A 56,801-nucleotide genomic window follows, 5' to 3' on the forward strand; every position below is an offset into this window, starting at 1 on the left:
GAGCGCCACCGGCTAAGTAGAGCAACCTGTATCTCTCCACGCTAACCACCACTAAGACCTAAATCGACGGAGAAGCTGAGGGGGAGCTCTGCCGAGCCTATGATCAGCGTAGCCTCCCCCGAGAATCTCGCAGAAGATTTCGAGAAAAAGTCTGGAAGGCTCTCGCAAGCCCCTTTCTCCAGGAGGAGCTCAACGTTCACGAGCTTCTCCTCTCCCGGCTCCAGGGTGAAAGGCTGGAGGGCAACCTTCCCGGAGAACTCCCCGGAGGGTGCAGCTACTCTCGCATCGGCGTCCTTCAAGCCGACCCTAATGCTCCCAGAGTTGGAAACCCTCACCTTCAGCAGGCACACGTTCCCACCCGAAACGCTGTAACCCTCAAGAGTTGCGCGAAACGACCTCGGGTCAAACTCCAACCTCGGAGGAGCTAGATCTGGGATGAAGAAGTCGCTCAACGACTCAGAAGCAGAGTAGTAGTAAGCCTGAGGTGCTAAAACCAGTGCAAGAGAGATAAGCCTCAGCAGCCACACTATAACAGCCTCGCTTTCCATAGGAGAAGCGGAAAAACCCGGTATATAAACATGTGCCGTGAAAGCTGAAGCGGCAGGCTAGACCTCCACTGAAGCATAGCGTTCGCTGCGAGAGCTACGTGCTCATCTCAGGATTCCCGCTTCGGCTTCGCGATACTGGGAGATCAGCTTTCCTTCAGGCGTCGCTCGCTCAGCTGTTTTCTCTTCGCGTGGTCACTGCGGTGGCGGGGAGCGATCCCCGCCTTTTAACATTCGAAGTGCTGCCCCCTTCTTCCTTGCCAGCAAGGTAGAGCTCGAAGAGGCGGTGGGACGTTCACGCCACTGCTGGCATCTTCGAGTAAAGTAGAAGCTGGAAAAAGCAGCGGTGAGCAGTCCTCACCCCCTGGCCTCCACTGCGCACCCCCATGCCTGGAGAAGCTCGCTCCCGCCTCAAAGCGTAGCAAGAGGTTTAAAGAGAGTGTCGGGATTCGGCAGATAGCTCTCGCTTGTTGCGCTAGAGCTGCAGCCTCTTCGCAGTAAGGTACTTCAGGGGGTCCACTATCCCGAAAGTGAACGCTGCTGAGAGCCCGAGCGGGAAGAGCACTTGCTCCAGAGGTAGCGGGGGAATCACTGCGCCATGAAGAGCAAGCAGGGTAAAACCGACTACTGCAGCTGTAGTCGAGAGAGTCAGCTCCCTGCCCGGCCTCGAGGACCAGAAGTGCTTCCTCTCCCTCACTGAGTAGACTCTGAACTGGCTGTTATAGACGAGAACCAGCAGCATAAACGTGCGCAGTTTCTCCGGGCCTAGGTGGAAGTAGGTTCTCCCCACAGCCATCGCGGCAATGCTCTCGGCAGCGTAGAGCAGGCCTACAGCAAGCGAGGCTAACGTGATGTTCTTGACATTCCACTTGTTCGGGTTACTAGTGTGCTTCACGTTATCTGTCGCAAGCGACATTGTGACGAAGTCGTTCGCAAATATCAGCAGTGTCATACCCAGCAGGCTGAGTACCACATCACGAAGCCAGAAGAAGCCGACTGTCAGCAGGGCGATGAACTCTATCGTCTTGGAAATCTTGTTTATAACCCAGGTCAGCATCCTCTGGTATATCTGCCTACTCACCTTCACCGCGTTGACGATTACCCTTAATCCCTCTTCTGTGAGGACCACACTCGCGGAAGCCTTCGCCACATCCGTCGCGTTGCTCACGGCTATCCCCATCTCTGCCTGCCTTAGCGCGGGCGCGTCGTTAACCCCATCGCCGGTCATCCCTACCATGTGCTTGTTCATCTGCAGAAGCTTCACTATCCTGTACTTGTCCTCGGGGTATACCTCAGCGAAGCCATCGTACTCCTCGATGGCTTTTGCAGCCTCCTCGTCCCTCAGGGCCCTGAGCACGCTTATCGGAGCGATTCGGCTGCCGATCGAAACTTGGGAAGCCACCTCCTTAGCAATGTGGATGTTGTCACCCGTGAGCATCATAGGCTTTATGCCGAGAGCCTTAAGCTCCTCTATCATAGCTCTCGAGTCTGGTCTAACGGGGTCGGTCAAGGCTATGAGGCCCACGATCGAGAGCTTGTTGAGGTCTCCCCGCTCCGACTTGGCCACAGCCAGGGACCTGTAGCCCCTGCGGGAAAGCTCCTCCAGCTTCTCCTCCACCTCTCTCCTGGTTTCTATAGGACATTCGCAAAGGTCTAAGATTACCTGGGGCGCGCCCATAACCACCTTAAAGAGCTCCCCTTCAGCCTCGACGATGGCTTCAGACCTCTTAATAGCCGGGTTGAAAGGCGTGTAGGAGACTCGCTTGTAGCGCTCGAGTTTCAGGCTCATTGACCTCGCGTAGCTTACAACTGCCATGTCAATCATGCTCCCGCTTTCCTCCTCGGACGCTAAGCTCGCTGCCAGCACCACATCCTCTCTCGTGTATCTAGAGAAGGGTACAACTTCAGCGACTGAGAGCTTGTTCTGCGTTATTGTCCCCGTCTTGTCTAGGCAGATCACATCTACGGAGGCCGCATCCTCTATAGCGCTGAGGTGCGTCACGAGGACCCCTTCTTTCGCCAGCTCCAAGGCCCCCACAGCTTGCACTATCGTGAACACGGCCGGCAGCGCGACCGGGATAGCACCCATTAAGAAGATGACGGCTAACGTCAGGATGGATAAAGTGCTCATTCCTAGTGCTAGTGCGTAAACCGAAGCTAAGGCTAGCGCTGCTACGGCAACGTACATCATGTACCTGGTTATGGACAGCACGATCTCCTCCTGGTGAGACTTCGGCCTCGCTTTCTTAACAAGCTCGGCAGTTCTCCCAAAGTACGTGTTAGCACCAGTGCTAATTACTACGCAGTCAGCCCTACCCCTCACCACTAGAGAGCTCGAGTATAGGATGTCTGAGGGGCCCAGGTCCACTGGCAGGGATTCTCCTGTTAAAGCTGACTGGTCGACAGAAACTCCCCCGCTCAGAATCTTAGCGTCTGCGGGCACTAAGTCGCCGAGCTCTACGCGTATAATGTCCCCGGGCACGAGCTCCCTAGCGTCTTTCACCGTCCACTTACCGTCGCGAAGTACTTTCGCTTTAACCGCTAGTCTCTTCTTCAAGTACTCCAGTGCTTTTTGCGAGCGGTGCGAGTGCACAAAGCCCACAGCTGCGTTCACAGTAAGTAGAACGAAGATGATGGCAGCCTCAAGGTAGTGGCCGATGAGAACTGAGAGGACGATAGCCAGCTCGAGGAGCCAAGGCATAGGGCCCCAGTAGCGCTTCAAGAAGTCGGCAACAGGGCTCCTTCTTTCTTCCATTACCTCGTTGTACCCGTACTTCTCCAGCCGAGCTCTCGCTTCAGCCTCTGAAAGCCCCTCCGCAGAAGTACCCAGCACCCTGAGCACTTCATCGACAGGCAGCCGCCCAAACTCCGAAGTGCTCCTCAAAGGCGTCTCCGGAACGTGGGGAACTAAGATTCTAAAAACTTTAGTGTATATCCTGGCATATGTCCTGTAAAATATTTTCCTCGGGTATTTCTCTCGCACTTCTAAACTGAATGTAAAGTAATGTAAAGTAATGTAAAGTAAAGGAAAAGCAGCCCTCATAGCTGCAGGACGCTGAAGCGGCTTGAGGAAAAAGCTGTAGGGACGAGAGTTCTCCGGGAGCCTGGCGCCCGTGGCGGTGCCTGCAGTACTTTCTAAAGATTGGCAGCCCAGCTCTCCAGCACTCCTCTCCTGCTCAGCGCCAACCGTTAGCTACCGGGCTCCGAGGCTATGGGGGCTGGTGAGAAAGAGAAGAGGACGGCCGCAAAGCCCTACTTCCTCTCAGCAAGGAGCCTGTCGAGTGCTAGGAGGCCGGCTGGGTGGTCTTTCACAAGCTTTACTCTGGCTAACAGCTCGCTGGCGTTTTTCTCCTCTTCTACCTGCTCGTTCACGAACCACTGGAGGAAGCTCTCCGCGGCTTTGTCGCCAGCCTGCCTCGCCAAGTCCACCATCCTCCAGATCCTCTTCGTGTTCTCCACTTCGGCGTTGAGGAAATCTTCAGCTGCTTCGAGCACGCTGGACCACGTGGTTTTCGGCCTCGGGATTTCTTGCAGCTCGATACTCCACCCCCTGTCCACCATGAAGCGGTAGAACTTCATCGCGTGCTCAAGCTCTTCGCGGGCCTGAACACTGAAGTAGTGGGCGAACCCGGGGAGCGTGATGCTCTCGAAGAAAGCAGCCATCGAGAGGTAGAGGTAGGCGTTCCTCAGCTCCTGGTTCAGCTGCCTGTTAAAATCGGACTTCAAGTCGACTTCGCTCATGCGATCGGAAACTCTATGCCACAGGCAAATTAAACTTGCTCTCACCCTGAAGCTTAGCCTCTAACGCCTCCTAAAGGATGGGTAGCTGGTACTCGCGCGCGGCCGAGCTGGCGGCTTGAGAGGGATTTTTCTAATATTGAGGGTTTAAGATGATAATTGGGGATAAAGATTTAACCGTGGCCAAGCCTCTCCACCCGGTGCTCGGAGAGTGGCTATCGTGCGAGTTGACGAGCGGGGGAGGATGGTGATCCCCAGAGAGTTCGGGGTCAGAGCCACGAGGGCTGTGGTCATCCCTGCAGGCTCCTTCTTCGTCGTGATCCCTCTCCCCGGCGCTCCGCACGAGAAGGCTGGGGGGTGGTTGCCCTCAGCTAGGAGTAGGGCTGAACTGAAGAGAGCTGCAGAGGGTGCCGCGAGGAGGGATGCTGCAGAGCGTGCGCGGCGCCGTGGTCAGCTATGATGATTGAGACGGATGTTCTCTACGCTTACGTGAAGAGAGAGGACTGGCTGAAGCCGGTTGCCGATAAGCTTCTCCGCAGGGTATCTGAGGGAGAGTTCGGCACTGTTTACGCTTCCCGCGAGAGCCTTCACGAAATGTACTACGTTTCGCTGGAGGAGGGTGTACCTCTCGACGAAATCATCCTAAGGTTCGCGCTCTTAACTTCTATCGATAACCTCGTTTTCCTGGAGACCACCCACGAGGTCGACCTCCTCGCGCTGACTTTAATGAAGCAGTTCAAGCTTTCTTCAATCTTCGACGCCTACTACGCCGCCACAGCGCTCAACCAGGTCCCCGACCACACCATCGTTACAACCGACACCGTCTACGACAGGATACCTGGGTTGAGGAGAGTAGATCCCCGCGAACTCTAACCCGCGGAGCGCGGCCACAGGTCCCTGACATGGGTGAGCCGGGCTTTCCAGCTTAGCTGCCTTGCCGCGCGCCTCTCCACGGGAGCATTAGGCAGGGGTATCTCGAGGTCGATGCTTCCTCGCGTACTTGCTCAAGCGCTGTAAGAGCTCCGCTAAGCTGCCGCCGTAAGCTCTCGCCAGGTCCTCCACAGACTCGAACTGCTCGACGTTCTGAACCATGATGAAGCCAACCGGAAGCATGCCGAGGTTAAGGCACAGCTGCCTCAGCTCGCTCAGCACGCTGGGGCCGCCCAAACCCTTCGAAACGGTCACCAGCCCGACAGGCAGGTCTGCGTACTCGCTGTAAAGCGTGTCGAGAAGCATCTTCAACTCGCCTGGATAGCTCCTGTTGTACTCTGGCGACACGATCACGAGAGCCTCAGCCTCAACCACCCTGCTCCTGAACTCCTCCACTTCCGCAGAGCCATCGCCCCTACGCGTAAAGCATATCCTGTAATCCCGGACATCAATGAGATCCGCGTCAACACCCAGTCCCCTAAGACTCTCAACGACGAACTTCGCCACAAGCTCGGATCTACGCCCCTCCCTTCCGGTTCCGAGAACCACAGCGACCCTCATGAGCGAAACCTCCGACCAAGCGCTAGAGAAGAGTCAAAGCACCTTAAAGCTCTACCGCGTGAAACTGTGATGAGCCACTCCTCAGGTTGCGTCAACCTTCACCCATGCTGCGAGGAGAGTAGTTGAGCGGCTCGCCCAGCCAGCAGCAGCTCTCAGAGCACAGAGGCTTCGAGAACAGCGCTGCCGGCAGCCTCGCAGCCGGTCCAGGCGAGTTAGGGGTTCTCGAGCAGAACCCTCCCACTGGTTGCGTCGAGGTGGGCGTAGAACCTGTTCAGAATGCCTCTGCCGAGGAGTAGCCGCCTGAGGAGCGGGTGGGCCCGCACCCTCACCAGCCCCAGGGTTTCGCCGCAGAGGTAGACGCGAGCTAACGCTGTACTCAACCTGACTGGGAGGAAGCCACCGTGCAGCGCGTAGACGTCTTCGTCCACAGCCACGTAGTCGAGCTCTAGCCTACTCCAGACGTCCTCCGTCACGAGGAGGGTGCCGTCAAAGCCTGTGTCGATGTAGAAGAGCTCCTCGGCGCTCCTCCCTGTCACAGGGTTCTCCAGCTTAACTCTCACCGCCGGCGCAGGCGGCGACCGAGACCGGTCGTAAAACCCCTCACACTTCAAGACCCCCACCCCCGACTTCGACGAACTCGACCCGCCTCGCCTCCAACGGTTTGATGAGGGAGTTCTTCAGGAGGCCGGCCTCGTACAGGCCCCGCAGCCTCTCCACAGCCTCTTCTAGCGTCTCGCAGCGGAAGCTGACGGCCCCATCGTTAGCCACCACCAGGTACCCCTTGCCCCTCCCCGCGGCTAGCCGGCTGGCGGCGGATCTAAGAGGTTCGCGGGCGCCCCTCGCCTGCTCGAGGGGTGGAGGCGCTCTGAGCCACATCTCGAGGGCTTGGTTGACCGCCTGGGACACGGTTATCCCCAGCAGTGCCGCTCTAGCCTTAACCTCCGCGTAGAGTCTCTCGTCAACCCCCCTGACGAAAACCCCCTTAGCCACGAGAGGACACCTGATATCTAGATATTAAGCTTTCCGGAGCACTCTTCTACTCGCCTGGTAGGCGCTGATACTGTACGTTCGCAGGGATTCAACCGTTTTCTACAGGCTGACGGCGAACCTCCCTGCCGTTGCTCTTCGCGCGCGAGCGGGCGGGGTGGAGGTTGAGGAGACAGCTTCCGGCGGGTGCTGATAACGGCTGTCTATCAGCAGAATTTGCTCAGACGGTTAAGGGCGTGGGCAGCCACGTAGCCGGGCTAGCACTCACTCTTGACCTGAGAGGGGCGAGCTGCTGCCTGCTGACCGGTGGGTGAGAGCCCTAGCGTCTCGAGCCTACGGGCTGGGCGGCGTGGGCACTCGTGGATTGGCTCTCGGAGAAGCAGGTGCGCGGGCGCGCAGTCAGGCGATTCTGATCCAGTGCTTGGAGGCGTCCCTCAGCAGGGCGCTCTCCTGCAGCCTCTCCGCGAACTCCTCCGGCGTCAGCGGTATCGCCTCCACGAAAGGCTTTATCTGCGCTTTCCACTGTAGCTCGTTGATGAGGTCGAGCCTCTCGAGGAATTTCATCCCTCTGAAATCCTCGGAGACCACTACTAGGTCGACGTCGCTTGTCTTAAGCCAGGTGCCCTTAGCGTAGCTGCCGAAAAGGTACGCCTCTTTCACTCTAATCCTCTGCGAGAGCAGCTCCAGGAGGGTGCGCGCGGCTCTAAGCGCGGCTTCGAAGGAACTCTCTGACAAGCCTTATCACCTCGCCAGCCAAGCCGTACGCTCTCTGAGCTTCAACCTTATCCACTGACTCGCTGGGAAGCCCGCCCGCCGCGTCAGGGTACCGTGTCACCGTGTAGTACTTGTTCAGTATGAAAAGCTGTTCCTCCACCTCTCTAGGCAGCGAGAAGCCAGCTTCCTTGAGCAGTGTATACAGCTCAGTGACTGTGTGTATGCGTGGCGGCTCTTCCCTCCTCACCACGAAGAATAGCGCTTTCAGGGCCTTCTCGACCGCTTGCTGCGAGAAGAAAGCCGCGCGGAACCACCTCTCCCCCCTCAAGGCTATCTTCGCGTCCTCTAAGTCCTCCTCGGCGGCCTTAACCCAGAGCTCTACCTCTCTACGCGCTTGCACCGCTCTGTCAATAGCCCGCTTCACCTAATATCTTTTCCTAAAGCTGCTACCAAACTCCAGCTTCCCAGCACGCTTACAGCCACCTCGAGGGTTCCGGTAAAGCTATGCGAGCCGAGCAGGCCCTTTCCCGCTACCCCGTTACACCCGCACTTCCCCGGCGAGGTTATACTTCGGTCTCTGCAGCCCAGCCCGCCTCCCACCATGACGGCTGCCGCGGTGGAATGCCGCGAGAGGATTGAGTGGGTGTAACAGTCCTTTTGACAAGGGCGTTAGGCTTCATTCCACAGAAGAGTCTCCTGAAAAGGCTCAAGGAAGGAAGAGAGAAAGGAACCACTTAGCGAGAATCAATGTACCTGGTAAACTTTCACAAACGGGGGGTACCGAATCCGCTATCCAGGAACCTAGCGGCTGAGAGGAACCGGGTACGCACCGCGCCTTCAAGACCGCTCACTAGACAGGGTTGAGGGTTTGTTTCCCAGGCTCGAGCTTTCTCGCTAGAAAACATTTTATGATAGAACACTACTGGTGAGTAGCATGATAAAAATGATTGCCCTGATCTGGGACTTCGACGGCGTTGTAGTATTCACCCCTCATGAAAAAGCCTGGAGGATAACGGCACACCGCTTCGGGATACTAAACCTTACGAGCGAGTTTTATCACCGCTACGTCTCGGGCAGGCCGCGCTACGAGGGAGCTAGGATCATTTTAAGCCTGCTCGGGGGGTACGCGGGGCCAGAGCTGGAGCAGCTTGTAGAGCTGTTTGCGAGCGAGAAGAATCGCGTCTTCAACCTTCTCGTGGAGAGCGGAGAGGTGGAGGTGAACAGACCCGCTATCGAGTTCATATTGAGGACGCGGAGGGGTAATCGTCCTGCTTTTAAGCATGTTCTGGCTTCCGCTTCCCGTAATGCTGTGAGGCTGGCTACTAGGCTGGAGTACCTTGGCCGTCCGCTCTCCAGCTTCTTTGACGCAGACGTGAGCGGCTCCGGTGCTACGAAGCGCGAGATATTCGAAAAAGCTATGAAGGCGGTAAGGGAGGCCGACTGCTTCATTGCGATCGATGATGCACCTTCGGGTGTTAGAACTGCTGCAGAGCTTGGGATTATCCCGGTCGGGTATAGCGATAGGGGCCTCGAAGACCACGGAGCTAGAATGATCATTGAGAAGTTTGAGGGGTTGGAGCCCGAGGTTCTAGTGGAACTATGCAGGTCGAGGTGAAACCTTACAGGCTGTGCGTGAAGGGGTTCAGCAGACGGGACGAGCCTTGGGTAGGTACTCTACTCACTCTCTCGAACGGGCGCATAGCTGTGCGAGGTGAGCTTGAGCTCGAGCCCTTCGATACTGGAACACTTCACGCCGGCTACTACCTCGATGTCCCGCTATGGAGGCGAGAGCTCGCTCAGCTGCCGAGAATCAACGGAGTCTACGTGCTGTGCTCTGGGGAGCCTGCACGGCCGGAGAAAGTGGAGAGAGAGCTCGACCTTCGGGAGGGTCTGTTAAGGGTTAGAGCTTCGCTGTCGTGCACTGCGGGCAACCTGCGCTACACTAGCACGAGTGCTGCTCACAGGAGGCTGAAGAGCCTATACATGCAGAGAGTGGAGCTGGAGGGGTGCAGTGGCGAACTCCTAGTCACGCTACCGATCGAGCTAGCCTCCAATCCCTTCGTGGCAGGCGCCTCTGTAAGGCACTTCGATATAGCTGGTTTCAAGTTTGACGGAGCTTGGCTTAGCGTGCTCCTCGAGCCTAAGCGCGGTGGCAAGCCGATTGCGCTGACGAGCTTCTTGAGGAGCACTGGCTGCTCCGAGTTAATTCCCGTGAGCTCAGCTGGCGCGCTCGGCTTTCTTGTCACAGGCTGCAGCAGTCGCGTAACGCTCGAGAGGTACACGTTCGTTGGCGAGACGCCGCAGCGCGAAGAGCCTCTCTGGGACTCCTTGTTACGGTCTCACAAAGCTGCGTGGCGCGAGCTGTGGGAGAAGATAGGGCTTGAGGTAGAAGGTGAGGATCGAATCGCGGGGGCGATAACGTTCTACACCTACCACTTACTTCAGCTTATCGACGAGGACTCAGACTCTCTCATGATACCCAGCAGGGGTCTTCACGGATTCGGGTATCGCGGGCACATCTTCTGGGACACGGATCTCTACCTAGCTCTATTCCTTTCGGCGCTATACCCGGAGGCGGCGAAGAAGGTTCTCAAGTTTAGGTGCAAGACACTTGAAGCGGCCCGAGCTTACGCGGCTCAAAGCGGGCACAAAGGAGCGAGGTACCCCTGGGAGTCTGTCGATAGTGGTTTCGAGGCCACACCGAGGCACGGGTTACTGCTGAAGGAGAACAGCTGCCAGTGCGTCGACATCCTGACCGGCGAGAAGGAGATCCACATAACCGCTGACGTGGCGTTTGCTGTTGACCTCTACTACAAGCTAACTGGGGATACGCACTTCATGGCTGAGTGCGGCTTACACATCCTGGTGGAGAGTGCCCGCTTCTGGGCAAGCCGAGTGGCCTGGGACCCAGGTAAATCCGCCTATGTGATCAGGGATGTGATCGGGCCGGACGAGTACCACGTGGGCGTTGATAACAACTACTTCACAAACGTGATGGCGAAGCTCAACTTGGAGAGAGCTGCACACTACGTTGAGGAAGCCCTATCCTCGAAGAGCAGCCTCCTGCGAGCAGTTGCGGAAAATCTCGGAGTGACGAGGCAAGAAGTTGAGAAGTGGAAGGAGATCGCCGGAAGGATCTTCGAGGGTAGGAGGGAGGGGCTGGTGGTTGAGCAGTTTGAGGGTTACTTCGACCTTGAGGAAGGGCAGCTCAACTCCTCCTATGCTCCAGTGCGGGTACCCGTTGAAGAGTTAGAGAAGCTATCTCAGCTCAAGGTAATCAAGCAGGCAGACGTCGTGCTCGCCCTACTCATCCAAGATCTCGTGAGCGGGGTTCCAAAGGAAGTCCTGGAAGCAAACTACCGCTACTACCTGCCGAGGACAACGCACGAGTCATCCCTATCACTGCCCATATACGCTGCGGTGGCGATCTCTCTGAAGGACGAGAACGCGGGGGGCTTGTTCTCGAAGGTGCTGGACACAGATCTCGGGAATCTGTACGGCAACACGGATGACGGTTTCCACGTGGGAGCTGCGGGCGGGCTGTGGTATGCAATCCTCTACGGCTTGCTAGGGTTAAGGCTCAGTCATGAGGAGCTGCGCTTTAAGCCCTCCTGTGTTGACGGTATCAGAAGGTTGTCCGTAAACATTAGCTACAGGGGCGCAAGGCTGAAGGTAGACCTCCGCTGCGATGGTGAACCGCTTCTCCACAAGAGCTTTTTAACCTAGGCACTCGATGTGAGGCCGGGGGATGGATGGCAGAGGAAGCATTGCTCTCCAGGTTAATGCTGCTGGGCTTTACGAAGTACGAGGCTAGAGCGTATGTTACGCTCCTCAAGCACGGCTCTCTGACTTCGTCGGAGATTATTAAGCTAGCTCGGATCCCGCAACCGAGGATCTACGACATCATGGATAGCCTCGTTTCAAAGGGGTTCGTGAGGAAGAGCAAGGGAAAACCCATCCGCTACTCTCTCGTCGACCCGAAGTCCGCGTTCAAGGGGTTTATGGAGGCGGAGATGGCGCGGATCGCTACTGTCGGGGACGAGGTCTTGAAGTTCCACCGCGAGAGCTCTTCTCTGAGGTCAGTTACGGGGGAGAGCGTGTGGGTTTCACATGGCTACGCAGCTTACATGGCAGCGCTCAGCGAGGTTTTTCAGACAACGGAGGACGAGCTCCTCGCGGCGCTCTACTCTAGTACTCTGAACACCGTTTTGAGGTCAGACGAGTTCGTAGCGAAGCTCAAGAAGCTCTCTTCGTGCTTTGTCCTTTACGACCTGGAGCCGCAGCACCCCCTACCTGTGGAGGAGGTTCTCTACAGGCCCACCTATGGGCCTACCCTTTTTATCTCTGACTTGACGCGTGCTTGGCTTATCACCGGCATTCAAAACGGCAGGGAGCCTCTCATATACTACATTGAGGACATCGAGATCACGAGCCTCATTACAATGTACTTCTTCGAGGTGCTGAGGCGCTGGTCCAAGCCTGTGCAGAACAAGCTTGCAGCTGAAGTGATGGAGCAGAGGTTCCGGAGTATAGTGAGAGCTGTTGATATGATCCGAGGCTTCGAGAAGCGGGGGCTCAAAGCCTACGTACAAGCAGAGGGGATCTGGTTGAGAACCGGGGAGCAGGGAGCCGTGGAGGGAGTAGCGGTTGAGACAAGGAGGGACGAGCTGAAAGGAATTACAAGCATCGTCGTAGAGCTCGCCAACGGAAACCGTGCGTCGATCGGAGGTCTCGGAGCACGGTACGAAGACTTTGCAGCTTTAAAAATCAGGGTAAGGGCAGCACCATACAGCGCTCTTTCGAGCGGGTGAGCAGAATTCTCCCCAGCCCTCGCAGTCGTGCACACGCTTATTTTCTCCGTGCAGCTGGGGAGAGCGGTTCGAGCGGGCCGGGCAAATTATGGCGCGCGACGCCTCACTTCTCTCCTGACCACTACGACTACCCCGGCTATGACGAGCGCCGAGATGAGCAGTAAGAGGAGAGAAACCACTATCACCTCCTCCGAGGGGTTCGAGAGCAGCGTTATCAGCGAGGTAAGCAGCCCAGCGACCCCCAGAGTGAAGAAAATCCTGCCCTGAACCGGGTTCACGCAGCTCACCAGTACTGTTCAACTTCGCCAGGGAAGTGGCAGGCTATCTTACGCCCAGCATACTCGACGCTGGGCGGGCGCTCCCTGAAGCATTTCTCCCTAGCCCAGGGGCAGCGGGCTGCGAAGGGGCAGCCTGCGCTGGGTGTACCTCTGTACTCGGCATGCTTTACGAATAAATCACGCATGGATTTCAGCTTAGGTTCGAAAGCTGAGCCGAAGACAATGAGGGCGAGCGAGTAAGGGTGAAGAGGTTTCCTCATGACCTCCTCTGCTACTCCCTCCTCTACGACGAGCCCCCGGAGCATGACGAGTAGCTTCGAGGTTGGCGCTAAGTACCTTATAGTCCCAAGCTCGTGTGTTATGTAGAGTAGGGAGACGCCTGACGTCGCGTTGAGATCTTTCAGGAGGTCGAGGACGGATACCTTCATCGAGGGGTCAATCATAGAGACGGGTTCATCAGCTACCATTAGCTCGGGGTCTGGGATGAGAGCTCTAGCGATGTTGAGCCGCTGCCTCATCCCCCCGCTGAGGTGGTGGGGGTACTTATTGAGGAAGTACTCGGGCGGTGTGAGCCCCACCCGCTCCAGTAAATCTAACACGAGCCTCTTAACCTCGCTCTCCGGGATCCCCTTTCGGTGTGTTCTTATCACGACTGCAAGTGTCTCGTAGACGCTTTTCACGGGGTTAAGCGAAGAGTAAGGATCCTGGTAGACGTACTGAAGCCTGATCTTTATCCTCTTCAGATCCCGCTCGGGGATCCTCTCCGTGTCCAAGCCCTTGTACAGGACTGAGCCGCTCGTAGGGCGCTGCAGGAGCGCGGCAACTCGGCCCAGCGTGGTTTTCCCGCTGCCGCTCTCTCCAACTACGCTGACTATCTCACCAGGGGTTATGTCAAGGGAAACATCGCGCACTGCGCTCACAGTGCCGCCCCTCCCTTTGAACACGACGTTAATATTCCTCAGGCTGAGCAGAGCGGGTTGCATACCCCTCACCCGTAGAGATGGCAAGCTACCTTCCTCCCTCTTTCAGTTTCGCGGAGCTCGGGTCTTACGTCCCTGCACTTGCTAGCTGCATGGGGGCAGCGGTCTACGAACGGGCAGCCTTTAGGCTTTAAGTGCAGAAGCAAGCTGGGAGGAGAGCCGGGGATAGACCTTACCTTGCTGACATCGATATCTACTGTCATGAGGCTCTGCATCAGCCCCTGCGTGTAGGGGTGTAGGGGCTCCTTCACGACATCACTGGTGCCTCCCTCCTCGACGAGAACGCCCGCGTACAGTATAGCTAGCCTATCGGCAAGCTCAAAGAGACTTTCAATGTCGTGAGTCACGTAGACCATTGTCGTCTTCCCCGATCTCTTCAGCTCAAGGAGGTAGCGGAGCACCTGCTTTTGTGTGAGCAGGTCAAGGGCGGAGACAGGCTCATCGAGAAACACGAGCCGTGGGTCGAGGAGCAGGGCCAGAGCTATCACGACTCTCTGCTTCATCCCCCCGCTGAGCTGGTGGGGGTACATGCCGAGAACCTGCTCGTCCAGACCCACCCTACTGAGCAGCTCGACTGCTCTCTCCCTGACCTCCTCCTCGCTCACATCAGGGTAGTGCGACCTGAAAGTCTCGAGGAAGTGGTCCCAAACTCTGATGAAGGGGTTGAGAGAGTTCTGAGCGGCCTGGAAAACCTGAGCGATAAGCCTCCCCCTTATCCTGCGGATCTCCTTCTCCTCCATTTCCAGCAGGTTTTTCCCCTCGAAAAGCACCCGCCCCTTAACCTTCATGTTATAGGGGCCCACGCGGGTGACTGCTTGGATCAGCGTAGTTTTCCCGCTACCACTCTCACCTACAAGCCCGAGGACCTCGTTCTCGAGCACGGCGAGCGTCACGTGGTCCGCAGCCCTGATCAGCCCCTCCCTGACGACGTAGTCTGCTACTATGTCGTCCGCTCTCAAGATTTCCCTGCCGCTACTCATACTCCTTCAACCTCGGGATGAGCACCTCCTCTATGTACCTCGAGAATTCGATCAGCGACCACTGCAGCAGGACGATAGCCGCTAGCGGGGAGAACCAGTGCCAGAAGCCGCCTGGAATGAAGATCGACCTCGCCTGGAAGTACGCGATGTTGAGCATTGTACCCCAGTTGTACGGCGACCAGGGGGTTACTCCGAGGAATGCTAAGCCTACGATGACGAAGATACCTCCTCTGAACATTCTAACGAACTCCACGAGCATGTAGGGCGATACCAGAGGGAGGATCTCCCCCAGGATGATCTGCGCATCCCCGACGCCCAGGCCCTTCAGCGCCTCGACAAAAGGCATTTCCCTTACCTGCAGGACTCTGGCCCTCATGCCGCGGGCATAGCCCATCCACATCGTCAGGGCGGATATAGCCCCGATGGAGAACACGTCCATCCTCCTAAACGTAGCGATGAGGATTAGGATTAGCGGGAGCGAGGGGATAAGGATGACTGTGTCCGTTAGTGTCATCAGAACTCTGTCGACGCCACCCCCAGCATAACCTGCGTACAGTCCCACTAGAGTTCCTATTGTGATGGCGATTGAGGCGACGAAGAGCCCCATTCTGAAGACATCGCTCGCCCCAAGCAACAGCTGCATCAGTGTATCCCTACCCATGTGGTCAGTACCTAACGGGTGCTCCAGGGAGGGCGGCAGGTAGCGCTTCTCCGGGCTGATCTCAATGCTCCTTGGATCTATGAGGAGGGGGGCGAGCAGGGCTGTGAGCGTGAAGAAGCAGAGGATAGCCGTGGAGGCTAGCGCCAGCTTGTTAACAGCTAACCCTTTTAGGAAGCTACTCAGCAGCTCGCGCTGTTGCTCTCTCACGGATACCTCACCCTTGGGTCGAGGATCGGGTACACGATATCCGCTACGAGGTTTGCCAGTGAAAGCGTGATTGCCTGAGCGAGGAAAAGCCCCTGTAGGAGCCCGTAGTCGTGGTTGTTGAAACCGACGACGAAGTGATACCCCATGCCAGGGTACGCGAAGATAGTCTCAATCAGCAAGCTCCCGCCTACGATAAGGCCGAAAGCGATAGCAAGGCCGGCTACCATGGGAAGCAGGCCACTCCGCATCACGTAGGTCTTAACTATTCTCCTCTCCTCCACACCCCTCGCCTGCGCGAAAAGCACGAAGTCCTCGCCAAGAGAGGAGACGGCTACGCTGCGCATCGTAAAGTACCAGCCCGCAGCAGCTGGAATCGCGTAAGAGAGCACGGGTAGGATAGCTCTTCTTGCTACCCCGCCGATATACTCTAGCGTAAAGCCCGGACTGACGCCGGGCTCCGTGGCTCCCTGGGCTGGCAGAACCCCCAAGCCTACAGCGAAGACGAAAATTAGCAGTAAAGCGATGAGGAAGGAGGGGGTCGAGTCGATTATCGTGAACGCGGTGATGAGGATAGTGTCTGGGAGCTTTTTCCTCTGAAGTGCGCTAAAAGAGCCGAGGAAAGCGCCCAGCGTGAAGCCTATGATTATGCCCGGGATGCCGACGAGAAGGGTCCAGGGGAGACTCTCAACGATAACTCGGTTGACTGAAGTCCCGTAGGTGAACGAGTAGCCGAGGTTTAGCCTGAGAAGCATGTTCAAGTACTCGAAATATTTCTCAGCGAGAGTCTTGTTGCCAGCCGCTAGCGCGTAGGTAACTGATGCTATCTTGTAGGCTTGCTCGTAGGTGTAGCCGTGCATCCACATCAGCTCCCTTGCTATTCTCTCGATGGGGTCGCCGGGCATGTTGTTAACCAGGATGAACGTGATGTGCATTGATAGCAGGATTGTCAGAGCCGCATAGAGAAGCCCTTTAACAGCATGCCTAACAAGCCACCTCATTAAAATTCACCCTATACATAGTGGTTAGGGAGAATGAGGTAAAAAATGACTTGAGTTTAGTTCTCACCCCACCTAGCCAGTAGGCCGTATCAGGCCGAGCCTCATCAGGAGGATGATAATCTTAGGCTCGCCGCCGCCTATCCAGGCTGAGTACACGGGGTGGTAACCTTTCGGCCAGCCCGTCGCCCGTATTCCGTCCACGTGCAGCCACATCATCTTCTTCTGGAAGTATGCGATCCCCGGCAGCCACTCGTGAGTGATGTAAGCGAGCGTCTCGATGATTCTTCTCTTCTCCTCCGGGTCCTTCGTGGCGAAGTACCGATCTACGAGCTCCTTCGTGTTGTACGTCTTACCCTCGATCGTGATGACGGGCCACGGGTCGTAGCCCTGCCAGCTCTGCACTGTGGAGCCGGGCCCGTAGATCCTTATGTAAGCGTAGATAGGGTCGAAAGTGTAAGCTCCGAGCGGGATGCCTCTCGGCTCAGCGAGGATGTCGAACTCTCCCTTTCCGTATATCTCGCCCATCAGACCTAGAGGCACGGGATCCATCTTCACAATAAACCCGAACTTCTCCAGCTGCTCTTTGAGAACCTCGGCCGGCATCATCTTCTCCTTATCGGGCGCGTAGGGCCTCAGCCAGATCTCGAAGGGCTTTCCGTCCGGCCCGAGCCACTTCCCGTCAGGTCCTCTCGTGAACCCAAGCTCTTTCAGCAGCCTCTCGGCCTCGGCCGGGTTAGGCCTATAAGGCTTCAGAGTAGCGAGGAACTCTTTCCTGAAAACCATGTCCTCGAAGCCTCTGGGAATCCCAGTCTGGTACCTGGCGGGCAGCGCAAAGCCGGGGAACGTGGCCTCGGTTATCTTCTCAACGTCTATTACGTACGCGAGGGCTTTTCTGAAGCGGACATCGTTGTACGGCCACTTCCTGAAGTTGAAGAGGAAGCCAAACTCTGCTGGATCGTAGCTGATGCCGACGCCGAGGAAAGCCCCTTTCGCCTTGAGGGTCGTGTTTATCGCCTCCAGCATCGCAGGGGGTGTGGGAACTTGCCGGAAGTCTGTCTCACCGGCGGACATCGCGGTCCAGATCACTTCTTGCGCGATGAGCCTAGGTGTCAGAACCAGCCTGTCGAACGGGAATTTGTCTGCTGCGTAGTGTTTTGCGTATTTCTCGAGGAGAATGTAATCTGCAGTTACTTCCTTCAGCACGTAGGGCCCAGTTCCGATGACCTTACCCGGGTACAGGGGGGCAGCTACCTTGTCGTAGAGTGCTTTCAGCTCAGCTTCGTATGGCTGCCCCCTACGCCGCAGGTCCACGATCCTCTTTGCGTCGCTCAAGTACTGGCCGAAAAGGTGATGAGGTGCGCATTGGTACTCCTGGAGAAACTCCCTAATTTCGCTCTCTGCAAGCCCCTTCTTTGTCAGCCTAACAGTGTAGTCGTCCACCACCTCCAAGTTAACGTCAAGCAGCCACCCGTAAATAGCCTGCCTCAGCACCAGCAAGGTTTCAACATCTTTAGCTGTGAACGCTGTTCCATCATGCCACGTAACTCCCCTCCTCAGGCGCACGAGGAGGGCATCGGGTTGCCTCTCCCAGCTCTCGAAAAGCGCGGGTATCCACTCATCTGTATCGATGATCACATACGCACCGGGCTCGTAGATGTACCACCTGATCTCCGCAAGCCCCTCCCATGTTCCGAACGGGTTCCCGTGGAAACCAGGGGGTGGAGCCCAGAACGCGGGGATCCTCAGCTCCTTCGGCTTAGGTGGTGGAGAGGTAGGTGGTGGAGGTGGTGGCGCCTGAGGAGCGAGAAAGAGTGCGGCAACAAGGGCGATGATGATCAAGGCGGCGACAGCTCCGAAGATGATGAAACGCTTCCCAAGGATTTTCCCCTTTGCCGCTTGGGTCACGTCGCTTCAGTATTATCCTACTAGCAAGTAGTATATAAGCGTTGCCTCATATAAGCTTTCCGCTCTGCTTATATGGGCTGCTATGGAAAAACATTGCTAAGTATTCCGGGTAAAAGAAATCAGCGTGCTACGCTAGCTAGAACTGATAATCAGCCATGTGGATGGCGGGAGACTGGCGAGCAGGAAGTTACGCAGAGCAGGCGGTGCAGCCTCATCTTAATCTCGGTTCTGCTGGAGAAAGCAGGTGACTACCCTAGAGTACACTCGATAATAACTCCCCGCCTGGATCCTCGCCAGGCTCTCTGAGTGCAGGAAGTTTGCGATTTCTTGAAGAGGACGGGCTGAGGTCGACCTCCTGAAATACTGTGAGTGCGCGGCTGAAAAGCAGGTGCACCACGCTGCTAACAAGCTCTTTCCTCTCCGGGCACCCTCTAGCTCTTCGAGCACATCTTCGTAGAGTACCAGGAATGCGGACGAGAGTGTGGGAGAACCTTATACCTGCTTCAACGTGCTGAGAATAAATCCCAGCTGGGCTGCAGCGGGAAAACCTGCTAGTAGGTGGGCTCCCGTGAAAGTCTAGAGTGTAAGAGTTCACCCTGCAGAAGCAGCCTTAAGAGAAAAAGGGGGAAATCTGCCAGTTCAGGGCTGCGAGAGCGCGTACTGGACTGCGCTGTACGCGTCGACGAGCCCGTACCCGTAGAGCTCATCGTAGCCCTGAGGGCCGAGGTCTATGGCCGTGGTGGTGAGGACCAGCTTCATGGCGTCCGGGCTTAACCTGCTCTTGCCGGCGGCGAGCCTCAGAGCCTGCACTAGCGCAGCGACGCCTGACACGTGCGGGCAGGCCATCGACGTGCCGCTCATGTAGCCGTACTTATTCTTTGGCAGAGTCGAGTATATGCTGACGCCCGGGGCCACAACGTCAGGGTTCCTGTTGCTCCAGCTGGGGACGTTGTAGCTGCTGTCTATCGCGCCCACCGCGATCACCTCGGGGTAGGCTGCCGGGTAGCTAGGCGTCGAGGCCCCCTCGTTACCTGCTGCTGCCACCAGTACGGCGCCGTAGCTGTACGCGTAGCGGACTGCCTCGTAGAGCGTGTCGCTGTGGGGCCCTCCCAGCGACATGCTTATGACGTCAGCGTCGTCACTCGTGCCCGCTATCCCGTCGGGCCCCTTAACCGCCTCGACTATCCCCCTCGCCACGTCGGACAAGTAGCCACTTCCACTAGCTGAAAGCACTCTGATCGCGTAAAGAGTCACCTTGGGGGCAACGCCCGCTACTCCAGCCCCGTTAAGCCTAGCCGCCACTATCCCGGCGACGTGGGTTCCGTGGCCGTTCTGGTCGCTGCACTTCTTTAAGTCAGTCCCCCTGTAGAAGATAGCGCCATCAGACAGCGAAACTACGCACCAGGTGACTGCGCCGGAGAGGTCGCGGTGCGTGTAGTCTATCCCTGTATCGACAACCGCGACTTGGACTTGAACGTGGTAACCGTACGCAGCGTCCCCATAGCTGGAGGAGTACGCGTTCCACACCTCGGGGGCGCGGACGTACTCGATGTTCCACTGCACCTCTCCCAGGATCTTCACAATCTTATCCTCCTCTACGCGCACCACGCCCTTTACGAGCGACTTCAACTTACCGGCGTGCTCCCTCGTGGTGCGCACCACGAGGACGCTAAGCTCCGGGATCTCGCCGACGATCTCGCCGTACTTCGAGAGAGGCTCACGGTAGTCCTCCACGCTCCCCTCAACCTTCACCATAACCCTGATGGGCTCAGAGGGGAGCGCCTGAGACTCGGGAGCCGCAGCCCACAGCAAAACTGTTACAACCATCATAGCCGCGATGCAAGCTGCTAGGGCAGCCCTGCCGACAGCTCTAAGGGCTTTTTCCCTGCTCATCGCTGCCTGCTAGCACTTAATTTTATTATAAAGATTTCGCTAGGCAAAACCGCTAAGCGAGCACCTAGGAGTTATTCGCGCGTTCGGGGATCAAGCTTCCGGACCCTGAAGTGCTCTCTTGGCCGGGCTAGCGCGCTATAAGTCGTCAACGTCCACTACTTCTATAGCTGAGGGCTTAACTTCAACGTCGTTTTTGTCCTGGACGAACAGTACTCTCCTAGCTGAAGGTACTTTGCTAAGCTTCTCCTCAACCCGCTTGATATCCCGGCCGCTAACCCTCCCCCACTTCACCTCTAAGGCGATTTCAGGCTTGTTGAACCTCAGCAGGCAGCCGTCTACTTCGAAATCCTTCGCCTCGATTACACTCTCCCTCAGCCCGTGCTTCTCGGCGAGAAACTCTCTCACTTCATCCTCAACAATCCTCGGCATGAGCTCGTCGATAATCCTCAGGATCTCTTCCCTGCCAACTTTCCTCTCGGATATGTTGTACTTCTCGTCAGCGTAGTAGTAGATCCTCACTAGGGGCGAGGCGATTTTGTAAACAAACTTCCTCTTGTTGAAGACTTCTACTCTCCTAATCAACCCGAAAGACACCAGGTTGTTCAAGTACGGCTGGATAATGCTGGCGTCTTCCTTCTTGATCAACCTCCTCGAGAACAAGTAGCTCGCTATCTCTCCCGAGATCACTCTCCCGCTAGCTATCGCTCTCAAAATCCCTTCGTAGATTGAGGACATTTCCCTCTCCTCTTCATAGAAAATCTCCCCTATCAGGGCGGGAATCGTCTTGACAGAGCTCAGCAGAACCAGGGCTATGTTTTCCCTCGCTGACTTCTTCTCGTCGAAGTAGTCCACCGCTATCGGCTCCCTCAGCAGAATAGCGAGCTCCAGCCTATCCTTCTTCGAGAGATTGAACCCCTCGAGAGCTTTCAAGCAGTCTCTAAGACTTATCAAGCCTATAGGAACTTCTGCAAAAAGCCCTAGTAGCGGAGACTTTGCCGAAACAAGCTTCCTGGAGAGGAAGAGCGTTGAAGAGATTAGTATCAGCTTCCCACGTTTTTTAGCGTAGTGCAGAAAGTCGAAGAAATCCTGCCCAAGCCTGTGGAACTCGTCAACCACAACGGTTTTACCTTCATCTAGAGCTCTCTTGAGGATTTCCAGAAAAGCTTCATAGCTTATAGAATCGCCGTCCTTCGTTACAATACCCCTACTAGTTTTCACGAAAAAGTACTCATCATACTTAACGAAGTTACTCACAAGGAAGGTTTTCCCAGTCTTCCTCCTCCCGTACACTAGCACCCACTTCTTCAGCTCGCTTATCCTCCTAACCTCCTCAGGTCTCTCTATAATCACGATAAGTATAACCCCGGTTATACTTATTAAGCCTTTTCCTCCCGAACAACTCTCCCCCTCGAGAACCCTGCCTTTTCGCCAGCCAGCCCGGGTGGCTTCTAAAGAGATACTACTTCAGCCCTGAACAGCAGCGCCAACCACAGCCACGTCTTAAGCTAAGCCGCTTCCTTAGGCTGCTTCTTGAAACTTTAGGGCCAGAAGCAGCACCGGGTGCGCGAAAGCCCCTGCCTCTCCTTTACGAAGATGCTTGCCCAAAGGCGTGTCAATAGCCGCGATACCCATACGAGCTAGCATCTAAAGAGCTGATGGTGTGCTACAGCCCACGTGTATATCAACTTCCACGTCTTATCTACCATCCAGCTCGAGGCGTGCAGCCGAAGCCCAGTCCATCAACTCCTCAACACCGGTAAGCCAGGCGAGAGCCCTCCCGGCAAGCAGCCCAGTGTAGTATCTCTCAGCTTGCAGTTATGAAAGCGGCCTCCGCCCTAAGCTGCACGGGAGCAAGTACCACTAGCATACCTTCATCCTGCGGTAAAGATGAGATCCAGCGAGTGAGGATGAAGAGTAGGAGCGGTTCCTCTAAACCGGCTCGCACTAACCCCTCCTCACATCGTTTTAAGCAGCACTCCTCAGTCAGCCATCTCTCTCATTCCTCCAACGCCTCAGCTAGCTCTCTGAAAATCCTAAAGGTATAGAGACGTTGTTTCTTCTAACTTGCGATAGCGTAAATTCTTCTATGAGCGGTCTCCTTAGCCTGCCGTCCTGGATCGACACTGAAAGCTACAGAGCTCAGGTGCTTCGAAGAGCGCGCTCCCTTACCCGGATGCTGGCTTTCTCAGCTCCTTCAGGGTGATCTCTCTCGTCATGAAGCCGGCTGTCTCGGAGTCGTAGCTCCTCTTCGTGGTGGTGCTCTGCTTCACTAGCCCTGCGTCGGCGGAAACCCAGTAGTAGCCGCGCGTGATGGTCACCACTGTGATGCCGCCGCTGGAGAAGCGCTCCACGAGCTCGAGGCGGATGCTCGCGCAGAAGTACGTGCGCCCGTCCAGCGCGGTCACGTTCTCGAAGCTTTCCACGACCTCGCGGCCCTCCAGCAGGCCTCTGTACTCCCTACCCTCTACGATCAGGGTGAAGCCCGCGGAGTAGTTCCAACTGCTCCCTCGAGCCAGGGGGAAAGGGGGCTCCGGCAGCGGCTCGTCGTAGGTGCACTTAACGCCGTCGGCCTCCCACTCTTTCAGCTTCCCGTCGACGTAGAAGTACCTGGCGGTGTAGTAGGGTGTCTCCACGATCACCTCGTTCTCCCCCACGCGCCTCCAGGTCATCGCGTAAGCCTCACCGTCCTCCCTGACCTCGAACACCTTCACCGTCCCCACGGGGAGCACAGGCCTCTCGAGCCTCTGCTCCTTGACTTGCACCCTCGCAGGTGTCGCGTTAGCGATGAGGCGGGCGAGGTTCCTGATGAACACGCTGTTGTCCGCGAGGCGGCAGAAAGGCTCCGTGAAGAGCGTTATGTCGCCGAGCGCGAGGACTGTCCCGTTACCCCAATTGAGCAGAGCCGCGACCGCGTACTCCCCCGGCTCCTCCGCCACCGAGAGGATTGTCCCGCTGGGCACCCAGGCTGCTTCGTGTCTTGAGCGCACTGCCGTCGCGGTTAGCAGCACGAGCTCTCTCACGCCGCTGAATACGCTGGCGTTCGTAAACCTTCTCACGTACACGTTCCTGTAGAAGCCGAAGTGGTCGCTAGGGCTGTAGAGGTAGCCGTACGCGAAGGTGACCCCAAACCTCGAGGCGAGCGAGTTGATCGGCGCAGTGATGTAGTTCGAGAGCCCTTCGTAGCCGATGTACTCGTACGCCGGGTCGTAGAGCAGGAGGAGTACCCCGCCCCTCTTCACGAACTCTTCAACCTCCTTCACTTCCTCGCTCGTGTAGGGCCTCGTGGGGGCCGCGACGATGAGAGCTGAAGCGTTGGCGAGCTCTCTCCTCACCCTGTCCCACGTGTCGAGGAAGCCTACTGTCACGTTGAGCTTAGCCAGCTCCGCTAGGAGCGCGTCGAGGCTCCACCAGGAAACCCTGTTCCCGTGTGAAAGGTCGACCACCACCCTGCCGGGGCCCGTCGCGGGCTGCAGGGAGGCAGCTTCCTTCTCGGCGAGCTGGCCGGGGGGCAGGTAGATGTAGTAGACCGCCGGGGGCGGGTGCAGGCTCGCGAGGAGGCTCGCCGTCACGTTCCTCCACCCGTACAGCGAGCCAACGGTCGCGTTGGGGAGCTTAAGCTCCTCCACGGTGTACCTCAGGAGCCCTGTTCTCCTAGCAGCCTCCTCGACCGCCTGCTCGACCGAGCCGAGCTGGTCCACGAGGCCCAGCTTAAGCGCCTCAGAGCCGAGGTAGACGAGAGCTCTGCTGAGCTCCTCCCTCGAGGCTTTCAGCCTCTCCCCCCTGCCCTCCTGCACCGCGGAGATGAACGCGTCGAGCGCGCGGCTCAGGTTGCTGAAGAAGTGGAGTCGGGAGAAGGCGGTGAGCTTGTAGGGGCCTGTCTCCAGCACAGCCTCAGAGGGGATGAGGATCGGGGGCGCGGTCGCGATAACCCCTATCGAGCCGACGAGCGAGGTTGGGTGGGCGAAAATGTAGTCTGCTGCAGCGCAGATATAGTAGCCGCCGGAGAGCGCGTTCACCGCCACAGCGACGACGGGCTTCCTCGTTTTCAGCTGCTTCAAGCTGTAGTAGACCTGCTCCACGTAGTCTGCGCTGCCGCCGAAGGAGTCGACTACGAGGACTACAGCCCCTACGCGCTCATCCGTGTAGGCTCGGTGGATCAGCGCAGTGTAGTAGTCCGCGTCCTCCGAGGTGAGGATGTAACCGCTCACCCTAATCACGGCGACAACGCCCGTAAGCCTAGGGTAGAGAACAGCGGAAGCAGCAGCTAGCGCTAAAGCCACGAGAACTGCAGCCAGGATCCAGCGAGCTTTTCTCAAAGCGCTAGCACCGGAGGTAGAAGCCTGCTCCAGCGATTTCAGCATTTCGCGCGCAGTGAACGCGAGAAACTGCCTCCAGGAGGCCCTCTAGGCCTTGATAGTGGCTTTAAACTCTTCGATAAAATCCTCGACGGATATAGCGGTCACACCGTACCTCGCGTATCCGGAGTACCTGGAGGGGTCATCGGTCAGGATCGGGATGTTCCTCAGGACGGCGATCGCAGCATTGAAGACATCTACCAGGTTGAAATCCTGGTTGCGCTTAACGAGGTCTGCCGCGATCATAGCTGCTCTCAGGGCAGTTTCCCTGTCGATGTTCTCCACAACGTAGAGCTTGTAAAGCACCTCGGCAGCTCTCTCCAGGAGGGAGTAGTCGTGGAGCTTGTAGTAGATGTAGGAGAGAAACTCCTGGACAGATAGAACTGAAACGTGAATCCTAAAATTTTGATAGGATAAGCACGAGCAGATTGCGCACTTCCTGCGAGTGCAGGTACGTGAGAGCGTACGTGTCGACCAGAACCTCCCTGTAAGGCAGCTGAGAAGACATAGGCTCACTCAGCTCATCGCAGCTTCCTCCAGCTCTCTTCGCTCAAAGCGACTGTCTTCAAAGTATATCCCCGGAAGCTTCGCCACGTAGACGACCATGTTCGAGTAGTCGGCTCTTACAATATCAAGTGCATATAAGTACCCCGGAAAGTTTAAGTATTTCACAGTTTCAGCAGGAGTTGCGAAGGGGTCGATGAAAGTTTCAAGAAAACCCTTAACAGCGCTCGCCGCCGCTCTGGGGCTAGTGTTTCTCTTGGCTAACGCACCGCTACTCTCAAGGGCGCAGCCCGTGCCGAGAGAGGAGGCTGGTGTAGAGGTTCTGCCGGCCTTCACGAACAGGTCTAGGTTCCTCATAGCCTGGGTGACGCCGTGGGGCTACCTCTTCGACAGCGAGAGCTTCAGCGGGGACTTCATCCCAGGCATAGTGGTCGCTTACGACGTAGACTGCGGCCTATGCACCAGCGGCCTCGAGTCGTGGCTTGACCGCTCTCTAAAGTACGTGGAGGCACTCAGGGAGAAAAGCGGGATTGTTTTCGTCAACTTGTTCCCGGAGAAGTACCACCCCTCGTGGAAGTGGCGCGGCGAGCTGACTAGAGTTGCGCTGAACGAGATAGTGCTCAGCGAGCTGAAGAAGATCGTCGGGGACGGGGATGGAGTCTACATAGGGTTCAGCGAGCTGACAGCTTGCGTGAACGACCAGGGCTGCCGGAGCGAGCTGGTCGACGCGTACAGGGCTCTGAGGAGAGAGTTCCCCCTGGCTAGGCTGTACTACTACGGCTCTGGGGGAGACCGGGTCGAGGCTGTGGTGGCGCTGTACAGGGAGGCCGGGCTGGACCTGGTGGGGCTGGACGTGTGGGACTACGAGTACAGGAGTGGCAGAGTGGCTATCGCCAGGCACCTCGCCGAGAAGCTGAGAGAGCTCGCCGAGCAGGTACCGAACGGTAGCCTGATGGTGGGGGAGGTGGGCTTCAGGCTGAACGACCGCGAAGCGTATGTGGAGGCTTGGAACTGGCAGAGGCCCATCGTGTACGATGAGGGGGCTGATGCCACCTACTACAGGTAGGTTGTAGAGCATCTAGCGAGCCTAGGCCTTAGGCCCGCGTTTCTCGGAGTGTGGGCGTGGAACGATGGGGTGTTCGCCATTCAGAAGGACTTCGAAGTGCAGAGAGCGATCGTCGAGGCAGCTCAGGGCGCGGGGCTTCAGCCGAGAGTGGTGTGCAAGGAGCGTTCCGGAGCGGCTGCCGTGCTAGCGGTAATCGCCGCGGCTCCCGCGTTAGCCGCAGCGGCTCTTCTCCTGCTATTCAAGGTGAGGAGGCGTAAGCAGGAAAAACTAAGGCTAAACTAAGACTTACGGCATTAGTATTTAGCACTCCACTCTTCTCCAGGAGGTGTCGTAGCAGGCTTCAGCCGGTACCTCGAGAATGGCTCTCAGCCTGATATCTCTCGAGGAGGCTCCCACTCTGACCTCGTAGGCTCCCTTTTCGACAACCCACTTCCCTCCGTTGAACGTCGCGAGGCGCTCTAACGGCACTCGCACTTCAACGCTCTCCTCCTCTCCGGGTGCAAGCAGCTTAGTCTTGCGGAAGCCTTTGAGCTCCTGGAAAGGCCTGCTGAACTTGCTCTCCAGGGCTCTCAAGTACACCTGGACGACCTCTTTGCCCGGATACCGCCCGCTATTCCTCACCTTCAGCCTGACGACCACTTCACTCCCGCTCAGCTTCACCTCGAGGTCGCGGTAGTCGAACGCCGTGTAGCTGAGCCCGTAGCCGAACTCGTACGCAGGCTCGACAGCGAAAGTGTCGTAGTACCTGTACCCCACGTAGATATCCTCGCTGTAGATCACCTCCTCGGGGTCTCGGGGCGGCGTGCCCGGGAACGTCCTCGCGGCGGGTATCTCGTAGAGGTCCCTGGGCCAGGTCAGCGGGAGCTTACCGCTCGGCGAAACCCTGCCGAGGAGGATGTCGGCCACCGCCCTACCTGCTTCCTGGCCGGGCAGCCAGATGGCGAGTACGGCGTCTACCTTGTCCCTCCAGCTCGCCACGTCCACGGGTCCAGGGACGTTTAGCAGGACGACTACCTTTTTCCTGTGCTCGTGGAAAACGCGGGAAACTCGCTCTATCAGGCTGAGCTCATCATCCCTCAGGTAGTAGTCTCCCTTGACCGGGAACCTGTCGAAGCCCTCGGTGGATATTCTCGAAACCGTTATGACCGCTGCATCGTTCCTCTGCGCCGCCTCCTCGAGGAAAGCGTCGGTGAACGGATCCTCTTGAAGGTGCATCACCCGCGTGTACTCCATCATCATGTCGACAAAGTGCGTCATAAGCATCTCGATCAGCCAGCTATCTGACTTCGCGAGCGCCCCCTCCCTGTAAGCCCTGTAGAGCTGCAGGGATTCACCGTACTCGTAGAACCTGTGCACCATGCCCCTGTAAACTCTCTCGATTTCCTCGTCGACCAGCGCACCCCTCTCCCTCAACCCGTCCGCGATGGAGACCACGTAGCGCGGGTAGGAGTCACCGCTCCCCAAACCGCCCTTCACAGTCCAGTAAGACCCCCTCCCGAACAGGGCGACGCGCGGCTTCTCGGGTAGCGGTAAAGCTCCCTCGTTCTTCAGCAGCGCAGCCCCCTCCACGGCAGCCTCGTAAGCCACTTTCGCGTGCTCCTCAAGTTTCAGGTCCCCGGAGCCCTCCTGCCCCCTAAACCTCGGGCTTTTAGCCACCAGCTCCAGGACTCTCCTAGCTCTCGCGTCGACAACCTCCCCCGGTATAGCTCCCCGCTCGTATGCTTTGAGAAGCTCCGCGACCACCTGGTCGCTGCCAGGCATGATGAGGTCTACTCCGGCTTTAATCATTTCAACCGGGTTGTCGCCAGCGCCCCAGTCGGTCATCACAAGGCCCTCGAAGCCCCACTCCTCCCGGAGAACTCTCGTTAGAAGCCACTCGTTCTGAACGCAGTACTTCCCGTTGAGCTTGTTGTAGGCGCCCATCACAGCCCACGGCTTAGCCCCCCTCACAGCGATCTCGAAAGGCCTCAGGTAGATCTCGCGCAGCGCTCTCTCAGAAGCTGCGACGTTGTACAGCAACCTGTTAGTCTCTTGCTCGTGCCCGGCGAAGTGCTTCAAGGTCGCGCCCACTCCAGCTGACTGAACACCTCTCACGTAAGCCGCACCCATCACGCCGCTGAGCAGAGGGTCTTCGCTAAAGTACTCGAAAATCCTCCCGCACAGCGGGTGCCTGTGGATGTTCAGCCCCGGTGCTAGCACAACATCCACTCCGAGCGCCCTAGCCTCCTCGCCTATAGCTCTCCCGACCCTCTCGACCAGCTCCACGTTCCAGGCGGAGGCCAGCACGATCTCGTTGGGGAACGAAGTCACGTAGTACCTCTGCGCGTCACCCAGCCTCAGCGGGTGCACTCTGACGCCCGCGGGCCCGTCGGCGAGAACCACTGCAGGCACTCCGAGCCGAGCCACAGGCCTCGTCTCCCCTGCTGCCCCGTGCACCAGCTTGGAAAAGCCTGCGCCAACAAGTAGGGATATCTTCTCCTCGATGCTCATCTTGCCCAGGATTTCTTGAACAGTATGCATCGTTACCACTGAGCGTGAAGCTGAGACCGCATAAGCTTTTAGCCTGTCTTCCCCCGCTCGAGCAGCACTGGGACCGCGTTTTCCGTGAGACTAGGAGGGGTTGAGCTACAGCGGCGTTCTCAAAGGCTCGCTGCCCAGCGCGGCCCTCAACGAGGCGCCATGCTCCTGAGAAGGCTGCGCAGCTTGTCCTGAATCTCTTCAAGCTCCCTGTAAGTAACCACGGTGATATCTTTGAGATCCTCAGGATGCCGATCCACAACGTCCGGCAGCACGCCCTTGATGCTCCCCTCTTTAACCACTACCAGGAACCTGTAGCCGGGGACGTCTATTCTCTTAGCAAGGCTAGCAAGGAAGCTGAAAACGTCTTGCGCAGTATCGATCAGGAGGGCGTGGTCACCTTTCCGGGCTAAAAGATGGAAAACATGGCTATAGCCGCTTAAACCTTCAACGCTTACGTTAGCCGTAACCGCGAAGCCCTCTTCTGAGAGAATCCTCGAGATAAGGTCTAGCACCTCCTCGCCCTTCGGCATGAGCTCTCTACACCTACAACTAGGAGGCGCGTGGAAAGTTTTACAAGAGCTCTTTTTTTATCCTTTACTTCTACATTCTTGGAGATCTATTCTCGTTGCGGAGAAGTCTCTGCGTTCACCCCCCTCCCTTGAACTCTGCCCCAGGAGGTGAGGCGCTGAGCCGTGTAACGCTGTGGAAGTTTTACAGGGCTTGGGTGGGTGAGGTCACGTGCACCGGTTCCCGCAGCTAACTCCCTTCGAAAGGTTGAAGAGAAGCTGGGAGTAGGGGTGAAGCCCGCTGAAACGGTGCAGCAGTTGGGTCGCTGATTATTGCAGTGCCCTGGCGGCAAGGCTTTGAAGAAGCTTAGGATTGCGCCCGCCGAGCTGTGATTCACCAGAAAGAAGTTGAGCTGTCAGCCTTTCTGGAATAGGTTTTCCCGGCCTAAAGGATGCGAGAATTACCGAAAGGCTGTAAAGAGGATAGGCTTTTCCGGGCGGGAGCGCTCTTCGATCCTCGGCCTAAAACTTGCAGGAGAGCTCTCTTTGACTTTAAGGAGGAGCTGGAAGAGCGCACCAGGCAGCATAGAAGGCTTTTAGCCGCTTGAGCTCTTCTCGCTTCTGAGAAGCTGTGAGGTTGTCAGACAGGTCGGTGTGCCACACGTTTAGGCTTCGGGCTCTCTCATCATCCACGCATTTACCTGCGCGGTAGTTTAAGTAAGTGGTGGCTCGGATCCCTGCTCCGCTAGCGCTGAAGAGCCTCGGAAACTGCAGTGCTACCTTCGCGTGAGCAAGGGTAAAGGATAAATTGTTAGAGTCTTGATTGTTACAATCGTGAATGTAAAATTCGTCGACCGCGAGGAGGAGCTGAACTTCCTGGAGAAGCTCTGCAGCGAGGAGAGGGCCCACCTCGTCATCGTCTACGGGAGGCGGAGAGTGGGTAAAACGAGGCTGCTGCTCGAGCTGCTGTCCAGGAAGCCTGGCCTCTACTTCTACATTCCCTTAGGCGGGAGCGACACGGTGCTGGCAGAGCTCTCCAGAGTGGTGGAGGGTGAGCTCTTCAGGGGTTTCCGCTTCCCGGACTTCTCATCATTTCTCGAGTACGTTGCGAGGAAGCTGGAGAAGGGTGAGCTCGTAGTCCTGGACGAGTTCCAGCGGCTGGCAGAGGTTGAGGGGGCCATCTCGCTCCTTCAGAAGTACTGGGATGAGCGCTTCTCCAGGCTGCGCGGCACTCTCGTACTTTCCGGCTCCACGGTGGGAGTGATTGAGAGAGTTGCTTTGAGGGGTGATGCCCCTCTGTACGGGCGCAGGACCGCGGTGCTAAAGCTCGAGCCTCTACGTTTCCGCGCGCTAGCCGACTGGTTCGCTAGGTACGAGCCCCTAGACCTCGTCAAGACTTACGGGGTTTTCGGGGGTACGCCAGCCTACCTCGAGCTTGTGGACGAGGGGGAAAGCCCTGAGGAGAACGCTATCAAGCTGGTGCTGAGCAAGCGGGGCCCCCTGCACGAGGAGCCGCTCTTCCTGCTTCTCGAGGAGCTGAGGAGCCCGGCCCGCTACCTGGATGTGCTCACCGCGGTGTCTCAAGGGAAGCGGACGCTAAGCGAGATCGCTAGCGCCGCCGGAATCCCCAGAGAGAACTTGACAACCTACCTGGCCACGCTCGAGCAGCTGGGCCTGATTGAGAGGGAGAGGCCTGTCCTCTCGAAAGGGCGGTCGCTGTACTCGATCAGAGACCCTTTCTTCGCCTTCTGGTTCCGCTTCGTCCACTCCAACAAGTCGCTGCTTGAGAGGGGGCTGGAGAGGGAGCTGTGGGCTAGCATCGCGGCCGACTTCAACGCCTACCTCGGCTGGGTCTTCGAGAAGGTAGCGGTAGAGCACGTGGTCAGCGAGGCGCGCGCCGGGCTACTCCCCTTCAAGCTCGACACTCTGGGTAGGTGGTGGACTAGAGGAGAGGAGGTCGACATCGTAGCGGCATCCACTAGGGAGGGGGTCGGCGCGCTGATCGAGGTGAAGTGGGCTGACTTAAGCTACCGCGAAGCCAGATCGGTGCTCAGAAGGCTGTCGGAGAAGGGGGCGCAAGTCCCGCTGCGAGAGAAGCTATACGGGCTCGTGTCCAGGAAGCTGGAGAGAAAGGAAGAGCTGAGGAAGGAAGGCTACCTGGTTTACGACCTCGCGGACATCGTGGAGCGGTGACCTGCGCTTCGCGAAGGGCTTCGCCCGGTCAGCACCGGGTGGCGCGTTCCGCACGAAGCATTGGCAGCTGCTCCCGCAACAGTTTAAAGCACGCTGGGCTCGACTTGAGCGTGCGGGATGAGATAAGAGTAGCTAGCAGGGGGCGCGGCGTCTACGACATCACAGCGTACGCCGAGAGGCTTGTGAAGAGCTCTGGGGCGCGGAAAGGCCTCTTGATCCTCTACAGTGTAGACCCGCTGTGCCGGCTCGTCACGATCGAGTACGACGCTGACCTAATCGGCGACCTCATGTCTCTCATCGATGGCCTCAAAGCCAAGAACCCCTACGTGGTCGCCTCCATCTTTCACCCGAGCCTCGCGATCCCCTTCGAGGAAGGCCTCCTGCTCGGACCGTTCCAGCAGGTCTGCCTCCTCGACCTCAACGAGTCCGCAGGGGAGCGCAGAGTGGTAGCTGAGGTGATCTCTTGAGGGTAGCCAGGCTTTCGAGAATCGAGCTAGTCACCTACGGCCCCAACAAGCTCTTCGACATCACTGACCGCGTGAGCGAGCTCGCGAAAGGAGTTGAAGAAGGTGTAGTCTTGCTGCAAGCTGTCGGCTCGACAGGCGCGCTCATCCTCCTACCCAGGCGGCGGGATGTCGTGGAAGCATTCGAGCGCGACCTCTGGGACCTCGTGCCGACACTAGGCTGGAAGCATCCCGGCAACGCTTACGCGCACTTGCGGTCAACGCTCATAGGCACACTACTAGCGCTACCCGTCGCGGGCGGCTCGATACCCCTCGAGGAGAGCGGCATCTTCTTCCTCGAGAACCAGCCCGCGTTAAACCGCAGGAGAGTGATCGTAGCTGCAGTTGTCGCGAAAGGCTCGTAGGGCGGCGAGCGCAAAGCCGGCCAAGCTCGAGAGAACAGCTCAGCTGGACCCCCAGCGCTAGGGTATAACCCTTACCCTGCTCACTCTCTTGAAGTCTTCGTCAGTAGCGATCACATCCACTCCCAGCCTTTCCGCTACAGCTAGGTGAAGCGCGTCAGCAGGCAGGAGACCGTAAGCCTCAACGTAGCTTAGGCTCTTCGACCAGTCACTGTAAAGGATTTCCTCGACTCTTAAACCCCTTTCAGCGAGGTGCTCAATGTACCTGGAAAACCCCTCTAAGGCTTTAAAACACTCGGCTCTCAGCTTCCTGTCGGCTTTTTAGCTTCTCTCTAATCCTCCAGACATCTTTGGTGTCTAGCAGTGCACTCGCAGCAGCTAGCAGGAGCTTAAAAGAGACTTCCTCCAGCACTAGCGGTGTAGTGCAGGCAAGTACTTCGCTCCTCTCGACAGCCTCCAGCACTTTCTCCGCAGCGCCAGCACCTGGCTCGTCGAGGAGAAGCTTTAGGAAAACCGAAGAGTCGAGGAAAATCCTCAAGAGTTAAGCACCGCGTAAGCTTCCTCAAGCTCCCTGAGAGTTAGCTTACTCTTAACGAGGCCTCTCATCTTAGAGGTCGCGGTCGGCCCGCCTGTCGAAGCGATGAAAGCCTCCATGGCTCTCCGGAGGGCTTCGCTCCTCGTTAAACCAAGCGCCTTAGCCTTCCTCGTGAACTCGCTGAGCAGCTCTTCGTCAACTCTTACATACAAACCCCGCTTCCCCAAGTATATACACCCCTCACTATACGTAATACTACAGCTATATATACTGTTTCAACGTACACTTCGGCTCTTCCGGCGCGCAGTCCCCCCCAACTGTCTGCACTATGCCGGACTACCTCACGACTTCGAGAGAACTACCACGACGTCCTTGAGGCCCGGCTCATCGACCACGCTCGCAGCCCCAGCCTGCTCAAGTATCTCGGGCAGGAGCTCCGCCTTTTTCCTGAGGAGCGTCACCACCCCGCGCCCACCTCTCCTGAGAACCCTCTTCACCTCGCCGATAAGGCCGGGCGCCTCGTGCACTACAGTCACCGAGTACGCTACGGGAAAGGAGCAGCTCCTGAAAGGGAGCAGTTCCGCGTGAGCGCAGACAAGGTCTGCCAGCTCACCCCTCCCCCTCCGCTTCGCGGCGAGCAGCATGGGGAGCGAGAGATCCACTCCGACCGCGTAGCAGTGCAGCTTCTCCAGCAGGAGGCCGGTACCACATCCGGCGTCGAGCGCAGGCTCCTCGGGTGGAACAGCTGCTAGCACGACCCGGTACTTCGCCTCTTGCTCTTCCCGGTAGAGCTCGTCGTAGCCCTCCGCGAGCAGGTCGTAGCTCAAGCTCACCTTCTCCACGCCCGCGCTGCGGCGAGCTCCAGGCTTAAGTCTCTTCTATGCCAGTGCTAGGGACAGCAGCGGGGCGAAGATGAGCGAGGGGAGCATGTCCCCCACTCTAACCTTCCGCAAGTTCAGCAGGTTTACACCAACACCCAGCAGGAGGATCCCGCCCACAGCTGTAAGCGCACTAACCGAGGACTGCGGTAGCGATGCTCTCGCAGCCCACCCCAGCAGGGCGAGCGAGCCTTGAAAGCCGAGGAGAGGTAAAGCACTCGCCATCACACCCCAGCCCAGGGACGCAGCGTACGCTACAGAAACCACCCCATCCATCACCGACTTGGTTAGCAGGATTGTCGGGTCACCCATCCCATCCCTCAGCGAGCCGACAACAGTCATCGGCCCGACGCAGAAAGTTAGGAAAGCGGTCATCAGCCCTTCCGAGAAGGAGGAGCTGCGCTGCGAGAACCGGGACGCGAGAGACTCTATCCTGCCCTCAAGCCTCGCCGCGTGGCCCGCGAGCGTTCCCAGCAGCAGCGAAGCAACCAGCACGATCGGGTTAGCTTTCTCCAGAGCCATGCCCGCGCCGAGCCCGAGCGTGAATAGCCCTATCGCGTCTTTCACGAGCCCGAGCGCCCGCTCAGGGACTTTAGCCCGCAGAGCGAGGCCTAGAGACGAGCCGAGAAGCACAGCAGCCGTATTAACCAGCGTCCCGAGCATGGCGGCCCACCTCCTGCAAAGGCTTCACATATACTAACCGTCGCGAAGCGGAGAAAATAAGCATCTTTGAAAATGATGCCTTTTAAAGTATTCATACAGGCATGTTTATATATAGGTTCCCCGCATACGCGGTCGATGGGGAGCGCGAAACCACGCATTTCAACCCCCCTCATTCTCGCAATCGCCGTCGTAGTAACTGCTCTGGTAGTAGGCCTCGTGGCTTACTACCTTGGTGCGGCTGCGGCTGTCAAGCCTAAAGCCAACCTGCTCGAGATCTACCACTGGTGGACTTCCGGCGGCGAGAAGGCTGCGATCGACGCGCTAGTCAAAGTGTTCCAGGAGAAGTACCCCGACGTGGGTGTGATTCAGAGCCCCGTGGCGGGCGGCGCCGGCTACGTTATGAAAGCTGTCATGAAGGCGATGGTCGCGGCGGGTGAGGCTCCCGACGCTTTCCAGATGCACCTCGGCTACGAGATGAAACCCTATATCGACGCCGGCTACCTGGAGCCGATTGACGACCTGTGGAAGAGCGAGGGCTGGGAGCAAGTCTTCCCGCCCGTGATCAGGGACATGGCCTACTGGAACGGCCACTACTACGCTGTACCTGTGAACATCCACAGGGCGAACGTGCTCTGGTACAACAAGAGGATTCTCGACCAGTATGGGATCGACCCGAACACGTTGAAGACTTGGGACGGCTTCTTCGCCGCTTGCGAGAAGCTCCGCGCAGCCGGCTTAAGGTACCCGATCGCGATGGGCGGCATCGGCAAGTGGGAGATTGCGCACACGATCGAGCAGATATTCCTGAGCCAGGGTATCGACTTCTACCAGGACCTCATCAACGGCAAGCTGGCGGACCCGAACGACCCGCGCCTGGTTAGGTCCTTTGAGATCATGAGGAGGTACATGGAGTACGTTAACCCTGATTACGCCTCGCTGACGTGGGACCAGGCAGTCGCCAAGGTGATCAGGGGTGAGGCCGCCTTCACGATCATGGGCGACTGGGCGAACGGCGAGTTCTACGTTGCCGGCAAGGTCTTCAACGTCGACTACGGCGCGATACCCTCACCCGGCACAGAGGGCATCTACATGATAGTCTCCGACTCCTTCCAGCTGCCGAAGGGCGCTAAGCACCCGGAGAACGCTATCAAGTGGCTGAAGGTCGTCGGGTCCAGAGAAGGGCAGGACGCTTTCAACCCGATTAAGGGCTCTATCCCCGCGAGGGTGGATGCGGACATCACGAAGTACGGGCCCTACCAGAGGAAAGCTATCGAGGACTTCAGGACTGCGAAGTACATGGCCCCGAGCATCGTTCACGGCAGCGGAGCTCCTGAGAAGTTCGCGAGCGCCTTCAACGATATAGCTTCCGACTTCGCAACCACCAGGGACGTGACTAAGGCCTGCAGGGCGATCATTGACGCGATAAACGCTGCTAAAGCCGACTACACGAAGACCTGGAGGCTGACGGGAGGTTAAAGCTGGATGCTGGTTTAAAAACAAGTTTTTTCTCTCGTGTGGGGTGGTTGCATGAGGCTTGAGGGTAAGCATGTGCTATACTTCCTTCTGGCGTTGTTTGTGGCTGTAGCGTTCTTCTTCATCTACTGCCTTATCGGCTGGAACGTTGTGCTGTCGTTCGCCCAGAGCAGGGGGCTGCTCATCGTCTACGAGTTTGCCGGCTTCCAGCAGTACGCGAAAGCTGTCAGCGACCCTGTGTTCTTCGTCTCGCTTAGGAACAACGCGCTCCTCATTCTACTCTTCATACCGGGGAGCATAGGCCTAGGTCTTTTACTGGCGATCTTGATGAGCACTGTCGGCGGCAAGCTCGAGACGTTTTTCCGCATGATCTTCCTCCTACCCTTCTCCCTCTCTTTCGTGGTCACAGGCGCTATGTGGGCCTGGATGTACAACTACACGTTCGGCGTCGCGAACACGCTGCTCTCCGCGCTGCTGGGAGGGCTGCGCGTGAACTGGCTGGGCGACCCGGAGATAGCTATGTACAGCGTGATCCTCGCGCTCATGTGGCAGTTCTCCGGCTACACAGCCCTAGTGTTCCTGGCGGGGATAAAGTCCGTGCCTGTCGAGCAGCTTGAAGCAGCTACCGTCGACGGGGCGTCGACGATACAGGTATACTCGCACGTCATCATCCCGCAGCTGAAGCCGTGGATCCTCTCAGCTTTCGTCGTCCTGATGGTCTTCGCCCTCAAGGCTTTCGACTTCATCTACGTTCTGACCAACGGCGGCCCAGGAGTGTCGACGTACGTGCTAGCTCTGCTAATGTACCGGAGAGCTTTCTTCGAGACGGACTTCCCCTACGGCGCGGCCCTGGCAACAATACTCCTACTCATCGTGGTCGCCGTGGTGGCACCTTACCTCGTGACCTCTACGAGAAGGAGGTGATGCGCGTGAAGCTGGCTCGAGTTCTGGCCGGCGCGGTCCTCGCGGTTCTCGCGCTGCTCTGGCTGCTGCCCTTCTGGTCGGTGATCACCACAGCGCTCAAGGATGACCTTGAAGCGAGGATGACGGTCCCCATAGTTCCGCCTTCAAGGCCTACGCTCCTGCCCTTCGCCAGAGCCCTCGAAGCGATGAGCCAGGGCTTATTCAACAGCCTAGTCTTCACGGTGTCCGCCACGCTTCTCTCCACGCTCATCGGGTCGCTCAACGGGTACGTGCTGTCGAAGATTCGCTTCAAGCACTCCGATATCGTCTTCCTGCTGCTGAGCTTCGGCATCTTCCTCCCCTACCACGCCATCGCTATACCGCTGCTCATGGTGACCAGCAGGGTGGGCCTGTACAACTCGCTGCTAGGGATGACGCTTGTCCACACGATCTACGGGATACCGATCTGCAGCCTCTTCTTCCGAAGCTTCCTCGACGAGCTCCCCCAAAGCCTGATCGACTCAGCGCGGGTCGACGGCGCGGAGGAGACGACGATCTACTTCAGAGTGGTTCTGCCTCTCTCCTGGCCAGCTTTCGTCGTAACCGCCGTGTTCCAGTTCACGAGCATCTGGAACGACTTCCTCTTCGGCCTCATCCTGACGAAAGGCGCCAACCAGCCCGCTAGCGTAGTCCTCGCAAACCTCCTCGGAACCACAGCCGCCGAGTGGAACACACAGATGGCAGGAACCTTCCTATACGCGTTCCCCGTGATGGTGTTCTACTTCCTTCTAGGGAAGTACCTCATACGCGGCTACCTTGCAGGTGCGATCAAAGCGTAGACCGGGACCAGGCTAGGATCCCTGCTCTTCCCAGGGGGGAGTGCAGCCGGCACCATGGCTGCTGAGCTTCTCGACGCGCTGGAAAAACGGATAAATGGTTCTTCTGCACAGCCCGGTCAATGGCGCTCGAATCCAACTACGTTGAGGGAATGAAACTTCTGCGTAGCGCTGCAACTCTTCAGATAATCGCGTACGCTCTGAGCTTCGCGGGCTCGCTGCTCTTCCTGCTGTCGCTGCTACCTCTCTTCACCTCACTCCACTTCGCGCCGCGGAACGGCTTTCCTTCTTGGCCCGCTGTCATCGAGAAGCTGGCGCCGGGCTTAGTCCTGCTCGCCTTAGCGGCAATTCTCCTGATAGTCGCTGCCGTGCTCGGCTTTATAGCTATTTTCGCGAAGCTCATCCCCTCGGCCTCACGCCTAGCGAATTGGAGGAGCAGGCTCAGCACGCCAAGCAAGCTGGTCAAGTACGGCTACTGGGGCGCTCTAGCCTTCGGGATCCTGGCTCTGATCATCGTAGGGGTAGCGCTCGCCACCCTTGCCCCGCAGATTACGAGGGGCTTCGTCCCCGGGGAGGGAAGGCTCCTCGCGCTCCTGGGCTGGGTGCTGGGCGGAGCTGCTCTCGCCCTTATCGCCGCGATAATGAGCTTCATCGGCTGGATAGGGCTCCTCATCCTGCTCTTCGAGCTCTCATCGGAGACGGGTATCGGCGGCTTCAAGACAGCTGCAGTGCTTCACATCGCTGGCGTCGCAGCTTCTCTGCTCTCGGTTAGCGTGCCCTTGCTCTTCATCTCGGTTAGTGTGAGCACTGCTCTGGAGCTCGCAGCCTGGTACCTCACGAGGGATTCTGCGGAGAAAGCTCTCCAGCCCCCGCCACCCCCGCCGCCACCAACCCTTCCAACCTCTCCCTAGTAGAGATGCCTGGAAAGTAGTTTTTCCCAGTGGAGCAGCGACCGCGCCCGAGCTATGCGCCTCTATGCACCCCCGGCCTCAGGCCCTGCGGGTGGCTAAAAGCAGGCGCCGCGGGATTCGCAATACGTTTTTCAGCCCCGGCCAGCTTGTAGGAAAAGTGTCTTCGTCAAGCTTTCCCTACACGCCCCGGAAGCACCAACTCGAGGTCTCGAAGGAGATCAGCAGGGAGCTTAGGAGGCGGAACGTGATCCTGGAGGCCCCCACGGGCTTCGGGAAGACTCCCGTCGTGATACACGCACTCCTCCCCTACCTGGAGAAGGGGTACAGGGTAGTGTGGGCTGTGAGGACGGGGAGCGAGACCGACAGGCCGATGGAGGAGCTGAAAGTTTTCCGCGAGAGAGTCGGCGTGAAGCTGTTCGCGATCAGCTTCCGGGGCAAGCGGGACATGTGCCTCCTCGCCCGGAGGTTCGGGGAGAAGCTAGACTACTCGGAGGTCTCGTACATCTGCAGCAGGGAGAGGGCGAGGTGCCCGTTCTACAGGAAGCTCAGCGAGGGTGTCGACTTGGAGCGCTTCAGGCGCCGGGGCGCCCTGACGTTCGTGGACGTGCTCACTGAGGCTGAGAAGCTCGGGGTCTGTCCCTACTTCCTCCAGAGGAGCTTGCTGAGGTTCGCGGACGTAGTCTCTTTGAGCTACAACTACGTGGTCAGCGAGGAGTTGAGCTGGAGCATCAAGTCGGTTTTCCCCTTTCGCGACTCAATTCTCGTAGTGGATGAGGCGCACAACCTCCAGCACCTCGACCTTGGCGGCGACGTGATCACCGAGGGGACTCTAGGAAGGGCGGTGAGCGAGGCGAGGCAGATGGGCGAAGAGGAGGTTGCGGAGCTCGTCGAGCACGTTCGGGGCGCGGTTGAAGAGCTCTTCGGCAGGCTGGGTGAGGAGGAGTCGGCGACGTTCGAGCCTGAGCAGCTGCTCCCCGACAACTACCCTGAGCTGCTCGAGCGGGCGCTGAGGGTCGGGGAGGCAGTTCGGGAGCTGAGGTACAAGCAGGGGCGCAGGCCCCAGTCGAGCCTCCACCACTTCGCGGAGTTCATGAGCAGAGCGCTCTCCGCGAGGGGTGTGCGCGGAGTCGCGTTGATCGCCGAGAAGCTGGAGGGCAGGCTCCACCTCGAGATTCTCGACATGAGAGCTGCGGAGATCCTGCGGGGCGTGTGGAGGTCTTTCCGGAGAGTTATCTTCATGTCCGGCACTCTCTCGCCACTCGACGCCTTCGCGGAGACCGTCGGTGTCGACAACTACCACGCGATCAGCGTTCCCAGCCCGTACGACGAGGCTAACGCGTCCGTCTACGTCGTGAGGGACTTGTCTACGAGAGGAGAGGAGTTGAGCGACGAGATGGCCAGCAAGTACGTGGAGGCCGTCGCCAGGCTGCTCGGCAGGGTTCGGAGGAACACCGCGGTGTTCACAGCCAGCTACCGGGTTCAGGCTAGGCTTTTCGAGGCGGGCCTGCGCGAGAGAGCCGAGGAGCTCGGCTACGAGGTTTTCGCAGAAAGGCGGGACATGAGCGGTGACGAAGCCGACTCCGTCTTGAGGAAGTTCAAGTCGCTTGCCGCGGAGGGCCGGGGGCTCCTCGTCGCCCCGATGGGGGGCCGCTTCGCCGAAGGCTCGGACTACCCTGGGGAGGAGCTCATGTGCGTTTTCCTCGCGGGCATCCCCTTCGAGAAGCCGACCACGAAGACTAAGCTCTACGTCGAGTACTACGAGGAGCTCTACGGAGAGGATAGGGGGAGGCTTTACGCCTACGTGTACCCCGCGCTGCGGAAAGCCGCTCAAGCCCTCGGGAGAGCGCTCCGCAGCCCGTACGACCAGGCTGTCCTGGTTCTAGGCGATAGCAGGTACAAGACCTACTCGCAGCTTCTCCCAGACTACGTGCGCGAGCTCGCCAAGGAGGCGAGCTACAGGGATCTAGGCTCCGTGAGGCTCCCGTGGCTGGAGGTAAGGCTGCCTCGCCCCCCGCCTTGAGGCTCTGACCGATAGCTATTTTTCAGCCAGCACCCTCTGCACTCCCGATGAGGAAAGCTGCACTTCTACTCGTTTTCTTAGTGGTTCTGCTACCTGCTAACCTACCGCTCGCGCAGCCTCCACTGCCGGGGGTACCCGCTCTAGCTTCTCAAACGGCTTCGAGCGACATAAGCATAGGCAAGCCTGCAGTGGTAACGCCAGGAGGCTCCTTCTCCTTCTCCCTCTCCACCGACCCAGGCCCCCTGAAGGGCGGCTACATCTACAGCGTGGTGTTTGACGGAGGTAGGCTGGTGCTCTTAAACTACACGCTGACCCTGAGCTACTCCGCCGGGAAGGTTTCCGCCTCTCTACCGTCGGGCGTCCGGCCAGGTCTCTACGACCTTGTCGTCGTAGGGCAGGCTCGCATCGAGCTCCCGAGGAGCGTCTGGGTTCTCGACCCCTCGAAGACGAGCTTCAGGATCGTCCACGTGACTGACCAGCACTACGGCGCAGGACAGCCGGACATACTCACAGGAGATACGAACCGCTTTGCCGGCTACGTGGTAGCCTCCCTGCTCGCACCCGACTTCATCGTAGATACGGGAGACTTGGCGGACACCGTGAACGAGCGGTACTACCGCTGGGCAGTCGCCTACGAGAGAGCTTTCCTCTACAGCTACCCGATCTTCGCTATCCCGGGCAACCACGACACGCCAAGCGACTCGTGGAGCAAGCACTACGGTAGCCCCACCTGGTACAGGCTGATCGGTGACAAGCTGCTGATAATCGGATTATACACGTACGAGCAGGGCTACGCGCCGCTGGAGCAGCTGCGGTGGGCGGAGGAAGTGCTCAAGCAGCATGCCAGCGTACCCTACAAGGTAATTATGATGCACCACCCTGTCTTCTACTACCAGGGCGAGCTGAAGACAACGCATGACGATGAGAGAGTGATCTACCCGTACAGCCCCCAGAGCCCCGGCTCGCCGCTTTACTCATCTTGGAGCGGCAACATGGAAGCTACACGCTACTTTCTAAGGATAGTCGAGGAGAACGGTGTCTTCGCGGTATTCTCGGGTCACGTGCACCGCGACCTCTACGTCAAGTACACGAGCACCCGCACCGGCAGGACAACCTACTTCCTGACCGCGACGACGCTCGGCATGGGCTCCGCGATCTACGACGGCTTAGGCTTCTACGAGATTGACCTCAAAAGCGGCTCGATAAACTTCCCGGTTAAAACCAACACGTTCATCGGGTTTGCTAACGACACTAGGAGGCTTGCCCAGAACTCCATCCCGGTCGGCACCTACCCGCCACCTAACAACCTGGGTGTATCGAACCAGGTGTTCACGCCCTCCGCGCTCTACCAATGGCCTCACGCGTACGTCCTCACCCTAGAGAACAGGCTGGACTACCTCAACCTAGAGAACGTGGCCGTGTGGTGCCTCCCGTGGAGCGGGGAATTCTCGGCTAAAATCATCGAGAGCGCTGGTGGCGCTGAGTTCTCGGTGCTCGACACCCTGAGCCTCGGCGGCGAGCTCTACCTTGCAGTGAGGATCAAGCTCCCGCCCGGTGGGCGGCTTGTAGTCGCGCTGAGCAACGCGCCCGACACCTCGCCACCCACGGTCAAGAAGGTGCTGCTAATCCCAGAGCAGCCTCAGCCCGGCTCCAGCTTCCAGGCGCTAGTTGAAGTAGAGGACAGCGGCTGGGGTATCGCGCGCTTTACAGCCACCCTCGTGAGCGGGGGAGCCGCAACGCCACTAGAAGCTCAAATCTATACACCAGGCACTTTCGCGGACCCCATTAGTAGCTTCACTTACAGGGTGTCCGGTAAGGTACCTGCGGGGAGCGGCGAGGTAAAGCTAGTCTTCAGCGCAGTCGACTTCGCTGGGAACAAAGTCGAGAAGGAGCTCGTGATATTCCGTGCAACGGAGCAGCCACCGTCCCCACCCGCGCAGCCTCTGCCTACCCAGCCTCCGGAGCAGCCGCCTGCGCAGCCTCCAGAGCAGCCTGCGCCTGAGCAGCCCGCGCCCCAGCCAGCTTTCACCGCGCAGCCGATGCTGATAGCTGCAGCTGCTGCCTTGCTTCTCGCAGCAATAGTTCTACTAGTGGTGGCGGGCCTGCGCGCCAGGAGGAAAGCACAGCTTAACAAGTAGATGATAATCTCCGGGAAAGATAGTAAAGATAACTTTTTTATTTTCCCCTAAGCTGTTAGCACGATGAAAGCGGCGAAATTAGCAGTAGCAGCAGCTCTGATCGCGGTTCTCGCTTTTTCCACTTACGCGCCGGCGCAGCCTGTCATCGTGGCTGTAGACCTAGGCCATGGCGAGAGCAACAAGTACCTGAACTACATCATGGGTAACATAACTTTCGTAACATGGAAGGTGATAACGGGGAAGATCAACGCCTCCACCCTGAAGGGCGTGGACATCCTTCTGCTCGGTCAGCCGACAGTCGCCTTCGCCCCCGACGAGATCGAAGCTATCAAAGCCTGGCTAGCTACGGGGAACAAGGTGCTCTACGTTGCCGGAGACAGCGACTACGGGCCGGGAGGTAAGACGATTACTCAGCTGAACGATTTTCTCGCAGCGATCGGCACCAAGCTGAGGCTAGAGCATGTCGGCGTGTACAGCGACTACCCCGAGATGACGGCGAAAGCCTACTACAGGATGCTGACCTTCGTCGAGCCAGACAGCCACCCCCTTCTCCGCACTGACATTGTAAAGCGCGACATCACTCTACCAATACTCATGCACGGCCCAGGCTGCGTGATCTGGGTTGACGAGCGCGGCAACTACCGCGATCCCGTGAAGGAGACTTTCCCCGGCCTTGTGCGGCTTGTGTGGGCGCATAAAAGCTACGTTGCGGACAACACCGCCCCCACACCCTACCTCTACGACCTCATGAAGTACGGTAAAGGGACAGGCGACCACGACTTCGTCATGTACGCTGCCGAGTACTGGCCCGACAAGAACGTGCTCATCGTAGTTGCCAGCGAGTCCCTTTACGGCGACTACGAGCCCGCGTGGGCTTCAGTCTACTACGGTGTTGAGCTGGACGGCCCCACCTTCGTCACGAACCTGTTCCGCTGGTGGGTCTACGTGGTCACCGAAGTCCCCAAGCAGGCCGCGCTAGCTCAGCTCTCCAGCAGCGTGAGCGAGCTTAAGACCGGGCTAGCTAGCCAGGCGGGCGAAATCCAGAAAGTGAAGAGCGATGTTCAGGGCTTAAGCTCGAAGCTCGACAGCTTATCCGGAAAGGTGAGCTCCCTCTCCTCCTCGCTCGACTCGCTGACTGGCACCGTGAACGCGCTGATGGTGCTCTCCATCGTCGAAGCTATCCTGATTATCGCAGCGCTGGCGCTCATCCTGCTCAGAAAGCCTAAGGCAGCCGGCACCAGTGAGGCGAAAGCCTAAGAGCCGTGCTTTAAAAAGGTTTTTTCCTTCCATTATTTCTCGCGCAATAGGCTTTTTTAAGCATGCACGTGCTGAAGCATGGTGGTGAGGAGTGGATAGGCGGTTGATTTTAGCTGTACTGATTCTCTTCGTAGTGGCCGCGGCAGCGCTGCTCCTTCTCCCGAAACAGCCTCCGCCTCAGCAGCCTCCAGCCACGCAGCCGCCTGAGCAGCCTCCACATGAGCAGCCTCCACCTTCACAACCCCCACCCGCGCAGCCTCCACCTCAGGAGCAGCCGGCAGGCGTGACGCTGTACGTGATCACTAGGCACGAGCAGACAATACAGGATGCGACGAGGAAGCTGTTCCTGAGCAGCAGCTTAGCCAAGCAGTACAACATCGTGAATATCGTGTTCCTTCCCGTCAACGCGGAGCAGTGGCCTGAGTACATTAAGAGCGCGGCGGCGAAAGGGCAGGGTATCGACGTCGCGTGGGGCGGTGGGCCCACGCTCTTCAACCTCCTGGACGAGCAGGGCCTCCTGGAGCCTATCGACGAGAGTAAAGTCCCCGAGTTTAAGCTGGTCCTGGATGAGCTGAAGAAGATTCCCTCAAGCCTCGCTGGAGCCCCGACCTTCAAGGTCGGGAGTGACGGGAAGATTCGCTGGATTGGCGCTAGCGTTAGCAGTTTCGGCTTCACAGTGAACCGGGAGATCCTTGCAAGGTATAGCCTCCCAGCCCCGGTTAAGTGGGCTGACCTGGGTAGCCCCGTCTACGCGAGAACCCTTCCGGCGCTCCAGCTCGTCGGGGTGGCGGATCCCACGATGAGCACGAGCAACTTGAGGATGTTCGAGATCATCCTGCAGGCGTACGGCTGGGAGAAGGGTTGGAGAGCGCTCACCCTGATAGCCGCAAACTCGAAGATCTACAGCGGGAGCAGTGATGTGCGGGACGCTGTAATTAGGGGCGACTTGGCTGTCGGGACGACTATCGACTTCTACGGCTACACGGCGCAGCAGCAGAACCCCGCCTGCCTCTACGTCATCCCTGCCGGCGAGAGCATTGTCAACGCCGACCCCATAGCTGTGCTGAAAGGCGCGAGGCACCCGCGCGAGGCGGCTGTTTTCGTCGCCTGGGTGCTGAACGAGATGGGTGGGCAGCTCGTCTGGCTAGACCCCAACATCAACAGGCTGCCGATCAACCCAAAGGTTTTCGAGACGCCGGAGGGGGCGAAGAGGCCCGACCTCAAGAAAGCTCTCGACGAGCTTTTCTCCGCTTCGGGGATCGCCTTCAACGAGACTCTGTCCTCGCTCTGGGTGACTGCTGTCATGTACTACTTCAAGGCGACGCTGGTGGACGCCCACGACGACCTCCAGCCTGTGTGGGCGCAGATCGCCAAGGCCTACCTCGATGGGAAGATCACCCAGCAGCAGTTTAACATGCTGGTAGATGCTCTCACAGCGCCTCTCACGTTCACTGACCCCTTGACGGGCGCGAAGACGACTTTCACGCTGGACTACGCAGTCAAGATAAGCAGGTACATGGCTACAGACCCTGCTATCTACCAGAACCTTATGAACCAGTGGAAAGAGGCGGCTAGGGCACGCTACTTAAAAGCTCAGGAGCTTTTCAAGCAGGTAGCGAAGCCGTAGGTCAAGCTCCCGTTTTCTTCTCAGCTGGCCGTAAAACCCGTATTGTTTTTCCCTCCAGGCTTCGGAGCTCTGCTGCGTGATAGATATATCTCGGGTACGGCTCCTTCAACTGCGGGAGCTCTGCTTGAAAGTAGGAAAGCACCACGTCTGGCTTTTCGGATTAGCGGTCGCGGCAGTCTACACGGTGCTCTGGCACCTAGACCCCGGGGCCGCTAGGAGCGCGGATCCCGCCTTCTGGCTTGCGTGCGTCGCGGGAGGCTTAGGGCTGTACGCGGCCGGCTACGACTACCGGTGGGTGAAGTTTAGCTCCGGTCTCAGCTTCCTCTCAATATTCACGCTGATGTACAACTTCTTCATAATCGCCACCGGAACCCCCTCGCTGCCCCGAGCCACCGCCTTCCTGCTCACGCCTCTGCTCACTGTAGCGGCGGCAGGCTACCTCACCGAGAGGGTAAAGCGGTTTCTGCAGGCTCGCGAGGCTAGGAGAGGGGCGGTCCCGCTGGCCCGCAGGCTCAAAAGCACTTTCTACGAGCTAGACCTCCTGCTCTGGTTCTTCCTGGTTTTCGGCTCCCTCTTCCTCATCGCGTTCCTGGTGACGCCTCTCCTCCTCGTCCTTGCTAACGCGTTCAGAGCCCCCGCGGGGGCAGCGTGGTACTCCAACTTTCAGCGCATCTTCAGCGCTAGGGAGTACGTGCGCTTAGAGCTGCTGCCCGGGGAGCAGTTTATCTTCGCCATACCTGTCGGGAACGAAACGCTCTACATCGTGAAAGGAGTGAACTACGGCATCCTGGTGAACAGCCTAATCCTCTCCTTCATCGTGACTGTTACTGCGACGACGCTCGGCATCGCAGTTGCTTTCATCCTGGCCCGCTACTCGTTTCCGGGTAAGGAGGCGCTGAGGATCCTCTCCCTGGTCCCCTTGTTCGTCACCCCCTTCGTGAACTCCTACGTGGTGAAGATCCTGTTCAGCGAGTACGGCCCGCTCTCAGCGCTCACCAGCGCGCTGTTCGGCTGGAGGTTCCGGCTCGACGGGCTCGTGGGCGTCGCAGTCGCGCAGATAATCTCCTTCTACCCGATCGTCTACCTAAACGCTTACAGCGCGTTCCTCAACGTGGATCCGAGCACGGAGGAGCAGGCCGAGAATCTCGGAGCGCGTGGCTTCAGGCTCTTCCGGACAGTCACCTTCCCTCTAGCCCTGCCCGGCATAGTCGCGGGGGCAATTATCGTGTACATCTTCAGCCTCGAGGACGTGGGCGCCCCGCTGATATTCCAGGAGTGGAACCTTATGAGCGCGCAGATTTTCCGAGGCTTCATCACCTACACGGGTATAGTCTCGCCTGAAGCGGCTGCGCTGGGCGTAGTCATGCTGTCGGTAGCAGTGATGGGCTTCCTGGCGATAAGGAACTACGTGGGGATGAGGAGCTACGCGATGATCAGCAGGGGGGGTCGCCTCGCCTCCAGGCAGAGGCCTCTCGGCAGGGTTGGGAAGCTCGTCGTCTACTTCCTTGTCTTCCCGCTAGTGCTCTTCACCTCGTTCCCCCAGATCGGGGTTTTCCTGCTTGCGTTCAACGTGATGCCTCCGAGGGGCTTCGACCTCCGCTTCGACGCTTTCACGCCGAGGTACTTCGAGGAGCTTTTCCTGGATCCCGGCGTCTTCATGTTCATACGGAACACTCTCATCTACGCTACTCTTTCCGTCATGCTCGCAGTCGTAGTGGCGGTGATGATAGGCTACGGCGTCAGCAGGATCAGAGTGAGCTGGCTCTCCAACATGCTTGACACGCTGGCGACAATCCCCCTCGCGATCCCTGGGCTCGTGATCGCCCTTGGCTACTACTACTTCTTCACGACGTTCTTCTCGGGATCGCCCCTCGACCCCACCTCTATCGGGGCCTTCCAGGCGTGGGTGATCCTCGTGATATCCTACAGCGTGAGGAAGCTCCCCTACGTCGTGCGGTCCGTGTACGCGGGCTTCCAGCAAGTGCACGTCGGGCTGGAGGAAGCCGCCCTCAACCTCGGAGCCACCAGGGCGAAGGTAGTGTTCGGCGTCGTGCTCCCCTACATCATCTCCTATATCTTCAGCGGCGCCGTCCTCGGCTACATCTACATGGCGACTGAAGTGAGTACGAGCATCACGATCGGGAACTTCAACCCCTCGCAGGCCCCCATGACCTACTACATGATGAACGTGTACAAGGGAGGCTCCCCGATTGGCGTCCAGATCGCGGCCGCGATGGGCGTTCTGCTTATATTGATTCAGCTCGCAGCGATACTGGTAGTGGTGAGGGTGCTGAAGCAGAGGTACGCGTTCATAGGGGTGTGAGGAGATGGTGGAGATCCGCCTCGTCGGGGTCAGCAAGATCTACGGCAGCGTCAGGGCGCTCGACCGGGTCACGCTCGAGGTGAAAGACGGAGAGCTGTTCACGATCCTGGGCCCCAGCGGCTGCGGCAAGACCACTCTCCTCCGCGTCGTCGCAGGCTTCGAAGTCCCCGAGGAGGGCAAAGTGTACTTCGGGGACCAGGACGTGACTTTCGTGAAACCCTACATGAGGAACACCGCGATGGTTTTCCAGAACTACGCGCTCTGGCCCCACATGACCGTCTTCGAGAACGTGGCCTACGGGTTGAAGATACGGAAGCGCCAGCTGAAGCTCACCGACGAGGAGATTGAGCGCAGAGTGAGGGACGCGCTGCGCCTCGTCCGCCTAGAGGGGCTCGAGGACAGGTACCCGCTCCAGCTGAGCGGTGGGCAGCAGCAGAGAGTAGCGCTTGCCAGAGCTCTCGTAGTCGAGCCGAGAGTCCTGCTCCTCGACGAGCCTCTCAGCAACCTCGACGCGAAGCTCAGGCTGGAGATGAGGGGAGAGATAAAGAGGATTCAATCAACCCTCAAGATCACTGCAATTTACGTGACTCACGACCAGGAGGAGGCGATGAGCCTCGCCGACCGCATCGCGGTGATGAACAAGGGCCGTGTCCTCCAGGTGGGCACCCCTCGGGAGATCTACTCGAAGCCCAGCAACCTCTTCGTCGCGACTTTCATCGGTAGAAGCACGTACCTCGTCGGCACGGCGGTGGAGGTCACTGAGGGTAGAGTCCGCCTCCGAGTGGACGGCCAGATGCTCGAAGGCTTTCTGGCGCCAGGCTACAAGGTCAGCGCCGGCGACAAGGTTGCAGCGATCATGAAAACTGAGGACTTTACAGCAGGTGGTGACTTCGGCAATTCTCTAGAAGGCGAGGTGGAGGTGCTGATGTTTATCGGCATGTTCAACCAAGTCCGCGTCCGCGTAGGGGAGCAGAAGCTCACCGCCCTCCTGGACCCCTCCCTGGAGCTCGCGCCAGGCCAGAGAGTAAAGCTGGGCATCAGGCCCTCAGACGTTCACGTGTTCCCGCTCACAGGCTGGGAGGAGGAAGAGTTCGCCTGAATACTCTGAGTTTCCCACGAGCGCTTGTTTTCCCACTGTTATTCAAGCAGCAGGGTAGAGACCCCCTCGGCTTCCGCCACGCCCGCCTGCTCCCGGTCTGCTGTAAGCAGGCTTAAACCTCTCGCTTTCGCTAAAGCGATGTAGAGCGCGTCGTACACCGTGACCCCTCTGGTGAAAGCAATCCCGATTGCCGGCTCGAGGTAAGCCATTTCGTTCTCGAGCTTCACCGCTCTCCCCAGGAGCACTCTCAGGGCCTCAAGCATCGAATCAGCAGCCTCTCGCGTCACAAGCCCGCGCCTCAAAGCCCTCCAGACAGCGTTCACCGCCTCCTTTGCAACCAAGTCGACCGAAACGGCTCCAGCCCTCACGTGCTCTGCAACCTCCTCCCAGCCCTCCTCCCTGAGCAGGAGCTTCACCAGCGCTGAGGCGTCAATGACTATCACGGTCCTCCCTCACAAGGAGCCTGGCAGTCCCCCGGGGCGCTGGCGCGACCGAATCCAGCATCTTTAGAGCTTCTTCTACAGCTTTAGCTCTCTCGAGCTCTTCAACTCTCCGGGCGATCCAGCCCCTAATCTCTTCAGCCCAGTTGACCACGCTGGCGTACGCGTCCATCTTCTCCTTCAGCTCTCTGGGCACTTTCACGCTCACAACGACTGACCGGGTGGCCGAGCGCTTCACGTAAACCTTACCGGTATACCTAAATTTAAGGTTATTCCAGGGGTTGATGGTAGACTTAAAAGTAGACAGCGGCGATCTACCGGACTGCGCCGGGGCGCGAGCCCCACCAGCACTACGGTTAAAGCTTGCCTCAAACCCGGTGCAATTGTGGCCGCAAACTTGCGTGCGGACGCTCGCTGGTGCGGGCAACTCCGGGAGGCTCTCCTCTACGAAAGGCTCCGCGGCGGGCTAGTGCGCTGCAACCTCTGCGAGCGGCGCTGCACCATCAGCGAAGGGTCAGCGGGTTTCTGCGGTACTCGGGTGAACAGGGGTGGGACGCTGTACACTCTAACTTACGGGAACCTCTCCGCCGTGGAGTCGAGGCCTATCGAGATCAAGCCCTTCTTCCACTTCTGGCCCGGCTCCACGGCGCTAACTTTCTCGACGTGGTCGTGCAACTTCCGCTGCCCCTGGTGCCAGAACTGGCACCTCTCCCGCACCCTCCCGGGCGAAGTAGAGGGGTTGAGCTTAGAGCCTGCAGAGCTCGTCGAGCTAGCGGTGAGGCGAGGCGACGAGGGGGTGTGCGTCTCTTTTAACGAGCCGACGCTTCTCTTCGAGTACAGCCTCGAGGTTTTCAAGCTTGCACGCGAGAGAGGGCTGTACGCGACGTACGTGAGCAACGGCTACATGACGCTCGAAGCGCTGAGGAAGCTGCGCGAAGCGGGGCTCGACGGCTTAAAGGTCGACGTAAAAGGCGGAGTAGAGGAGTACAGGAGGTTTAACAGCGCGCTCGCGGAAGTCGTCTGGAGGAACGCTAGAGAGGCGAAGCGCATAGGCATCCACGTAGAGGTAGTCTACTTGGTGGTGACCGGTGCGACAGATAGCGAAAACCTCATCCGCGAGACTATCGAGCGGCACTTGAAGGAGCTCGGCCCCGAGACGCCGCTCCACTTCACCCGCTACTTCCCTGCCTACAAGTACCGCGAGCCGCCGACACCCGTCGAGAAGCTGGAGCGCGCCTACGAGCTCGCGAAGAAGGAGGGCGTCCTCTTCCCATACTTGGGGAACGTGCCCGGCCACCCCTACGAGAACACTTACTGCCCTGAGTGCGGCGAGCTCCTCCTCAAGCGCTACAGCTGGCTTCTCCTCAGCTCGAAGCTAAGCAACGGGAAATGTCCCCGCTGCGGCCGCGAAATTCCCGTAAGAGGTCCTGTGAAGCTCGGGAAGAGAGCGGCCTGGGAGCCTCTCCTGTGATTTTTCAATGCCTTCCCGCGCTTAAAATGAAGTCAGCGCTCCCGCTGGACGGGAGGTTGGAGAGCACTGCTACTCTAGGTGCAGTTTTCTCTTCGCGTACTCCTCCAGCCTCCTGATGTACTCTCTACGTAACCCGATGAAAACCCCTCCCCACTTGCCCCCTATATAGGCAGCGCTCTTCATAGGCCCGAGGGCTTCGCTGAGCTCTCGGCTTACCAGCAGGAGCTTAACTCTCCTCGCCTCCCGCAGCGAAACCACCAGCCGGTCGCCCGCCGTGTAAGCTGTAGCGTAGCAGTGCCCGCCCGGCGGCAGCAGAAGCTCGTTGAGCTCATCCGCCTCGACGTCCAGGTGGGTCACCTTGGCTTGGGAGTACCCCTTCAAGTGCACGTAGACAGAGCAGCTGACCGGCTTCCAGGAGGATCCAGCGTGCACGAGCACCCTGGCCGGAACCGGGAGCTTCCCCTCGCCGGGCCCCGTCAATAGGGTCACCCGTAGCTGTACGGCCCCTGCGAGGCAGCGTGTATGAGCGCGTCTACCTGCTCCTCTCCCAGCACCCTGTCGAGGACCTTCCTCACGTTATCCAGCGTCGGCTTCCTCCGCGCTTTAGTCACCAGCTGCTTGAGCTCCGGGTGCTCCTCCACCAGCATCCTGGCCATCTCCTCGAAGAGCTTCCTGCCCTCAGAGTTGAGGGAATCCATCGAGAAGTAGGCTCTATAGCCTTCTGCGAGCTTGCGCGCAAGCCTAACCACGTCAGGCCCGAAAGCGCTCACCTGGAAGCTTAGGTGGAGCAACCGATTAACTTAACTCTAAGCTTACTGGGAAACGCACCACGATATCTACTAGAGCCTTCTTATCCCTCGGCGGCTCCCCTCTGTAGCCTTCGAAAAGCCTGTAACCCTTCAGATCCCTCAGCATCTCCTCGACGTCTACCGGAGTGACCGGCGCCACCCTGAAGCTCACGTCTCTCAGCAGCTCGACGAAAACCCCGCCCACACTCACCATGACTACAGGCCCGAATTGAGGGTCTCTGACCGCTCCCACAATAACCTCTAAACTTCTCCCTACCATCTCCTGCACTAGTACACCGTACACCCTCGCCCCGGGAGCCTTCCTCTCCACGCTCCGGATTATGGCCGAGTACTTCTTCTCGACTTCTTCGGGGGTCCTAACGCCTAGAACCACGCCCCCTACATCTGACTTGTGGAGGATGTCTGGGCTCACCACCTTCAAGACGACGGGGAACCCGATCCTCTCAGCTATCCTCACTGCCTCAGCGCTGGACCGAGCGACGCCGAACCTCGGCACAGGCAAGCCGTAGCTCTCGCAGAAGAGCAGTGCCTCGTGCTCCAGGAGCTTCACTCTACCTTCAGCGCGAACGGTCGCGAGCAGAGCTTTAGGATTCGGAGCCAACTTCGCCCTCGCTGAAAACCTCGTCAAAAGACTAAATACCATGAAGTTAACCTGTAAGACACTCCGGAACCTCAGCCGCCGAGAACCGCACAACAGCTGCAGACTTCAACAAACGTCTAAACCTAGAGCCGCAACCCGGCGTCTCGCCAGGATCCTAAAACCTACCCAGTGCGCAGCACTCGACTGTTCTCTAAGTAGAGGCTAGTGGTCTTCCGGGAGATATTTTACTGTGATCGAATCCGTGCTGCGGACAGCGCAGCCGTACTCTTCTAGCGTGCGGTAGAGCAGGTCGAGGTCGAGGGCCTCCCCCTCTACTGTGAGCTTTACAGTCTCAGTTTTCAAATCTACTTCAACGATATCCGCGGTAACCTGCGAGGCACCTGAGTGCTCGCAGATGCCTGCCGCCAGGCGCGGGAGGGGTAGCTCTCGCGGCTTGAGGACATCGAGCACAACTCTAACTACTCGGCTAGGCACTAAGTACCACCTAGGAGCAGGGCTGTGAGCAGAACTGCTGCCCCCGACACTACCATAGCTAACCCGTAGCGGAGGGGTGCCCCGCCAGCGATTCTGCTGAGGAAGAAGCCGAGCATGAGGAGCGCGGTGAAGCCGAGAGCTATAGAGGTAGCTACCGCTAAGTGGAAGTCGAGAAGCCCAATAGCTGAGGCTGTGACAGGTGACGCTACGAGGAGGGCCCCGAGCGCCGGAGCGGAGGCGTCGATGAGCGCAGCGATTATAGCGGCAGTTTTCTGGGCGTGGCTGAGGAGCGTTGAGCTGAGGTCTCTCAGCATTGCTTTCTCGAGCTCTTCTATCTCTCTCTGCCTCTCCGCGTACTCGGTGAGGAGAGCTCCCGTGAACCCGGAGACCCCCATAGCTGCGCTTGCCGCGAGCCCAGCGCTGACTATCAGCGCAGGGTTCCTGCCGCCGGCCAGGTAGTAGCCGGCTACGAAGCCGAGCATGGTGAGTAACCCGTCGAAGAAATTCATGGCGAAGTACCTTCTAGCGATCTTCGGGAAGTCCGTTGCGCGGATAAGCGATAAAACAGTACTCAACTTCGAGAGCAGCCCCTGCTCACTTCTCATATACTACTGGATTCACTCGCTCCCAAAATATAAACGCTGCGCGCTCGGGGGCTCAGGGGGGCAGGCTCGCTTCGACGAGCTGCAGAGTGACGTGTGCTTCGATGAAAGCTGCTACAGCGATCAGCAGCGCGGAGACCAGCAGCCCTTTGAGGTAGCTTTCCGCGGCTCTGCCGAGGTCCCCCTCCTTCTTCATGATTCTCCGCCAAAGCTCGAGCCCGAAAGCCGTGGAGGCAGCAGAAGAGTAGATGAACGCGGGCACCTCTACCACGCCGTGGGGGAGGATCGACAGGGCGAGAAGGCTTGGAGAGAGCCTCGCGGACGCCTGAACCAGCACCGCTCCGATGACGACGCCGTTGATGAAAATTAGGAGTGCGGGCCCCGCTACCACGAGCCCCGAGACTGCGATCAGGAAGAGTACCCGCAGGTTGTTCGAGAGGATCACCATGGCGAGGAAGAACCTCTCCTGGAGTAGCCACCTGCTGGGCTCGCCGAAGAAGCTTCTCAAGTCGAGCACAGCTGGGCCAGATGCCCAGCCGATCGCGAGACCCAGGGAGAAGACTAGCGTCATAACTGCGAGGAGCCTAGCTAGCAGCTTCATAGGCTTCTAAAGCGCTCCAGAACAAAATACTTTTCCCCAGCCGCCGTCGCGCCTGGAGACTGCTAGGCTTTTCTCACCTGCGCGAGCAGCGGGTGCGTGTGCTCGATGGGGAGGAAGCGCGGGTTATAGTTCTCGCGGGGCACCAGCTTCCTGGCGCCTCTGGGGCAGCGCTCGACGCAGAGACCGCAGCCCATGCACTTGGCAGGGTCAACGGATGCTTTGCCCTGCGGCGAGGGCTGCACGGCGCTGAAAGAGCAGAGCTTCGCGCACACTCCGCAGTTCTCGAGCCCGGCGCACTTCTCGCCATCTATGCTCGCGAGTAGGGGGCCTGGGTAGACTCCCTCCCCGGTGAGGATGTAGCTTCTCGTCGGGATACAGTATCGCGCGTCGCAGTTGCAGATGACGAAAGCCCAGTTTTTCGCCTTGAAGCACGCGAACACTTCGTGGATGAGATTCCGCTCGTGGAACTCTCTCAGCAGCTTCTTCGCCTCCTCCTTAGAGATGAACCTGTAGTCCTCGGGGTGCGCCGCCTTGTAGGCGCGGGCACCGTACATGATCACCATGTCCGTGTAGTAGGGCTCCTCCTTGACACCGATACCCCGCTTGCAGACGCAGGGGCCTATCGCGATGTGCGTGTCCTCTGGGAGGCTGTCGATCAGCCTCAACGCTGCTTCATGCTCGACAACGACGCCGTGGGGGAGGAACCAGAGAGCCTTGCCGATAGCGGTGAGGATCGCGCGGCCCGGCCTAGTCCCGCTGAGGAGCCTGTTCTTGAGGAGCTTGTCTATAAGCCAGACGACCCCCGGCTCTATCTTCGCGTAGAAAGCGTGGAGCCACACCTGGAACCGGGACTCCTCCGCGAAACCCTCATCCGTGAAAATGTGGAGAGCCGCCAGCGCAAGGGCTGACGCGGCGGAGGCTAGCGCTAGCATACGGGCAGCTCACAGGCACAGCATATAAGCTTAACCGCGAAGAGGTGTTAGGAAATCCGATTTCGCTGGGTTAAGCGCTCCAAGCGCTGCGTTTAATTCCAGGGAACGCGTCCGACCAGCGGGGCTGCATGATCTCAGCTGACGTCGCGGTTCTGGGGTGTGGGTGGGCCGGGGTCCTCGCAGCTCTAGAGCTAAAGTCGAGAGCACCCTCCTTGAGCGTCGTCTGCGTGGACGCGGATAGGAAGCCTGGCGGGCTGCTGAGGAGCGAGGAGCTGTGCGGCCACGTTTTCGACATCGGCGGGAGCCACGTGATTTTCTCGAAGAGCGCCGAGACCCTCAGCGAGATCCTCAGCCTGCTGGAGGGTAACTACGTGCAGCACGAGAGGAAGTCTTACGTCCTCTACAAAGGGGTCAAGGTCCCCTACCCTTTCGAGAACGGATTGCACGCTCTGCCGCCGGGGGATAGGGCGGAGATGCTGGTAAGCTTCGTCGAAGCGCTAGTTGAGCGCGCTGCTAGCGCGAGGGAGCCCGCGAGCCTTCAGGAGTGGATCAGGATGTTCTTCGGCAGAGCCATCGCGGAAGCGTACCTAGAGCCGTACAACAGGAAGATCTGGAAGCACGACCCCAGCGAGATCGACATAGACTGGGTGTACACGCCCGGCAGGCTCCCCTTTCCCGACTGGAGGGATGTCGTGAGGAGCGGCGCAGGGATCGAGACGAGAGGCTACCTCGAGCAGGCCCGCTTCTACTACCCCGCCAAGGGAGGTATTCAGGCTCTCTACGACGCCGCGAGGAGGCGTGCCGAAGCGCTGGGGGTAGTGTTCCTCTGGGGCGAGAAGGTATCCGAGCTGCGGAGAGATAGCGGGAAGTGGCTGGTGAACCGCGCGGTAGAGGCTAGGAGAGTGTTCTCCACGATCCCGCTGCGCGAGCTGGTCGCGGCGCTGAAGGCCCCTGAGGACGTTATCCGCGCAGCCGAGAAGCTCAGGTACAACAGAGTCGCCGTAGTGGGGCTCGCTCTGAGAAAGCCGGCGCCGCTCGAGCACTGGGTTTACGTCCCCCAAGGAGACGTGGTTTTCCACAGGTACGCTTGGATCTCCAACTACAGCGAGTGGAACGCGCCTAGGGGCTCCTCAACCCTGCAGGCTGAGATCACGCTGAGACCGGAGGATAGAGTTAAGGAAGCTGAAATCTTCGAGAGAACACTCGAGGGGTTGGAGAAGCTGGGTGTAGCAGGCAGCGAGGATGTGAAAGTGGCGGGCGTCTGGGTCCACGAGTACGGTTACCCCGTGTACTTGAAGGGTCACCGCAGTGCTCGAGAGGAGGTCGCCCGCTTCCTCGGCGAAGCCGGCGTGGTGAGCGTGGGCAGGTGGGGCTCCTGGCACTACTGGAACATGGATAGGGTTTACGTGGAAGTTAAGAGCACTGTCTCCAGGATCGTTTAGCTGCCGGGCCGCGCCGGCAAGAAGCTCGCAGCCAGGCTAAGGTGGCGGGCTGCAGCTGCCAGTGCGCGCTAGGAGGGGTGGACCAGCTTAACCTGGACTACCTTGAGCTCCGCCAGCCGGAAGTCGGTTGTGATCAGGACTCCTCCCAGGATTTTTCGCGGATGCTAGAGTGCAGACGTCCACCAGGGAAGTCCTGCCCCGTACTTGCACTTGAGGGCTCCCGCAGCGCCCGTGAGCCGCTCGTCGGAAGGCATCACTGAGGCGGAGTCTCTGAGTGACGCGCTTCCAACCGTACCGATTATCCCGCTGAAAACCTCTTCGGAGCGGATGAGGGAATTAGTGCACCAGATGCTGGAGGAGCTTCAAGAGGAGAGAGTGAGGGGGCGTCTGAGGAAGGTTAAGTACGTATTCGACACGGGCCCGCTTCTCCTCTACTTCGCTGGAGATGAGAGAGTGGGAGGCTTCTTCGAAGACGTTTTTTAGAGGTGAAGCTGAAGGCTACAGCCCTCCGGTAGCGCAGGCACCGTTTCTGGGCTTAAGCGGGTGATCACTGCGCTCTACATACTGGC

Annotated in this window: 58 protein-coding genes (1 of these 58 only partly in view); 23 read left to right on the forward strand and 35 right to left on the reverse strand. The window is 58.5% G+C overall.

What is annotated here, in order from left to right; genetic code table 11:
• The 4 genes from QXU72_03830 to QXU72_03845 form a co-directional block, all read right to left on the reverse strand.
• Nucleotides 1-40, reverse strand: partial view of a hypothetical protein gene (locus QXU72_03830; protein MEM0494387.1) — the beginning only. Its footprint begins 557 nt before the window's first position; 40 of the gene's 597 nt are visible here — the first part of the coding sequence; the start codon lies at nt 38-40; its stop codon lies beyond the left edge, outside the window.
• A 1-nt stretch (nt 41) separates the two neighbouring features.
• A complete protein-coding gene (locus tag QXU72_03835) occupies nt 42-548 on the reverse strand; it encodes a hypothetical protein (GenBank protein ID MEM0494388.1) in 507 nt (168 codons plus the stop codon).
• Nucleotides 549-1,020: 472 nt separating this feature from the next.
• Nucleotides 1,021-3,429: a plasma-membrane proton-efflux P-type ATPase gene (locus tag QXU72_03840; GenBank protein ID MEM0494389.1), complete on the reverse strand. Its 2,409-nt coding sequence runs from the start codon at nt 3,427-3,429 to the stop codon at nt 1,021-1,023.
• Between the two features lie 368 nt (nt 3,430-3,797).
• Complete coding sequence (locus QXU72_03845) at nt 3,798-4,286, reverse strand: ferritin (GenBank protein MEM0494390.1); 489 nt, start codon at nt 4,284-4,286, stop codon at nt 3,798-3,800.
• A 208-nt stretch (nt 4,287-4,494) separates the two neighbouring features.
• On the opposite strand from QXU72_03845, the gene QXU72_03850 reads away from it, so the two are divergent.
• Both QXU72_03850 and QXU72_03855 read left to right on the forward strand, forming a co-directional pair.
• Nucleotides 4,495-4,743 carry a hypothetical protein gene (locus tag QXU72_03850; GenBank protein MEM0494391.1) on the forward strand — a complete coding sequence of 83 codons (249 nt, stop codon included), beginning with the start codon at nt 4,495-4,497 and terminating at the stop codon, nt 4,741-4,743.
• Nucleotides 4,740-5,156 (forward strand): type II toxin-antitoxin system VapC family toxin, encoded by a 417-nt coding sequence (locus QXU72_03855; protein ID MEM0494392.1) that lies wholly within the window; start codon nt 4,740-4,742, stop codon nt 5,154-5,156. The genes QXU72_03850 and QXU72_03855 overlap by 4 nt, the downstream gene beginning before the upstream one ends.
• Before the next feature lie 87 nt (nt 5,157-5,243).
• On the opposite strand, the gene QXU72_03860 is transcribed toward QXU72_03855, so the two are convergent.
• The 5 genes from QXU72_03860 to QXU72_03880 all read right to left on the reverse strand — a co-directional run bounded on the left by QXU72_03860 (nt 5,244) and on the right by QXU72_03880 (nt 7,875).
• Entirely contained in the window at nt 5,244-5,774 is a 531-nt protein-coding gene (locus QXU72_03860; GenBank protein ID MEM0494393.1) for an NAD(P)H-dependent oxidoreductase, read from the reverse strand.
• A gap of 212 nt (nt 5,775-5,986) precedes the next feature.
• Nucleotides 5,987-6,334, reverse strand: a complete 348-nt coding sequence (locus tag QXU72_03865) for a hypothetical protein (protein MEM0494394.1) — start codon at nt 6,332-6,334, stop codon at nt 5,987-5,989.
• A gap of 40 nt (nt 6,335-6,374) precedes the next feature.
• Entirely contained in the window at nt 6,375-6,764 is a 390-nt protein-coding gene (locus tag QXU72_03870) for a hypothetical protein (GenBank protein MEM0494395.1), read from the reverse strand.
• 396 nt (nt 6,765-7,160) lie between these two features.
• Nucleotides 7,161-7,496, reverse strand: coding sequence for a nucleotidyltransferase domain-containing protein (locus tag QXU72_03875; protein MEM0494396.1), 336 nt, complete (start codon nt 7,494-7,496; stop codon nt 7,161-7,163).
• The gene (locus QXU72_03880) at nt 7,465-7,875 is read right to left on the reverse strand and encodes a HEPN domain-containing protein (protein ID MEM0494397.1); all 411 of its coding nucleotides are present in this window, start codon (nt 7,873-7,875) and stop codon (nt 7,465-7,467) included. The genes QXU72_03875 and QXU72_03880 overlap by 32 nt, the downstream gene beginning before the upstream one ends.
• A gap of 534 nt (nt 7,876-8,409) precedes the next feature.
• Between QXU72_03880 and QXU72_03885 the strand changes: the two genes are divergently transcribed.
• The 3 genes from QXU72_03885 to QXU72_03895 are packed head-to-tail and all read left to right on the forward strand — an operon-like array spanning nt 8,410 to nt 12,286.
• Nucleotides 8,410-9,090: an HAD family phosphatase gene (locus tag QXU72_03885; GenBank protein ID MEM0494398.1), complete on the forward strand. Its 681-nt coding sequence runs from the start codon at nt 8,410-8,412 to the stop codon at nt 9,088-9,090.
• Nucleotides 9,075-11,201 carry a hypothetical protein gene (locus QXU72_03890; protein MEM0494399.1) on the forward strand — a complete coding sequence of 709 codons (2,127 nt, stop codon included), beginning with the start codon at nt 9,075-9,077 and terminating at the stop codon, nt 11,199-11,201. The genes QXU72_03885 and QXU72_03890 overlap by 16 nt, the downstream gene beginning before the upstream one ends.
• Before the next feature lie 26 nt (nt 11,202-11,227).
• Nucleotides 11,228-12,286 carry a TrmB family transcriptional regulator sugar-binding domain-containing protein gene (locus QXU72_03895; protein MEM0494400.1) on the forward strand — a complete coding sequence of 353 codons (1,059 nt, stop codon included), beginning with the start codon at nt 11,228-11,230 and terminating at the stop codon, nt 12,284-12,286.
• An 86-nt stretch (nt 12,287-12,372) separates the two neighbouring features.
• On the opposite strand, the gene QXU72_03900 is transcribed toward QXU72_03895, so the two are convergent.
• The 11 genes from QXU72_03900 to QXU72_03950 all read right to left on the reverse strand — a co-directional run bounded on the left by QXU72_03900 (nt 12,373) and on the right by QXU72_03950 (nt 25,215).
• Nucleotides 12,373-12,564, reverse strand: coding sequence for a hypothetical protein (locus tag QXU72_03900; GenBank protein ID MEM0494401.1), 192 nt, complete (start codon nt 12,562-12,564; stop codon nt 12,373-12,375).
• 5 nt (nt 12,565-12,569) lie between these two features.
• Nucleotides 12,570-13,547, reverse strand: coding sequence for an ABC transporter ATP-binding protein (locus tag QXU72_03905; GenBank protein ID MEM0494402.1), 978 nt, complete (start codon nt 13,545-13,547; stop codon nt 12,570-12,572).
• Between the two features lie 5 nt (nt 13,548-13,552).
• Nucleotides 13,553-14,524, reverse strand: coding sequence for an ABC transporter ATP-binding protein (locus QXU72_03910; GenBank protein ID MEM0494403.1), 972 nt, complete (start codon nt 14,522-14,524; stop codon nt 13,553-13,555).
• The gene (locus QXU72_03915; GenBank protein MEM0494404.1) at nt 14,517-15,392 is read right to left on the reverse strand and encodes an ABC transporter permease; all 876 of its coding nucleotides are present in this window, start codon (nt 15,390-15,392) and stop codon (nt 14,517-14,519) included. Before QXU72_03915 ends, QXU72_03910 begins: the two co-directional genes overlap by 8 nt.
• The gene (locus QXU72_03920; GenBank protein ID MEM0494405.1) at nt 15,389-16,390 is read right to left on the reverse strand and encodes an ABC transporter permease; all 1,002 of its coding nucleotides are present in this window, start codon (nt 16,388-16,390) and stop codon (nt 15,389-15,391) included. Before QXU72_03920 ends, QXU72_03915 begins: the two co-directional genes overlap by 4 nt.
• A gap of 72 nt (nt 16,391-16,462) precedes the next feature.
• Nucleotides 16,463-18,295, reverse strand: a complete 1,833-nt coding sequence (locus QXU72_03925) for an ABC transporter substrate-binding protein (protein ID MEM0494406.1) — start codon at nt 18,293-18,295, stop codon at nt 16,463-16,465.
• Between the two features lie 639 nt (nt 18,296-18,934).
• Nucleotides 18,935-20,188, reverse strand: a complete 1,254-nt coding sequence (locus QXU72_03930) for a S8 family peptidase (protein MEM0494407.1) — start codon at nt 20,186-20,188, stop codon at nt 18,935-18,937.
• Nucleotides 20,189-20,323: 135 nt separating this feature from the next.
• Nucleotides 20,324-21,538, reverse strand: coding sequence for an AAA family ATPase (locus tag QXU72_03935; GenBank protein ID MEM0494408.1), 1,215 nt, complete (start codon nt 21,536-21,538; stop codon nt 20,324-20,326).
• A gap of 815 nt (nt 21,539-22,353) precedes the next feature.
• Nucleotides 22,354-24,504, reverse strand: a complete 2,151-nt coding sequence (locus QXU72_03940; GenBank protein MEM0494409.1) for a S49 family peptidase — start codon at nt 24,502-24,504, stop codon at nt 22,354-22,356.
• Between the two features lie 87 nt (nt 24,505-24,591).
• Nucleotides 24,592-25,059, reverse strand: a complete 468-nt coding sequence (locus QXU72_03945; protein ID MEM0494410.1) for a type II toxin-antitoxin system VapC family toxin — start codon at nt 25,057-25,059, stop codon at nt 24,592-24,594.
• Nucleotides 25,060-25,215 carry a hypothetical protein gene (locus tag QXU72_03950; protein MEM0494411.1) on the reverse strand — a complete coding sequence of 52 codons (156 nt, stop codon included), beginning with the start codon at nt 25,213-25,215 and terminating at the stop codon, nt 25,060-25,062. It lies immediately after the preceding gene.
• Between the two features lie 28 nt (nt 25,216-25,243).
• Between QXU72_03950 and QXU72_03955 the strand changes: the two genes are divergently transcribed.
• Together QXU72_03955 and QXU72_03960 are read left to right on the forward strand one after the other, a co-directional pair.
• Nucleotides 25,244-26,113, forward strand: coding sequence for a hypothetical protein (locus QXU72_03955; protein ID MEM0494412.1), 870 nt, complete (start codon nt 25,244-25,246; stop codon nt 26,111-26,113).
• A gap of 69 nt (nt 26,114-26,182) precedes the next feature.
• Nucleotides 26,183-26,395, forward strand: coding sequence for a hypothetical protein (locus QXU72_03960; GenBank protein MEM0494413.1), 213 nt, complete (start codon nt 26,183-26,185; stop codon nt 26,393-26,395).
• Between the two features lie 18 nt (nt 26,396-26,413).
• Here QXU72_03960 and QXU72_03965 read toward each other — a convergent pair whose 3' ends face one another.
• Together QXU72_03965 and QXU72_03970 are read right to left on the reverse strand one after the other, a co-directional pair.
• Entirely contained in the window at nt 26,414-28,633 is a 2,220-nt protein-coding gene (locus tag QXU72_03965) for a beta-glucosidase (GenBank protein MEM0494414.1), read from the reverse strand.
• Nucleotides 28,634-28,779: 146 nt separating this feature from the next.
• Entirely contained in the window at nt 28,780-29,163 is a 384-nt protein-coding gene (locus tag QXU72_03970) for a hypothetical protein (GenBank protein ID MEM0494415.1), read from the reverse strand.
• 810 nt (nt 29,164-29,973) lie between these two features.
• Between QXU72_03970 and QXU72_03975 the strand changes: the two genes are divergently transcribed.
• The 3 genes from QXU72_03975 to QXU72_03985 all read left to right on the forward strand — a co-directional run bounded on the left by QXU72_03975 (nt 29,974) and on the right by QXU72_03985 (nt 32,200).
• Nucleotides 29,974-31,332: an ATP-binding protein gene (locus QXU72_03975; protein MEM0494416.1), complete on the forward strand. Its 1,359-nt coding sequence runs from the start codon at nt 29,974-29,976 to the stop codon at nt 31,330-31,332.
• Between the two features lie 110 nt (nt 31,333-31,442).
• Complete coding sequence (locus QXU72_03980; protein ID MEM0494417.1) at nt 31,443-31,799, forward strand: YjbQ family protein; 357 nt, start codon at nt 31,443-31,445, stop codon at nt 31,797-31,799.
• Nucleotides 31,796-32,200: a YjbQ family protein gene (locus QXU72_03985; protein ID MEM0494418.1), complete on the forward strand. Its 405-nt coding sequence runs from the start codon at nt 31,796-31,798 to the stop codon at nt 32,198-32,200. The genes QXU72_03980 and QXU72_03985 overlap by 4 nt, the downstream gene beginning before the upstream one ends.
• Before the next feature lie 283 nt (nt 32,201-32,483).
• Here QXU72_03985 and QXU72_03990 read toward each other — a convergent pair whose 3' ends face one another.
• The 4 genes from QXU72_03990 to QXU72_04005 form a co-directional block, all read right to left on the reverse strand.
• Complete coding sequence (locus QXU72_03990; GenBank protein ID MEM0494419.1) at nt 32,484-32,735, reverse strand: PIN domain-containing protein; 252 nt, start codon at nt 32,733-32,735, stop codon at nt 32,484-32,486.
• The gene (locus QXU72_03995) at nt 32,732-32,959 is read right to left on the reverse strand and encodes a ribbon-helix-helix protein, CopG family (GenBank protein ID MEM0494420.1); all 228 of its coding nucleotides are present in this window, start codon (nt 32,957-32,959) and stop codon (nt 32,732-32,734) included. The genes QXU72_03990 and QXU72_03995 overlap by 4 nt, the downstream gene beginning before the upstream one ends.
• Before the next feature lie 114 nt (nt 32,960-33,073).
• A complete protein-coding gene (locus tag QXU72_04000) occupies nt 33,074-33,574 on the reverse strand; it encodes a class I SAM-dependent methyltransferase (GenBank protein ID MEM0494421.1) in 501 nt (166 codons plus the stop codon).
• A gap of 36 nt (nt 33,575-33,610) precedes the next feature.
• Nucleotides 33,611-34,273, reverse strand: a complete 663-nt coding sequence (locus QXU72_04005; protein MEM0494422.1) for a DUF554 domain-containing protein — start codon at nt 34,271-34,273, stop codon at nt 33,611-33,613.
• 135 nt (nt 34,274-34,408) lie between these two features.
• Between QXU72_04005 and QXU72_04010 the strand changes: the two genes are divergently transcribed.
• The 10 genes from QXU72_04010 (at nt 34,409) to QXU72_04055 (ending at nt 48,860) form a co-directional block, all read left to right on the forward strand.
• On the forward strand, nt 34,409-35,749 hold the full coding sequence (locus QXU72_04010) for an ABC transporter substrate-binding protein (GenBank protein MEM0494423.1): 1,341 nt from the start codon (nt 34,409-34,411) through the stop codon (nt 35,747-35,749).
• A 51-nt stretch (nt 35,750-35,800) separates the two neighbouring features.
• On the forward strand, nt 35,801-36,670 hold the full coding sequence (locus QXU72_04015) for a sugar ABC transporter permease (protein MEM0494424.1): 870 nt from the start codon (nt 35,801-35,803) through the stop codon (nt 36,668-36,670).
• Nucleotides 36,671-36,675: 5 nt separating this feature from the next.
• The gene (locus QXU72_04020) at nt 36,676-37,488 is read left to right on the forward strand and encodes a carbohydrate ABC transporter permease (GenBank protein ID MEM0494425.1); all 813 of its coding nucleotides are present in this window, start codon (nt 36,676-36,678) and stop codon (nt 37,486-37,488) included.
• A 119-nt stretch (nt 37,489-37,607) separates the two neighbouring features.
• Nucleotides 37,608-38,396, forward strand: coding sequence for a DUF973 family protein (locus QXU72_04025; GenBank protein MEM0494426.1), 789 nt, complete (start codon nt 37,608-37,610; stop codon nt 38,394-38,396).
• Nucleotides 38,397-38,553: 157 nt separating this feature from the next.
• Nucleotides 38,554-40,416, forward strand: a complete 1,863-nt coding sequence (locus QXU72_04030; GenBank protein ID MEM0494427.1) for an ATP-dependent DNA helicase — start codon at nt 38,554-38,556, stop codon at nt 40,414-40,416.
• A 47-nt stretch (nt 40,417-40,463) separates the two neighbouring features.
• Nucleotides 40,464-42,554 (forward strand): metallophosphoesterase, encoded by a 2,091-nt coding sequence (locus QXU72_04035; protein ID MEM0494428.1) that lies wholly within the window; start codon nt 40,464-40,466, stop codon nt 42,552-42,554.
• A 63-nt stretch (nt 42,555-42,617) separates the two neighbouring features.
• Nucleotides 42,618-43,811 carry a hypothetical protein gene (locus QXU72_04040; GenBank protein MEM0494429.1) on the forward strand — a complete coding sequence of 398 codons (1,194 nt, stop codon included), beginning with the start codon at nt 42,618-42,620 and terminating at the stop codon, nt 43,809-43,811.
• 91 nt (nt 43,812-43,902) lie between these two features.
• Nucleotides 43,903-45,438: an ABC transporter substrate-binding protein gene (locus QXU72_04045; protein ID MEM0494430.1), complete on the forward strand. Its 1,536-nt coding sequence runs from the start codon at nt 43,903-43,905 to the stop codon at nt 45,436-45,438.
• A 124-nt stretch (nt 45,439-45,562) separates the two neighbouring features.
• Nucleotides 45,563-47,761: an iron ABC transporter permease gene (locus tag QXU72_04050; GenBank protein ID MEM0494431.1), complete on the forward strand. Its 2,199-nt coding sequence runs from the start codon at nt 45,563-45,565 to the stop codon at nt 47,759-47,761.
• A 4-nt stretch (nt 47,762-47,765) separates the two neighbouring features.
• Nucleotides 47,766-48,860 (forward strand): ABC transporter ATP-binding protein, encoded by a 1,095-nt coding sequence (locus tag QXU72_04055; protein ID MEM0494432.1) that lies wholly within the window; start codon nt 47,766-47,768, stop codon nt 48,858-48,860.
• 38 nt (nt 48,861-48,898) lie between these two features.
• Here QXU72_04055 and QXU72_04060 read toward each other — a convergent pair whose 3' ends face one another.
• Together QXU72_04060 and QXU72_04065 are read right to left on the reverse strand one after the other, a co-directional pair.
• Nucleotides 48,899-49,303 carry a type II toxin-antitoxin system VapC family toxin gene (locus QXU72_04060; GenBank protein ID MEM0494433.1) on the reverse strand — a complete coding sequence of 135 codons (405 nt, stop codon included), beginning with the start codon at nt 49,301-49,303 and terminating at the stop codon, nt 48,899-48,901.
• Complete coding sequence (locus QXU72_04065) at nt 49,290-49,538, reverse strand: CopG family transcriptional regulator (GenBank protein MEM0494434.1); 249 nt, start codon at nt 49,536-49,538, stop codon at nt 49,290-49,292. The genes QXU72_04060 and QXU72_04065 overlap by 14 nt, the downstream gene beginning before the upstream one ends.
• 147 nt (nt 49,539-49,685) lie before the next feature.
• Here QXU72_04065 and amrS point away from each other — a divergent pair, with 147 nt between their 5' ends.
• Nucleotides 49,686-50,771 (forward strand): AmmeMemoRadiSam system radical SAM enzyme, encoded by a 1,086-nt coding sequence (gene amrS / locus QXU72_04070; protein MEM0494435.1) that lies wholly within the window; start codon nt 49,686-49,688, stop codon nt 50,769-50,771.
• A 69-nt stretch (nt 50,772-50,840) separates the two neighbouring features.
• Here amrS and QXU72_04075 read toward each other — a convergent pair whose 3' ends face one another.
• The 7 genes from QXU72_04075 to QXU72_04105 form a co-directional block, all read right to left on the reverse strand.
• Entirely contained in the window at nt 50,841-51,251 is a 411-nt protein-coding gene (locus QXU72_04075) for a hypothetical protein (GenBank protein ID MEM0494436.1), read from the reverse strand.
• Between the two features lie 5 nt (nt 51,252-51,256).
• The gene (locus tag QXU72_04080) at nt 51,257-51,541 is read right to left on the reverse strand and encodes a hypothetical protein (GenBank protein MEM0494437.1); all 285 of its coding nucleotides are present in this window, start codon (nt 51,539-51,541) and stop codon (nt 51,257-51,259) included.
• A 25-nt stretch (nt 51,542-51,566) separates the two neighbouring features.
• Nucleotides 51,567-52,181: an acetate--CoA ligase family protein gene (locus QXU72_04085; protein MEM0494438.1), complete on the reverse strand. Its 615-nt coding sequence runs from the start codon at nt 52,179-52,181 to the stop codon at nt 51,567-51,569.
• Nucleotides 52,182-52,382: 201 nt separating this feature from the next.
• Complete coding sequence (locus QXU72_04090; protein MEM0494439.1) at nt 52,383-52,655, reverse strand: DUF211 domain-containing protein; 273 nt, start codon at nt 52,653-52,655, stop codon at nt 52,383-52,385.
• Nucleotides 52,655-53,260 (reverse strand): hypothetical protein, encoded by a 606-nt coding sequence (locus tag QXU72_04095; GenBank protein MEM0494440.1) that lies wholly within the window; start codon nt 53,258-53,260, stop codon nt 52,655-52,657. Before QXU72_04095 ends, QXU72_04090 begins: the two co-directional genes overlap by 1 nt.
• Nucleotides 53,261-53,312: 52 nt before the next feature.
• Nucleotides 53,313-53,858, reverse strand: coding sequence for a stage II sporulation protein M (locus QXU72_04100; protein ID MEM0494441.1), 546 nt, complete (start codon nt 53,856-53,858; stop codon nt 53,313-53,315).
• Nucleotides 53,859-53,920: 62 nt separating this feature from the next.
• Nucleotides 53,921-54,790 carry a 4Fe-4S binding protein gene (locus tag QXU72_04105; GenBank protein MEM0494442.1) on the reverse strand — a complete coding sequence of 290 codons (870 nt, stop codon included), beginning with the start codon at nt 54,788-54,790 and terminating at the stop codon, nt 53,921-53,923.
• A gap of 128 nt (nt 54,791-54,918) precedes the next feature.
• Between QXU72_04105 and QXU72_04110 the strand changes: the two genes are divergently transcribed.
• Both QXU72_04110 and QXU72_04115 read left to right on the forward strand, forming a co-directional pair.
• Complete coding sequence (locus tag QXU72_04110; protein MEM0494443.1) at nt 54,919-56,232, forward strand: FAD-dependent oxidoreductase; 1,314 nt, start codon at nt 54,919-54,921, stop codon at nt 56,230-56,232.
• 327 nt (nt 56,233-56,559) lie between these two features.
• Nucleotides 56,560-56,715, forward strand: a complete 156-nt coding sequence (locus tag QXU72_04115; GenBank protein MEM0494444.1) for a hypothetical protein — start codon at nt 56,560-56,562, stop codon at nt 56,713-56,715.
• Nucleotides 56,716-56,801 lie beyond the last annotated feature (86 nt).

Origin of the sequence: Thermofilum sp., assembly GCA_038741495.1 — an archaeon.
GTDB lineage: Archaea > Thermoproteota > Thermoprotei > Thermofilales > Thermofilaceae > Thermofilum.

What these genes read in the sequence shown, in the direction of transcription:
- QXU72_03845 (MEM0494390.1), bottom strand. Translation starts at nt 4,286, where the DNA reads ATGAGCGAAGTCGACTTGAAGTCCGATTTTAACAGGCAGCTGAACCAG.
- QXU72_04040 (MEM0494429.1), top strand. Translation starts at nt 42,618, where the DNA reads ATGAAAGCGGCGAAATTAGCAGTAGCAGCAGCTCTGATCGCGGTTCTC.
- QXU72_03920 (MEM0494405.1), bottom strand. Translation starts at nt 16,390, where the DNA reads ATGAGGTGGCTTGTTAGGCATGCTGTTAAAGGGCTTCTCTATGCGGCT.
- QXU72_04115 (MEM0494444.1), top strand. Translation starts at nt 56,560, where the DNA reads ATGAGGGAATTAGTGCACCAGATGCTGGAGGAGCTTCAAGAGGAGAGA.
- QXU72_03955 (MEM0494412.1), top strand. Translation starts at nt 25,244, where the DNA reads ATGAAAGTTTCAAGAAAACCCTTAACAGCGCTCGCCGCCGCTCTGGGG.
- QXU72_03855 (MEM0494392.1), top strand. Translation starts at nt 4,740, where the DNA reads ATGATGATTGAGACGGATGTTCTCTACGCTTACGTGAAGAGAGAGGAC.
- QXU72_03885 (MEM0494398.1), top strand. Translation starts at nt 8,410, where the DNA reads ATGATAAAAATGATTGCCCTGATCTGGGACTTCGACGGCGTTGTAGTA.
- QXU72_03970 (MEM0494415.1), bottom strand. Translation starts at nt 29,163, where the DNA reads ATGCCGAAGGGCGAGGAGGTGCTAGACCTTATCTCGAGGATTCTCTCA.
- QXU72_04005 (MEM0494422.1), bottom strand. Translation starts at nt 34,273, where the DNA reads ATGCTCGGGACGCTGGTTAATACGGCTGCTGTGCTTCTCGGCTCGTCT.
- QXU72_04015 (MEM0494424.1), top strand. Translation starts at nt 35,801, where the DNA reads ATGAGGCTTGAGGGTAAGCATGTGCTATACTTCCTTCTGGCGTTGTTT.
- QXU72_03860 (MEM0494393.1), bottom strand. Translation starts at nt 5,774, where the DNA reads ATGAGGGTCGCTGTGGTTCTCGGAACCGGAAGGGAGGGGCGTAGATCC.
- QXU72_04105 (MEM0494442.1), bottom strand. Translation starts at nt 54,790, where the DNA reads ATGCTAGCGCTAGCCTCCGCCGCGTCAGCCCTTGCGCTGGCGGCTCTC.
- QXU72_04010 (MEM0494423.1), top strand. Translation starts at nt 34,409, where the DNA reads ATGGGGAGCGCGAAACCACGCATTTCAACCCCCCTCATTCTCGCAATC.
- QXU72_03895 (MEM0494400.1), top strand. Translation starts at nt 11,228, where the DNA reads ATGGCAGAGGAAGCATTGCTCTCCAGGTTAATGCTGCTGGGCTTTACG.
- QXU72_03905 (MEM0494402.1), bottom strand. Translation starts at nt 13,547, where the DNA reads ATGCAACCCGCTCTGCTCAGCCTGAGGAATATTAACGTCGTGTTCAAA.
- QXU72_03930 (MEM0494407.1), bottom strand. Translation starts at nt 20,188, where the DNA reads ATGAGCAGGGAAAAAGCCCTTAGAGCTGTCGGCAGGGCTGCCCTAGCA.
- QXU72_03965 (MEM0494414.1), bottom strand. Translation starts at nt 28,633, where the DNA reads ATGCATACTGTTCAAGAAATCCTGGGCAAGATGAGCATCGAGGAGAAG.
- QXU72_04095 (MEM0494440.1), bottom strand. Translation starts at nt 53,260, where the DNA reads ATGAGAAGTGAGCAGGGGCTGCTCTCGAAGTTGAGTACTGTTTTATCG.
- QXU72_04035 (MEM0494428.1), top strand. Translation starts at nt 40,464, where the DNA reads ATGAGGAAAGCTGCACTTCTACTCGTTTTCTTAGTGGTTCTGCTACCT.
- QXU72_03890 (MEM0494399.1), top strand. Translation starts at nt 9,075, where the DNA reads ATGCAGGTCGAGGTGAAACCTTACAGGCTGTGCGTGAAGGGGTTCAGC.
- QXU72_03910 (MEM0494403.1), bottom strand. Translation starts at nt 14,524, where the DNA reads ATGAGTAGCGGCAGGGAAATCTTGAGAGCGGACGACATAGTAGCAGAC.
- QXU72_04110 (MEM0494443.1), top strand. Translation starts at nt 54,919, where the DNA reads ATGATCTCAGCTGACGTCGCGGTTCTGGGGTGTGGGTGGGCCGGGGTC.
- QXU72_03835 (MEM0494388.1), bottom strand. Translation starts at nt 548, where the DNA reads ATGGAAAGCGAGGCTGTTATAGTGTGGCTGCTGAGGCTTATCTCTCTT.
- QXU72_04055 (MEM0494432.1), top strand. Translation starts at nt 47,766, where the DNA reads ATGGTGGAGATCCGCCTCGTCGGGGTCAGCAAGATCTACGGCAGCGTC.
- QXU72_04025 (MEM0494426.1), top strand. Translation starts at nt 37,608, where the DNA reads ATGGCGCTCGAATCCAACTACGTTGAGGGAATGAAACTTCTGCGTAGC.
- QXU72_04100 (MEM0494441.1), bottom strand. Translation starts at nt 53,858, where the DNA reads ATGAAGCTGCTAGCTAGGCTCCTCGCAGTTATGACGCTAGTCTTCTCC.